This is a genomic window from Vibrio sp. 070316B, assembly GCF_013114115.1.
In the GTDB taxonomy this organism is placed as follows: domain Bacteria; phylum Pseudomonadota; class Gammaproteobacteria; order Enterobacterales; family Vibrionaceae; genus Vibrio; species Vibrio chagasii_B.
In genome coordinates this window covers 1-57671 of record NZ_VTYC01000029.1, presented here as the reverse complement: position 1 = coordinate 57671, position 57671 = coordinate 1, and the positions used below count along the sequence as shown (strand labels likewise).

Below are 57671 nucleotides of genomic sequence, written 5' to 3'. Positions count from 1 at the left end.
TCAGCCTTTTGACCTTCACCATTTTAGTAAGCGCCTAGCTTGCTCGATTGGTAGCGTACGCTTTCCTCAAGACGGCACCGATGCGCGTATCTTGCTGCAAAATGCCGATACCGCGATGTATGAAGCCAAAGATCGTGGTCGTAACCGCTTAATTAAGTTCAACGAGCAGATGAACAAAGAAGCACGCATGCGACTGTGGCTTGAGATAGAGCTTCAGAAGGCGCTGCAACAAAACGGACTCGAGGTTTGGTATCAACCAAAAGTAAACGCCCGTGACTTCACCATCAATGGCGCAGAAGCTCTAGTTCGTTGGAAACACCCTGTTGAAGGCTATATCAGCCCAGCCGCGTTTATCCCAGTAGCAGAGCGGGCTGGTCTTATTGAACAACTTGGCCGTGTAGTCATGCGTGAAGTCTTTGCGACCGTTAAGCGTTGGAAGATGCAAGGGATTCTACCTGGTCGTGTGGCAATCAACCTTTCTCCAGAACAGTTTGGTAACCCTAAACTGATTGATTACATGGAGAAGTTACTACGCTCGACAGAGCTAGACCCAAGTGCGATTACCTTTGAGCTAACTGAAAGCGCCGTGATGAGTGATAGTGAACACACCGTACAGATGCTTAACGCAATTAAAAAGCTCGGCTTCGCTCTATCGATTGATGATTTCGGTACCGGTTACTCTTCTCTGTCTTACCTTGCTCGCTTCCCGATTGATGAGCTTAAAATAGACCGTGCTTTCATCTCAGATATCGATACCCTACCAAAACAGATCACCGTGATTGAAAACATCATCAACCTAGGTAAATCTCTCGATTTAACTGTGGTTGCAGAAGGTGTCGAAACCAGTGAACAAGCAACGCTATTGTCGAATCTAAACTGCAGCTCGATTCAAGGTTTCCACTTCTATCGCCCACAACCAAAACAAGATGTTGAAGAGCTGTTCGCTCAAAACCGCCGCCATAAGAACTAATTAGACGATTCGACCACGCACTTCAAAGCCACAGCAACATACAAAACGACCATTCGTCAGTACCTCAAACGGAGTAAAAGCAGATTTATCCATCTAAACCTGCCTTACATCAATTCCGTCATTCACAATTCTTCATAAAATGCCCGCTTCAACTTAATTTTACTGGTAGTGAGCAAATGGAACTCTTATGCCCAGCGGGTAACTTACCTGCTTTGAAAACCGCCATTGATTGCGGTGCGGATGCTGTCTATATCGGATTCAAAGACGATACCAATGCCCGACACTTTGCAGGCCTAAACTTTGCGGGTAAAAAGCTCGATCGTGCTGTGCAGTATGTGCATGACCACAACAAGAAAATTCATGTTGCTTTAAATACATTTGCTCACCCAAATGGCTTCGAGCGTTGGACTAACGCCGTGGACAACGCAGCAGCTTTAGGTGTTGATGCACTGATCATCGCTGACATCGCTGTGCTTGAGTACGCTGCAAACAAATATCCAGATCTAGAACTGCACCTATCAGTTCAAGCTTCTGCAACCAATGCCGCTGCGATCGACTTCTACCACAAAAACTTCAACGTAAAACGTGTCGTACTGCCGCGAGTGTTATCGATTCATCAGGTCAAACAGCTTTCTCGTAACATCACTTCTGACGTTGACCTTGAAGTATTCGCTTTCGGTAGTTTGTGCATCATGGCAGAAGGCCGTTGCTACCTCTCTTCATACATGACGGGCGAATCACCAAATACAGTGGGTGCTTGCTCTCCGGCGAAATACGTTCGCTGGCAAGAGACAGAAACTGGCCTGGAATCTCGCTTGAACGAGATCCTTATCGATAAGTATGAAGCAGGTGAGAACGCTGGCTACCCAACGCTGTGTAAAGGCCGCTTTGAAGCGGATATCGATGGTGAACGCAAGCGTTATCATGCACTCGAAGAGCCTACCAGCCTTAACACACTATCAATGCTTCCAGAGTTATTCGCCGCTAATGTTGCTTCAGTGAAGATTGAAGGTCGTCAGCGTAGCCCTGCTTATGTAGAACAAGTGACTCGTACTTGGCGTGCAGCCATCGACCGCTACTTAGCGAACCCTGAACAATACCAAGTTGAACAAGCTTGGAATGCGACACTGGCGAATGTATCGGAAGGTACACAAACCACGCTTGGCGCTTACCATCGCAAATGGCAATAGAGCCAAATGGAGAACTCAATGAAATACGCATTAGGCCCTCTACTTTATTTCTGGCCAAAACAAGACGTTGAAAGCTTCTATGAGCAAGCAAAATCAAGCTCTGCAGACATCATCTACCTAGGTGAAGCCGTGTGTTCAAAGCGTCGAGAGATGAAAGCGAAACACTGGATGGACATCGCTAAAGAGCTGTCCGCTTCAGGTAAGCAAGTGGTATTGTCGACCATGGCATTGCTCGAAGCACCTAGCGAAGTCAACATCATGAAGAAGTACATTGATAACGGTGACTTTGCGATTGAAGCGAACGATGTGTCTGCCATTCAGCTTGCAAGCGAAAGTAAAGTGCCTTTCGTGGTTGGCCCTGCGGTAAACACTTACAATGCACGCACGCTGAACCTATTCTTAAAGCAAGGTATGACGCGCTGGTGTATGCCAGTCGAGCTTTCTCGCGAATGGCTGAGCAATGTGATGACGCAGTGTGAAGAGCTCAATATTCGTAACAAGTTTGAAGTCGAAGTGTTCAGCCACGGTTACTTGCCTCTTGCTTATTCAGCACGCTGCTTTACGGCTCGTGCCGAAAATAAAGCCAAAGACGACTGTGAAACCTGCTGTATCAAGTACCCAACAGGTCTTCAAGTTGAGAGCCAAGAAGGTCAGTCTGTCTTCAACCTTAACGGCATCCAGACTCAATCAGGCTACTGCTACAACTTGGTGAATGACTTACCAAGCATGCATGACTTAGTGGATGTGGTTCGTTTAAGCCCACTTGGTGTTGATACCTTCTCTGAAATCAATAACTTCAGAGCCAACGAACAGGGTCAAAATCCAATGAAGATTGAGAGCCGCCAGTGTAATGGCTATTGGCATCAGCTTGCAGGTTTAGACGTTAAAAACATCTAGCCTCAACGATTGAGCCGAATAACAAATAAAAAAGGTCTAGCATTTGCTAGACCTTTTTAGTTCGTCTCAAGAAAAGCGACCTATGCCGTTGCGGTTTCCATCGGCGAGACGTCGAGCTTCTTTACGTCTTTGTAGAGCATCACCATCACCACTACGCTCAGTGCGATATTAGACAATGGATACGCAATCCAGATCCCCGGCACGCCATATAGCTTAGGCATAATGTACAGGAACGGCAGTTGAATCAGCATGTTACCTATCGTCACAAACATCGCTTTGCTGCCCTTGTTCACCGCCTGGTAGTAAGCCCCCGCAACCACCAAGAAACCATCAAGCGCCAATGCAAACATGTGCAGTCTAATGCCCAATACGGTGTACTCAACTAACTGAGGTTCGTCCGAGTTAAACACTGAAACAAACTCACGCGGGAATACGTTCAATAGCAACACAAACGCGACACCAATCAAGACAGAACTCGACATCGCAATCTTAAGCAACTTGCGAATATTCGCTTGGTTACGTGCGCCATGGTTGTAGCTCACCAATGGTTGCATACCGTTAGCGATACCTTCCGCAGTGAGGTAATAAACCGTCACGATATAGCCCAAAATAGCGTAAGCACCAATCATCAACTGGTCGCCATATTGAGAGAACAAAGCGTTGTGCAATGCCACCATCATTGAGCCATAAGCGTACATAAAGAAGCTTGATGTACCAATCGCGAAAATCTGTGGGATTACCGCAAGCTTCAATCTCAATTCACTCCAACGTAAACGCAGGTTTGCACGGCGTGAGAAGAAGTAAGCGAGACCCAAAGCCGTTACCACAAACTGAGCAATCGCTGTAGCCAATGCCGCGCCCATCAACTCCCATCCAAATAGAGCGATAAGCACGTAATCCAGAACGATATTAATCACCGCACCAATAATCATCAGGATTGTTGCTAAGTTCGGGCTATCGTCGTTACGCAGTAGAAACGGCATTGCGATAGAACCCAAGGTAAATACACTGGCTCCAATCAAGATGTGTAAGTACTGCAAGCCAAGCTCATACACTCGCCCTTCAGCGCCCTGCCAAAGCAAAAAGTTATCGGCAAACAGATACAGCAATACAGAAACAATTGGTGTTATGGCTAACAACAAGGTTAAACCCGTGGCTAAGATCTGCTTAGCACCTTGAGTGTCTTTTTCACCTTGACGAATCGATACCAGCGCACCAGTACCGACACCCACCAGCATACCTAGGCCAAGAATCGAACCGATCACTGGCCACGCGACGTTGATACCCGCCAGCCCATCAGCGCCGACATAACGACCGATAAAGATGCCATCCACCACTTGGTAGAGGCCATTAACCAGCATCGCTGCTACCGTTGGGATTGTGTATCGCCAAAATTGACGACTAATTGAGTTACTCATCTCTTACTCTACTTTCATTGTGAGTCACATATCAGTGGGATATGACTCGATAAATTAGTTAATAAGGCTAACTAAATATCTAAATTAATTACTTCAACGCTTTGTCTAATAACTGGTTCAATTGCGTAGACTCTTGCTCAGACAAACGACTTTCCAGTATTTGTGCCATCACATGATAGATCTTGCTCTCTTCTTCTAAACCTAATTCTGCTTTGTGCGTCAGTACTACGAGTTTAGATCTCGCGTCTTCCAATGAAGCCTTACGCTCGACCAGGCCTTTTCTCTCAAGCCTTTGTACCATAGTGGTCGCTGAAGGCTTAGTCACTTGCATTTCAATAGCAAGATCGGTCAATCGAATCGGCTCAGGAGAGGCCTGAATCACCTTCAAGTAGTCATATTCATTGAAGCTCAACTGGCAGATAGGATCTTCATTTACTTGTGTTCGCCATACTTTCGAGGCGAAGCGTTCTATCTTCTCTAAATTCTGGTTTAGCATACTCATCCAATCAAAGAATAGCACTTAGTTAGCAAAGCTAACTATTTTAATCCTGTTTAAATAAAAAGCAATCCAAAACGAGACAAAGATCATAAAAAGTAGGCACAAAAAAGCCGCTGACTGGCAGCGGCTTTGATAGTAAAAATAATCTATTTAGCGAGCATCAGCTTCTTGCTCTGCTTCAGCTAGCTTAGCTTGAGCGAGGTGCTCTGCTTTTAGCGTAGTGAAAATACGGCTCAACTCTAAGAAAGAGTAACGATGCTCTACGTATTCGAATACGTTAAAAGAGACCGACAACTTATACAAAGAGATCGCATTCGCGTAGTCACCGTTCATGTGGTAACGCTTAGCCAGATAGAAATATGTCTCAGTTAAACGCTGTGCCAGCAACGTGTTATCACGAGTACCGGTTAAGATCGCTTTGAATGCCTGCTCTTCAGTGATGTCATCGAGCATGATAGCGACTAATACCCAGCCCCACTGCTCGTCATGATTCTCATAACGTTTTTGCAGGTCAAGCTTAGCTTGCTCTGGCGTTAGCTCATGCTGAATGATGTATAACCAAAGCGCGCGGAATGGATCGCTCGGATCATCGGCGTAGTGCTTCATCATTTCTTCATTGGCTAAGTCGTAACGCTCACCATAATAGAGTGCGATAGCGCGGTTTCTCTCAGCATATGAATTCGCAGGATCAAGCTCGAGCGTAGAGTCGAAAGATTCATAAGCCGCATCAAACTCCCCTACTTGCGTGAAGTAGACGCCCAAAAGGTTGAAGATATCAGGCTGAGCAGGGTTCAATGAAAGAGACTGATTGAAGTCTAAACGCGCTAAATCCCTTAGACCGACACTGTCGTAGTAGTTGCCACGTTCAAACAGCATCTTAGCTCTAACTTCATCATTCAGATCTGGGCGCTGCAGTAGCTGACTCAAACGTGCAATCTGAACTTCTTGCTGAACGCTTGGTTGCAATGGCACAGCCATAGGCGGGTAAACCCAACTTGAGGCGTTATCTGATGTTGTTGCACAACCAGTTAGTACAAGCAGTAAACACATACTCGCGGTTTGAAACCATTTCACAAATAATTACTCCTGTTATGACCGCAATTAAAAAGGGGAGCGATATGCTCCCCTTTATAACATGCTTTGTTGACGATAGGTTAAAAATCACTAAAAAGCGATATCACTATCGACACACTGAGAATTACTCAGCAGCAGGTGCTTCGCCTTCAGCCGGCGTTTCAACTGCTTCTTTCATGCTTAGACGTACACGGCCTTGACGGTCAATCTCAAGAACCTTAACAGGAACTTCTTGACCTTCAGTTAGGTAGTCAGACACTTTCTCAACGCGCTTGTCAGCGATTTGAGAGATGTGTACTAGACCATCTTTACCTGGAAGGATAGTTACGAATGCACCGAAGTCAGCTAGGCGAGCAACTTTACCTTGGTAAATGCGGCCAACTTCAACTTCAGCTGTGATCTCTTCGATACGACGGATAGCTTCTTTAGCAGCAGCGCCTTCAGTAGCAGCAATCTTGATTGTGCCGTCGTCTTCGATTTCGATCGTAGTACCAGTTTCTTCACAAAGAGCACGGATAACTGCGCCGCCTTTACCGATAACATCTTTGATCTTATCAGAGCTGATTTTCATTGTGTGGATACGTGGAGCGAATTCAGAGATATCTTCACGAGCACCAGAGATAGCTTCATCCATTACAGAAAGGATGTGCTTACGTGCACCTTGCGCTTGGTTAAGAGCAATTTGCATGATCTCTTTAGTGATACCTTCGATCTTGATGTCCATTTGAAGTGCAGTGATACCGTCGTTAGTACCTGCTACTTTAAAGTCCATGTCACCTAGGTGGTCTTCGTCACCAAGGATGTCAGAAAGAACTACGAAGTCATCGCCTTCTTTAACAAGACCCATTGCGATACCCGCAACAGAAGACTTGATTGGAACACCTGCGTCCATAAGCGCTAGAGATGTACCACATACAGAAGCCATTGAAGAAGAACCGTTAGATTCAGTGATTTCCGATACAACACGAACTGTGTATGGGAACTCATCAACAGAAGGCATTACTGCAGCGATACCACGCTTAGCTAGCTTACCGTGGCCGATTTCACGACGCTTAGGAGAACCTACAAAACCAGTTTCGCCAACACAGTATGGAGGGAAGTTGTAGTGTAGTAGGAAGTTATCTTTACGCTCGCCTGTTAGCTCATCGATGATTTGAGCGTCACGCTGTGTACCAAGCGTAGCAGTAACGATAGCTTGAGTTTCACCACGAGTGAATAGAGAAGAACCGTGAGTACGTGGAAGAACGCCAGTGCGAACGTCTAGTGCACGAACCATGTCTTTTTCACGGCCATCGATACGTGGGTTACCAGCGATGATGCTGCGACGTACCACTGTTTTCTCTAGGTCGTGGAAGATAGAGTGAACTTCTTTTAGGTTTACTTCTTCGTCTTCAGATACTAGTACTTCGTTAACTTCAGCCGCGATCTCGTGGATACGGTCGTAACGAGTCATTTTCTCTGTGATTTGGTAAGCTTCAACTAGCTTAGCTTCTGCAAGCTCAGCGATGCGAGTGTTAAGCGCAGTGTTCTCTTCTGGAGCAACCCAATCCCATGCAGGAGTAGCAACTTCAGCTGCGAATTCGTTGATCGCGTTGATAACAACTTGTTGTTGATCGTGACCAAATACTACCGCTGATAGCATCTCTTCTTCTGTTAGGTTGTCTGCTTCAGACTCAACCATTAGAACCGCACCAGCAGTACCAGAAACAACAAGGTCAAGCTTAGACGTTTCTAGCTCAGTGTTGCTTGGGTTAAGTACTAGTTGACCGTCGATGTGACCAACACGTGCTGCACCGATAGGACCATTGAACGGGATACCAGAGATAGCAAGTGCTGCAGAAGTACCGATCATTGTTACCATGTCAGGCTGAACGTCTGGGTTAACAGACATTACTGTAGCGATAACTTGAACTTCGTTCTTGAATGCATCTGGGAAAAGAGGACGAATTGGACGGTCGATTAGACGAGCCGTTAGTGTTTCGCCTTCTGATGGACGACCTTCACGCTTGAAGAAGCCACCTGGGATTTTACCAGCAGCGTATGTACGCTCTTGGTAGTTAACCGTTAGAGGGAAAAAGTCTTGACCTTGTACCGCTTCTTTTTTACCAACAACAGATACGAATACTGAAGTATCGTCCATTGTTACCATAACTGCTGCAGTAGCTTGACGAGCAATAACGCCAGTTTCTAGAGTAACTGTGTGGTTACCGTACTGAAACGTTTTTACAACTGGTTTCTCAAACATTGTATTTCCTTTATCTAAAGATTGTTCTTTAGAGTCAGTAAGTTGAAACCCAAAAATCACCAATCGCGACTAGTCGAAGCAGACGGATTTTATGGGCTGTATCGAAAAAATACAGCGTACATCCACTTTGAATAGTCGCGACCTATTGGCCGACATCTGTGACTGTAACTTCTGGGTCGTATAATACCTATACAGTTAGCTGTACAGGCGAGGCATAGTATAAACTATTTTTATATACAGGGATATTTTCGTACTGAAAAAGCTCCGTGAAATAGCTCAAACTCTGTCTTTCAGGCACAAAAAAAGGAGCAATAAATGCTCCTTTTTCTTCAAACAGTCTTTGCAGACATCGCTATTAGCGACGTAGGCCTAGGCGCTTGATTAGGTCTTGGTAACGAGAAAGGTCTTTACCTTTCAGGTAGTCAAGAAGCTTACGACGGCTAGAAACCATACGTAGAAGACCACGACGGCTGTGGTGATCGCCTTTGTGAGCTTTGAAGTGACCTTGTAGGTGGTTGATAGAAGCAGTAAGTAGTGCTACTTGTACTTCTGGTGAACCTGTGTCGCCTTCAGAGCGCGCGTATTCTGCAACGATTGCTGCTTTAGTTTCTGCATTCAGAGACATAATTCTCTCCTGATAAGAGTAGTTTAATATTTGTAGCAGCCAATCTCTGATTCAGCCGCTACGCGAGCCGAGGATTATAGGGAAGTTTGTCATTTGGTGCAATAACAATCGATGGCCTTAGAAACGAAAAAAGCGAAGCGCTTAAATTAAGCGTTCGCTTTCTACTTTATTGATTCGCTTTTCAAGGCTAAACACCAATACCTAACTCGGTTTCAGCGTTACGCTTGTGGCTCTTCATCTCTGAAAACAACCAAACGTTTCGGTGCAACTCGGCCATCGTCCGCAATCTGAGCAACGCCAACAAACAGCTTCTCTTCGCCGCTTGTCATGCGAACCGTACCTTCCGTTGGCGCACCAGCAACCTGAACAGGCATACCGTGCTGAACCAAATCTGTCAGTTCGGCATTGAGGTTTACTTCTGGTAGATCTTCAACGGCAGTATCCATTGGCATTAGTAACGGGTCAAGCAGCTCTTTAGGTGCAATCTCTTGCTCCTGCGCTTGCTCTAGGATCTCGTTAAGCTGCTCCAATGTTACCATGCGCTCGTAAGGGTATTTCGCAACACCAGTACGACGAAGCATGGTCACGTGAGCACCACACCCTAGCATTTCGCCAAGGTCATCCGTGATCGTGCGGATGTAAGTACCTTTTGAACAGTGCACTTCCATCTCAACCTCATCACCTTCAAAGCGAAGCAGATCAATCGAGTAGACAGTGATCTTACGTGATTCACGTGGGACTTCAATACCAGCACGAGCGTACTCGTACAATGGCTTGCCTTGGTACTTCAATGCAGAGAACATCGATGGTACTTGGTCTGTTTCACCTTTGAAGCTTTCAATGCAACGCTCAAGTTGCTCTTGAGTCACATTCACTTCACGAGTTTCAACCACTTCACCATCTGAATCCGAAGTGTTGGTACGCTCACCAAGCTTAGCGATCACAACGTAGCGTTTGTCAGAATCTAGAAGAAACTGAGAGAACTTCGTCGCTTCACCAAGACAGATTGGCAGCATGCCGGTCGCAAGAGGATCCAGAGCACCTGTGTGCCCTGCCTTCTCTGCAAAGTAAATACGCTTTACTTTTTGCAGTGCATCATTAGATGAAATGCCCGTTGGCTTATCTAACAGAATTACCCCATTAATAGGGCGACCTTTACGACGGCGAGCCATTACTCTTCGCCCTTAGACTGAGTGTCGTCAGTGCGGCCTGCAGCTTCTTGCTTACGCTTGTCGTCATTCAGAACTTCACTTACTAGGTTAGACATACGCATGCCTTCTACTAGTGTGTTGTCGTAAGTAAAACGAACTTCTGGTGTTAGGCGGTGACGAATACGCTTGCCTAGCGCCATACGGATTGGCACTTCATGCTCTTTAAGAGCAGCAAGGCATGATTCAGGTGTTTGCTCACCAATACATAGGAAAGTAACGAATACTTTTGCGTACGCAAGGTCACGAGACACTTCTACGTCTGAGATCGTTACCATACCAATACGTGAATCACGAACTTCACGTTGTAGGATAAGAGCAAGCTCTTTTTGAAGCTGCTGAGACACACGTTGTGTGCGGCTAAATTCTTTTGACATTTTCTTTTCTCACTTAGAAAGATGGGGGGCTTGGTAATTACCAGCCCCCCATGGTGTATTCAACAACCGATTACTTCTTACCTTTACTAGTAATGTTAGTAACCTTAGTCAATATGTCGAGTCGTACAGACGATTAGTCTAGAGTACGTTTAACCTCAACGATTTCGAATACTTCGATCTGGTCACCAACGCGTACGTCGTTGTAGTTCTTAACGCCGATACCACACTCGTAACCATTCTTAACTTCTTGAACGTCGTCTTTGAAGCGACGAAGTGACTCTAGTTCACCTTCGTAGATAACAACGTTGTCGCGTAGTACGCGGATTGGGTTGTTACGCTTAATTACGCCTTCAGTAACCATAGAACCAGCGATCGCGCCAAGTTTAGGTGACTTAAATACGTCACGAACTTCAGCAAGACCAATGATCTCTTGTTTGAATTCAGGAGCAAGCATACCGCCCATTGCCTGTTTCACTTCGTCGATCAGTTGGTAAATGATTGAGTAGTAACGTAGATCTAGGTTTTCGTTCTGAACCGTGTTACGCGCAGTTGCGTCAGCACGAACGTTGAAACCAAGGATGATAGCGTTAGAAGCTGCTGCAAGTGTTGCGTCAGTTTCAGTAATACCACCAACACCAGAACCTACGATGTTCACTTTAACTTCGTCAGTTGATAGTTTCAGTAGAGAGTCAGCAATTGCTTCTACAGAACCTTGAACGTCAGCTTTAAGTACTACGTTCAGTTCAGCAACTTCACCAGCTGCCATATTAGAGAACATGTTCTCTAGTTTCGCTTTCTGTTGACGAGCTAGTTTCACTTCACGGAATTTACCTTGACGGTAGTTCGCAACTTCACGAGCTTTACGCTCATCACGTACTACTGTTGCTTCATCACCTGAAGCTGGTACACCAGAAAGACCTAGGATCTCTACTGGGATAGAAGGACCAGCTGTCACTACTTCTTTACCGTTTTCATCGCGCATTGCACGAACACGGCCGTACTCTTGACCACAAAGAACGATGTCGCCTTTGTTTAGAGTACCAGACTGAACTAGGACTGTTGCAACTGGACCACGACCTTTATCAAGACGAGATTCAACAACAACACCAGATGCCATGCCTTCTTTAACTGCAGTCAGTTCAAGAACTTCAGATTGAAGAAGGATTGCTTCTAGAAGACCATCGATGTTTGTACCCTGTTTAGCAGAGATGTGAACGAACATGTTCTCACCGCCCCATTCCTCAGGGATTACGTCGTATTGAGCTAGCTCATTCTTAACGTTGTCTGGGTTTGCACCCTCTTTATCGATCTTGTTCACAGCAACAATCAGAGGAACGCCTGCCGCTTTCGCGTGCTGGATCGCTTCGATTGTTTGTGGCATTACGCCATCGTCTGCTGCCACTACTAGTACAACGATATCTGTCGCTTGAGCACCACGTGCACGCATAGCAGTAAACGCCGCGTGTCCAGGAGTATCAAGGAAAGTGATCATGCCGTTGTCAGTATCTACGTGGTAAGCACCGATGTGCTGCGTGATACCGCCAGCTTCGCCAGAAGCAACGTGTGCTTTACGAATGTAGTCAAGTGTCGATGTTTTACCGTGGTCAACGTGACCCATGATAGTAACAACTGGAGCACGACCTTCAGCGATAGCATCGTTATCACGGTCTGCTAGTACTGCTTCTTCAAGTTCGTTTTCTTTACGTAGGATTACCTTGTGGCCCATTTCTTCAGCAACAAGTTGTGCTGTTTCTTGGTCAATCACTTGGTTGATAGTCGCCATAGCGCCCATCTTCATCATTACTTTGATAACTTCAGTTGCTTTAACTGACATCTTGCTAGCCAGTTCAGATACAACGATAGTTTCGCCGATAGCAACGTCAGACTTAGCAACAGTTGCTGACTTATCGAAGCCTTGCTGCATTGAAGTTGGTTTAGCAAGCTTACCTTTAGCACCACGACCACGTTGGTTACGACCACCACGGTTGTTGCCAGGTTGGTTAGCTGGAGCTGCTTTCTTCTTACGACGACGAGGCGCTTTTTCTTCTTTCTGGTCAGCTGCATCTTCAGCTTCACGAGCGTAAGTAGAAGTTGTCACGTGGTAGTCCGCAGACTTCTCTTGTTCTTTCTTCTTCTGCTCTTCTTCAGACCAGCGCGCTTCGTTCTCTTCAGCTAGCTTACGAGCTTCTTCAACTAGCTTCGCCGCTTCAGCTTCAGCTTTACGCTGTGCTTCTTGCTCTTGACGAGCTTTTAGTTCATCCGCTTCTTTTTTCGCTTGTGCGTTAGCGTCTGCATTTTTTGAATTCATGTCTTTTTTAGCCTTTTCAGCTTGGGCGCGTTGAGCTTTTTCTTCAGCATCACGTTTTGCATCCGCTTCACGTTTTGCTTTCTCATCAGCTTCGCGCTGTGCTTTCTCTGCAGCTTCACGTTTCGCAAGCTCTTCAGCTTCTTGACGTGCTTTCTCTTCCGCTTCACGCTTAGCTGCTTCCTCAGCTTCACGTTTCGCTTCATCTTCAATAGCGCTGCGCTTCACGTAAGTACGCTTTTTACGTACCTCTACTTGAACATCCTTACTCTTACCGCCTCCAGCGGCAACACTTAGCGTGCTGCGGGTCTTGCGTTGAAGAGTTAAACGAGTCGGCTCTGCTTCACCAGAAGTATCGCCATGCTCCTTTTTAAGGTGCGTTAGCAATGTTTGCTTCTCTGAATCAGTTACTTGATCCGACCCTGATTTCTTCATGCCTGCATCAGCAAGTTGTTCAATTAAGCGGTCAACTGGCGTACCAATCTCTTCACTCAGTGCTTTAACTGTTAATTGTGTCATACCGCTTTCTCTCCTTGCTGAATTATTCTTCGTCGCCGAACCAACAGATGTTACGTGCAGCCATAATTAGCTCGCCCGCACGTTCTGCAGTTAGGTCTTCAATGCCTTCTAGTTCATCAACGCCTTGGTCAGCTAGGTCTTCCAATGTTGCCACGCCTTTTGCTGCAAGTTTGTAGGCCATTTCACGCTCTAGGCCTTCAAGTGCTAGCAAGTCTTCAGCAGGTTCAACACCGTCAAACGTCTCTTCTTTCGCAAGTGCTAGAGTCGTTAGTGCATCTTTTGCACGGTTACGTAGTTCTTCAACGATACCTTCGTCTAGGCCATCAACTTCAAGAAGTTCGTTTACTGGTACGTAAGCCACTTCTTCTAGCGTAGAGAAGCCTTCTTCAACAAGTAGCTGAGCAAAGTCTTCTTCGATGTCTAGGTGCTTCATGAAGTTTTCAATCGAAGCAACCGCTTCTTCTTGGTGTTTCTTCTGAAGGTCTTCAACCGTCATTACGTTCAGTTCCCAACCAGTCAGTTGAGATGCTAGACGTACGTTTTGACCGCTACGGCCGATAGCTTGCGCTAGGTTGTCCGCTTCAACAGCGATGTCCATTGAGTGTGCATCTTCATCAACGATGATAGAAGCAACATCAGCAGGAGCCATTGCATTGATTACGAACTGAGCTGGGTTATCGTCCCAAAGAACGATATCGATACGCTCGCCGCCAAGCTCGCCAGATACAGCTTGTACACGTGCACCACGCATACCAACACACGCGCCCACAGGGTCAATACGCTTGTCGTTTGTTTTCACAGCGATTTTAGCACGAGAACCTGCGTCACGTGCAGCACCTTTAAGTTCAATTAGCTCTTCGCCAATCTCAGGTACTTCAACACGGAATAGCTCAGCTAGCATTTCAGGCTTAGAGCGAGTAATGAATAGCTGGAAGCCACGAGCTTCTGGTTTAACTGCGTATAGAAGACCACGTACACGGTCGCCTGGACGGAAGTTTTCACGAGGAAGTTGGTCATCACGTAGGATTACCGCTTCAGCGTTGTTACCTAGGTCTAGGATGATCGTGTCACGGTTAACTTTCTTAACCACACCAGTAACTAGCTCACCTTCGTTGTCGATGAACTGTTCAACGATTTGAGCACGCTCAGCTTCACGTACTTTTTGTACGATAACTTGCTTCGCAGTTTGAGTAGTAATACGGTCAAACGTTACTGACTCGATGTCATCTTCAATGAAACCGCCAAGTTCGATCTCTGGATCGTCGTACTTAGCAGCTTCAAGAGAAATCTCTTTTGTTGGGTTTTCAACAACTTCAACAGCTTCCCAGCGACGGAAAGTTTCGAAATCACCTGTTTTACGGTCGATTTCAACACGAACTTCAATTTCTAGTTCGCTTTTCTTTTTTGTTGCCGTTGCAAGCGCGATTTCAAGCGCTTCAAAAATACGCTCACGAGGAACTGCTTTCTCATTAGAAACAGCTTCTACTACCGCCAAAATTTCTTTGTTCATTAATCTAGCCTCTTAAGCTCTTCTCTCTAGGAGAACTAAAATTTAGGGATCAGGTTCGCTTTCGCAATATTGCTTAGGACGAATTCTTCTTCTTGTCCTTCAACCAATACTTTTACTGTCTCGCCTTCAATAGATTGGATATCACCTTTCCATTTACGACGGTTGCCGACAGCCATTTTCAAAACGATGCTTACCTCGTGACCAATAAATTGTTGGTAATGCTCTGCTTTGAACAGTGGTCTCTCTAAACCTGGTGAAGACACTTCAAGGTTATAAGCCACTGAAATTGGATCTTCAACATCCATTACGGCACTTACTTGGTGACTAACTTCAGCGCAGTCGTCTACATTGATGCCGTTTGGAGAATCGATGTAAATACGTAGCGTTGAGTGCTCACCAGCACGAATAAATTCTAATCCAACTAACTCATAACCTGATGCTGCTACTGGAGCGTCAAGCATTTCAGTAAGTTGTCTTTCTAAACCAGTCATTTAACCACTCCAGAAACAAAAAAAGGGCTCAAAGCCCAATTTAAATTCCAAGCAAACATTATCTAAACGCATTTACAAATGCTTAGATAACAAAAAACCCCGTATAAGCCGGGGTTTTTGTTGCTGGACCCTTATATGCTAAGTGCCATCACATTCGATATCACACTTAACTCACAGTGAGGTTCACACTGTGCAAACTTGCTACCAATCAAGACTAAATATAGCACTTAAAATTGGTTGCGGGAGCCGGATTTGAACCGACGACCTTCGGGTTATGAGCCCGACGAGCTACCAAGCTGCTCCATCCCGCGTCCGACTTGCGAGCATTATACGCCCAACAAGATGTTTTACAAGTTTGTAAACATGGTGCCGAGAGAGGGACTCGAACCCTCACACCCTAAGGCACTAGCACCTCATGCTAGCGTGTCTACCAATTTCACCATCTCGGCATCAAATCTTTACAGATTATTGTGGAATCTCGTCGCCTTGCGCCGGAGCTTCACTCACTGCGTCTTCAGCTTGCTGGATAACCTGACCTTGAGTCGGGTCCATCCACTGTGACTCAGTTTTATGTGTAGACATATTACCGAGCACTAAGCTAAGGACAAAAAATGTAGTTGCAAAAATTGCAGTCATTCGGGTTAGGAAATTTCCTGAGCCACTAGCACCAAACACAGTGTTTGAAGCGCCAGCACCGAAAGAGGCTCCCATATCTGCGCCTTTACCTTGTTGAATCAACACTAGGCCAATTACACCAAGCGCTGCCAACAGGTAAATCACAAGTAGAACTGTAAACATTTTTCCACCTATGTTCCTAATTGTTGAGCCAGCGCCGTTCAAAAAAGTTATTTTCAAGAACAAGGCTAGCGACCTCCTAACTGAAGGCCGAGCAATACTAGCGAATGCAGCGATGGCTGACAAGGAGAATTTGCTAAAAAATAAGCCTTTACCAAGTGAACGGTTAAAAAAAGGCCAAAAGCAACACAAAACTCATTTGTACCCCTTTTGACCACTCTATAATTCAACCGTTTTTACGTACAAGCACTCTTAATGGTACCTGCTGAGCAAACCACTAAATTAGCAGTTTGCTTTTACTGCATCTGCAATCTTAAGTGCTGATGATTGAACCAGTTCAGCATCTTCACCTTCAACCATTACGCGCAATAGTGGCTCTGTACCAGACTTACGAAGTAATACACGGCCCTTCTCGCCAAGCTCAGCTTCTACTTCTACAACAGCTGCTTTCACTGCGTCTGCTTCCAGTGGGTTTGAATCACCACTGAAACGAACGTTTTCTAAGACTTGCGGGTATAGCGTCATGCCTTGAGAAAGCTCATTCAATGTCATTTCACTGCCAACTACTGAAGCAAGAACTTGCAGTGCTGCAACGATAGCATCACCAGTTGTCACTTTATCTAGCAGGATAACGTGACCTGAGTTTTCAGCACCGATCTTCCAGCCTTTTGCTAGCAGTTGTTCCATTACATAACGGTCACCAACTGCAGCGCGCACAAATGGAATACCTAGCTGCTTAAGGCCGTTTTCCATACCTAGGTTGGTCATCAGCGTACCAACAACACCACCTTTCAGCTCACCACGACGCAATGCATCGCGAGCAATGATGTAAGCAATTTGGTCACCATCAACCTTGTTACCTAACTCATCAACCATGATGATACGGTCACCGTCACCATCAAAGCCAAGGCCTAGTGCAGCTTTCTCTTCTAGCACTTTCGCCTGAAGAGCGCGAACATCCGTCGCACCCACTTCGTGGTTAATGTTGGTACCGTTTGGTTCAACACCAATAGCAACAACCTCAGCACCTAGCTCTTTGAATACCGCAGGAGCAATGTGGTAAGTCGCGCCGTGAGCGCAGTCAACAACAATCTTCATGCCAGCAAGGGTCATTTGATTCGGGAACGTGCTCTTACAGAATTCAATGTATCGACCTGCCGCATCGTTTAGACGAACTGCTTTACCAAGCTCAGAAGAGTCAACACACTCAATCTCTTTATCAAGTTCAGCTTCGATCGCCAGCTCGATATCATCTGGAAGTTTAGTGCCTTCAGAAGAGAAGAATTTAATACCGTTATCGTAATAAGGGTTGTGTGAAGCCGAGATTACGATGCCCGCTTCAGCACGGAATGTTTGTGTTAGGTAAGCAACAGCAGGTGTTGGCATAGGACCAGTGAACGTCGCTTGTAAACCAGCAGCAGCAAGACCTGCCTCTAACGCAGACTCCAACATGTAACCAGAGATACGCGTATCTTTACCGATAATAACTTTCTTTGTACCTTGCTTCGCAAGTACACGACCAGCAGCCCAGCCAAGCTTCAGAACAAAATCAGGTGTGATCGGGTACTGGCCTACTTTGCCACGCACACCATCTGTGCCGAAATAACGTCTTTTATCAGACATAGTGATTTTCCTTAATTATATTTAGTGATTGTTGTTCATCACTTCGATTATTTTCATCGCTTCCAGTGTCTCCTCGACATCATGAACGCGAATAATTTGTGCGCCTTTCATCGCGGCAATCGTCGCGCAAGTGACGCTTGCGACCATGCAGTCGGCCGGAACCTTGTCTAGCAATTTAAAGATCATCGATTTTCTCGACATCCCCGCTAAAACAGGTAAGCCTAACGAATGAAACTTTTCAAGATGCGCTAGTAGGTGATAATTGTGTTCGATGGTTTTCCCAAAGCCAAAGCCAGGATCAAGGATCAGCTGATCTTTTGAAATACCCACCGCCTCACACGCTTCTACCCTTTCTTGCAAGAATGCTTCTACATCCTGAAGAACATCATCATAACTTGGGTTAGCTTGCATGGTTCTCGGCTGACCTTTCATGTGCATCAGACAAATCGGAACATTAGCATCAGCGGCGACTTGTAATGCTCCAGGCTCTTGCAAAGCGCGCACATCATTGATCAAATCAGCGCCCGCTTCAACAGCTTGGCGCATCACTTCCGCTTTACTGGTATCTATCGAGATCCACACATCAAACTTGGCACGAATGGCTTTAATAGCAGGAATGACACGGGCAAGCTCCTCTTCTAACGAAACATCAGGAGCGCCAGGTCGAGTTGACTCACCACCAATATCGATAATGCTAACGCCCGCTTGAACCATGCGTTCAGCTTGCTGTAAGGCATTATCAAGTGAGTTAAATTTCCCACCGTCAGAGAAAGAGTCAGGGGTGACATTGAGGATACCCATCACATGTGGGCGATCTAACACGAGAGTTTTATTATTTGCTTTTAATATCATGGAAGGCCGATCTTAAAGGGAAAAACACCATAGGCTATAAACAGAAAAACCCTGAGCGTACTCAGGGTTTTAATTGATAGTTTAGCGATTAAGAATCTTTGTTTTGAGCATCATCTGATTCAGATTTAACTTCTTCAACTTTTGACTCTTCAGCTTTAGGTTCCGCTTTAGCTTCTTCAGCCTTAGCTTCAGGTTTTGCTTCTTCCTTTGTAGGTTCAGCTTTTACCTGATCACCCCAACCAGCTGGATCACGAATCTCTTGCTTACGCTCCATCAAGTCATCAATTTGACCTGCATCGATCGTTTCGAACTTCATTAGAGCGTCTTTCATCGAATGCATGATATCCATGTTATCTTCAAGAATCTTCTTAGCTCTATCGTAGTTACGGTCGATAAGGATACGAATCTCTTCATCGATAAGCTTAGTCGTGTCATCAGAAACGTGCTTAGCTTGACTCATGCCGCGACCTAGGAAAACTTCGCCTTCTTCTTCTGCGTAAAGAAGAGGACCCAATTTCTCAGAGAAGCCCCACTGCGTAACCATCTTGCGAGCAATATCAGTTGCACGTTCAATATCGTTAGACGCACCAGTTGACACTTTGTCTTTACCGTAAATAAGTTCTTCAGCAAGACGACCACCGTACAGGCTAGAAATCATAGACTCTAGATGTTGGCGAGACATGCTCACACGATCTTGCTCTGGCAAGTACATGGTTACACCAAGCGCACGACCACGTGGAATGATTGATACTTTGTACACAGGATCGTGTTCTGGTACCAAACGACCAACAATTGCGTGACCGGCTTCGTGGTAAGCCGTTGACTCTTTCACTTCCTCAGACATCACCATTGAACGGCGCTCAGCACCCATCATGATTTTATCTTTAGCCAGTTCAAACTCAACCATAGAGACATTGCGCTTGTTACCACGAGCTGCAAATAGCGCCGCTTCGTTCACAAGGTTTGCAAGGTCTGCACCAGAGAAACCTGGAGTACCACGAGCAATCAGAGATGGTTCAACATCGCCAGATAGTGGAACTTTACGCATGTGTACTTTAAGAATCTGTTCACGACCACGTACGTCTGGTAGACCAACTACAACCTGACGGTCAAAACGACCTGGACGAAGTAGTGCTGGGTCTAGTACGTCTGGACGGTTAGTCGCAGCGATAACAATAATACCTTCGTTACCCTCGAAACCATCCATCTCAACCAGCATTTGGTTCAATGTTTGTTCACGCTCATCATGACCACCACCAACACCAGCGCCACGTTGACGACCTACCGCATCAATCTCATCGATAAAGATGATACAAGGTGCCGCTTTCTTCGCTTGTTCGAACATGTCACGCACACGAGATGCACCAACACCTACAAACATTTCAACGAAGTCAGAACCAGAAATAGTAAAGAACGGTACTTTCGCTTCACCAGCAATCGCTTTTGCAAGCAATGTCTTACCAGTACCTGGAGGACCAACTAACAGGATACCTGTAGGGATCTTACCACCCAGTTTTTGGAAACGACTTGGGTCACGAAGATAGTCAACCAACTCTTTCACGTCTTCTTTTGCTTCGTCACAACCAGCAACATCCGCAAACAACGTTTTGATTTGTTCTTCGCTCATCATTCGAGCTTTGCTCTTACCGAAAGACATCGCGCCTTTACCGCCGCCACCGCCTTGCATTTGACGCATGAAGAAAATCCATACACCAATCAGTAAGATCATAGGGAACCATGAAATGAAGATAGTGCCAAGTAGGCTCTGCTCTTCAGGTGGTGTGCCCTGAACTTTTACGTTTTGATTAATTAAGTCATCAAGTAGCTTTTGATCATAAACAGGCATGTAAGTTACATACTTAGCACCACCGCCACGACGTGTGAAAGTGATTTCGCTGTTATTGAACTGTGCGTCTTGAATCTGGCCTTGGCCAACTTCCTGTACAAACGTGGTGTAATCTACTGCTCTGCCGTTACTTTCCCCAGGGCCGAAGCTCTGAAATACCGACATCAACACTACTGCGATAACAAGCCACAGAATTAAATTTTTTGCCATGTCACTCAAGGTGTCAGCCTCTCGATAACTAATTGTAATTAAAGGTAGGGTACTACAGTTTGTAACCTGTAGCCATATTGTTAACTCTCACTCTTGGAAGAGAATCGTTAACCTTTGTAACCAGTGGCTACGATAAACACTTCACGAGAACGAGCTCGAGAAGAGTCGGGTTTTCTGACTTTCACCGTTTTAAACATCTCACGGACGTCTTTAACGTATTGATCAAACCCTTCGCCTTGGAATACTTTTACAACAAAACTACCATCGGTAGCTAGAACTTGTCGACACATATCCAAAGCTAATTCAACTAAATACATAGCTCTAGGCTGATCTACAGAGTTGTTGCCCGCTATATTAGGTGCCATATCTGACATCACGACATCAACCATGTTTGGTTGTATACGTTCCAATAAGGCTTCAAGAACAGCGTCTTCACGAAAATCGCCTTGTAAAAAGCTAACGCCAGCAATTGGATCCATTGGTAACAAGTCACACGCAATGATTTGTCCGTTGTCTCCAACAATCTTAGCAGCATATTGAGACCAACCACCAGGCGCTGCACCTAAATCCACAACGGTCATCCCTGGAGACAGCAATTTATCTTTCGTTTGAATCTCTTCCATTTTGAAATAAGCACGTGAGCGATAGCCTTTCTTTCTTGCTTCGTTTGCGTACTTGTCGTCGAAGTGTTCCTTCAACCAACGGCCTGAACTGGCCGAGTGTTTCTGTTTGCTCATTGGATACCTAAAGTGGAGGAAAGTACTAATTGCCGAATAAATTATAGTCTTCAGCATTAGATGGCGTTAAAATAGGTTTTTTCAACCCTAATAGTAAAGAAAATTGGCCGCGTAATGAACCTAAGTACCAAACAAAAGCAGCATCTAAAGGGCCTAGCTCACAGTTTAAAACCTGTAGTGCTAATGGGCGCAAATGGACTTACTGAAGCTGTTCTAGCGGAAATCGAATTAGCTCTAGACCACCACGAACTGATCAAAATTAAAGTTGCATCAGAAGACCGTGAAACTAAGCAGCTGATTATCGATGCAATTGTACGTGAAACTAAAGCTGAGAAAGTACAGACTATCGGTAAAGTTCTAGTACTGTTCCGTCAGTCAGAAGCACGTAAAATCGAGATTCCACGTAAATAAGTTAGCCATATAATAAGCTAGCTTCACAAAGGGATAGCCAGTGCGCTTATCTTTTAGTGTAGCGTGAGAAACGAAAAAGGTCGCATTTAGCGACCTTTTTACTTATCAGAAACAAAGAAAATTCAATTAGATATATTCTACTTTGTCAATTTCGTAATCTTTATCACCGCCAGGAGTCGAAATCATCACTTCGTCGCCTTCCATCTTGCCGATAAGACCACGAGCAATTGGTGACTTCACTGAGATACGGCCAGTTTTGATATCGGCTTCGTCTTCAGAAACGATTTGGTAACGGTACTCTTCGTCTGTATCAACATCAATCAGAGTGACTGTTGTACCAAAGATAATCTTACCCGTGTTTTCCATTTGGGTTACATCGATGATCTGAGCTAGAGATAGCTTGTATTCGATATCACGGATTTGAGCTTCACAGATACCTTGCTCTTCACGAGCGGCGTGGTATTCAGCATTCTCTTTTAAGTCACCTAGTTCACGTGCTTCACCAATAGCTGCTGAGATAACAGGGCGTAGCTTAAGTAGGCGATCTAATTCATCACGTAGCTGCTGAGCGCCACGTACTGTCATTGGAACCTTTTCCATTTTTTACCTCTATGCCAAAACTTTCTTTGGCGAACATAAATACACCCAACGTATTTATTGGGTAGTAGAAACAAAACGATTTGGCTTAGTGTAAACAAACTTTATGGCTAAATCATCTTTATTCCACTTTGCGTTATAAAAGCTGTATCTAGGTCTAAATTACAGACATCACAAAAATGAATAATAACGACCTAATCAATAAGACGACAAATAAATACCTAAAAAAACAAAAAACAAACAAAATAAACGCAGATCACACTTTCATAAAAGACACTTTAAAACAACAACTTAAACAACAACAAATATAATAAAACAGTGTTCATTTTTTAGTTTTATATCATTTTACTAACTGACTATGGAACTTTAGAGGTAAAAAGTAACCCATGGATTGCACTGGCATTTTTCAGACTTCTGTTCTAATCATGGTTATGAAGCCTGATTAATACAGGCAATACACAAAAGGGTTCAAATCCTTGATAAAACTTCTATGGACAGTAATTAGGAAATAATAACATGAACAAGACTATGATCGCGCTTGCTGTATCTGCTGCAGCTCTTGCTACTAACGCAGTAGCAGCGGACGGTAAACAAGCTGGTGGTATCGACGGCACTTCTGTATACAGCTCTAACGGCACTTCTCTAGAGATCGGTGGTCGTGCTGAAGCTCGTCTATCTCTAAAAGACGGCAAAGCTGAAGACAAAACACGTGTACGTCTTAACTTCCTAGGTAAAGTTGAAATCCAAGACGGCCTATACGGTGTTGGTTTCTACGAAGGTGAATTCACAACTGCTGAAAACGGCGGCTCTACTGATAACAACGACGGTGACATTACTAACCGTTACACGTACGCTGGTATCGGCGGTAACTTCGGTGAAGTTACTTACGGTAAAAACGATGGTGCACTAGGTGTTATCACAGACTTTACCGATATCATGTCTTACCACGGTAACTCTGCGGCAATGAAAATTGCTGTAGCAGATCGTTCTGACAACATGGTTTCATACAAAGGTCAATTCCAAGACCTAGGCGTTAAAGCAAGCTACCGTTTTGCTGACCGTTCAGAAACTGGTGGCGAATTCGTTGACAACAACGCAGACGGCTACTCTCTATCTGGTATCTACGCTATCGGCGATTCTGGCTTTAAGCTAGGTGCTGGTTACGCTGACCAAGACGAGCAAAACGAGTACATGCTAGCGGCATCTTTCCGTACTGACGCTCTATACTTTGCTGGTACATTCACAGACGGTGAGCTAGCGAAGAAGAACGGTGACTACACTGGTTACGAATTTGCAACAGCATACACGCTAGAAAAAACTGCATTCACGCTAACGTACAACAACGCAGAAACTGACGGTGAAACTTCAGCTGACAACGTTGCAATCGATGCGACTTACTACTTCAAGCCTAACTTCCGTACGTACATCTCGTACAACTTCAACCTAATTTCTGAAGGTGACAAGCTAGGTTCTGTTGGTCTTGTTAACGGTCCTGCATCTAAAGCAGACGCTGAAGACGAGCTAGCTCTAGGTCTACGTTACGACTTCTAATTCTGATTGACTAATGATTCATTAGTTAATTGAGAATCAAAACGCCCGCTCTCTAGCGGGCGTTTTTTATATCTGTATACTAAAAACACCAGCCATCCAAGACAATCTTCTATGCGCCTTCTATCCACACTACTGCTATGTAGTTTTTCCATTAGCGCTTTATCTGTTAACGCTTCCGCATACGCCCCTCTAGATAGACTGCCCGATGGTAGTAGTACGAGTTTGATCATCAAATCGTTAAGCAATGATTCAAGCGAGCTTAATACCAATAGCGATGACTTTTATCCACCAGCCAGCACGTTAAAACTGGTGACGGCTTTAGCGGCCAAGCTAGAGTTGGGAGATGACTTTCATTACACGACTAGCATTCTTCGTTCTGGCAATGATTCAATCATTTCATTTAGTGGCGATCCAACTCTGCAACGTGAACAGCTAAAAAGCCTGTTAGCTCAGTACGCTAAGTCGCGATCCAGAACCATCAAAGGCAACTTATACCTCGATAACACGGCTTATACCGGCTATCAACGAGCGGTTGGTTGGCCTTGGGACATTCTAGGCGTTTGTTACAGCGCGCCCTCTAGTGCGATGACCTTAGACAGCAACTGTGCACAAGCCTCTATTTATACAAAAGATAACGGTAGCACTCGCGTCTATATTCCAGCCCATTATCCAATAGACGTGACAACCAATGCAGCCACAGTGACGCGTTCAGGACAAAAAGCCACCCAGTGCGACTTAGAGCTCATCACAACGCCAAACAACTCGTACACGCTCTCTGGCTGCTTAGTGGAACGTAAGAAGCCACTACCACTAAAGTTCGCGATTCAAAATCCTGAGCTTTACACCTCTCAAGTGGTGAACTCACTACTCAAAGAGCTGAAAATACAAGTAAAGGGTGATGTACTCATTGCAGCTAAAGAAGGCACAAACAAAGCGACATTAGTGGCTAGTCATCACTCAGCGAAACTTCCAGAACTGCTCGATACCATGCTAAAAAAATCAGATAACCTGATCGCAGACAACCTAACCAAAACCTTGGGAGCAAAGTTTTATGTGCAGCCGGGCAGTTTCAATAACGGCACTGAAGCAATAAAACAGATACTGCTGACCAAAGCGAATATCGACCTCAGCAAAGCGCAGCTCGTTGATGGTTCTGGATTATCTAGAAACAACCGAATGAGATCGCAGACCATGGCTAAAGTGCTTCGTTATATCTGGGAAAACGACTCACAGCTCAAGCTGATCGAGGCCATGCCAACATCAGGCATGAATGGAACGCTTAAGTACCGACAAAGCATGAGGAAAGCGCCGATTCAAAGCAATATCATAGCTAAGAGTGGTTCTTTGTACGGAACCTACAATATGGCGGGATATGGTTTGGATGAGTCTGGGAAGCCAAGCTCTCTGTTTGTGCAATTTGTTCGTGACTACTTCCCTGAAGAGCAAGACCCAGACAAACCAGTAGAAGCACCGATTACGCAGTTTGAACGTGCTTTTTATAAAGATGTGATTGAATACAGTCAAACACAGAGCCAGTCCAAATAGCGAGCCGTTTGTTGTAAGCGGTTTATGACACAATAAAAATGGCGCTGAAGATCTTAGATCTTTAGCGCCATTTTTATTTTCGAAGTGCTGTTACTATTTAATAAGCGCTAGGCGATGCCTAAAAACGCATTTACGACAGTGAAATAGATCCACATCCCCGAGATGTCTACTATTGATGCTAATACCGGGCTCACTAGCACTGCAGGGTCCAACTTGAACAAACGAGCCACGATAGGCAACCCGCCGCCAAGAACCGTCGATATTGTCACCTGAATAAACAGAGCAACAGCGATAGCAAAGGCAATCATGTTAATGTCGTAACCACCAGTAGACTGGTTTTCACTGAACAACAAGATACGTCCAATCATTACCGCGGCAATCGCCAGTGCTAAGCAAATCGCTACTCTAAACTCTTTCCATAGAACATTGGCCCACTGGCGTTTTTTCAATTCACCAGTGGCTAAGGCTCTAATCACCAGAGTAGCGGCTTGTGTTCCCGTGTTACCTCCCGCTGCAGCGATAACTGGCATATAGATAGCCAGCAGTACCAACTGGCTTAGGATATCTTCATACTGAGCAATGATAAGCCCAGAAACGATGCCTAGCAGTGCCAGCGCAATAATCCAACCGATACGCTGTCTAACATGGCTTAATACACCTGTAGAAAGGTAACCCTGTTGAGGCTCAACCTCTGAATAGATTAGCCCTAGTTGGTGAGCTAGATGTCGCGAACGCTTTTCAAAGCCTTGCTCCTCTAGCTCACTAAGTAGAGCTTGAATCGTACTTAGAGAGCATTGCCCTAATACAAGTACTGCATCTTCAAGCGGCATACAGTTCAAAAGCCTGACCTGCTGTTCACGCCCATATTGCTGAAATGCATTCGATACAGCTTGGATGTCTTGCTCTGAGTACAGAGCTTCAATAGATAAAAAAGTGTTGTTCATTACCGTCATGGCGAATCTCCCGATTGGCAAAGGTAACGACCATCAAAACAAGTAGCCTACAGTGAGTACTTCACAAGCATAAAGCGGTGTACACCAAGAGCGTATAACTCGATACATAAAGCATATAACTGAGCGCACCAAGAGCTTAAAGCACTGATGTGTCAACTTGTTAGAATCTAGAGTGTGGAAAAGAATGAAGGGAAAACAAAGATACCCTACCTGAACGGCAGGACAATAGATCAATACCGAGACAGGTTATTCTTCTCCATTCAAACTAGGAGGATGGTCGGTATTGTTCATAAAAATCTCCAAAATTACTGTCAGTTCGACAGCGCGCATAGTGTAGCAATCCTGTAAAAAATTCTTCGTCAACTTTCTGTCAATAAAAAAGGCATCCGTAGATGCCTTTTATTCAATCATTGATGTACGTTATTACTTGATAGTAATACGAGCAAACTTACGCTTACCTACTTGATAAACAGCTGTACCAGCTTCTGGTACCAGTTTGTTGTCTTCAACTTTCTCGCCTTCGATCTTAGCAGCACCCTGCTTGATCATACGCATCGCATCAGAAGTCGAGTTTACTAGGCCCGCTTCTTTTAGAACGTTAGCAATTGGTAGGCCCGCTTCGAATTCGAACTCAGGCATATCATCTGGCACTTGGTTTTTAGCAAAGCGGTTAACGAACTCTTGCTCTGCAGCATCAGCATCCGCTTCACTGTGGAAACGAGCAATGATCTCTTTAGCCAAAAGTACTTTCACGTCACGTGGGTTTTTACCCGCTTCAACACCAGCTTTCAGCTCTGCCACTTCTTCAAGTGGACGGAAAGAAAGTAGCTCGTAGTAGCTCCACATTAGATCGTCAGAGATAGACATGATCTTACCAAACATTTCGCTTGGTGCTTCGCTAATACCGATGTAGTTGTGTGCAGACTTAGACATCTTCTTAACGCCGTCTAGACCAACAAGTAGCGGCATCATCAGTACCGCTTGTGGTTTTTGACCTGCTGCTTTTTGCAGTTCACGCCCCATTAGCAGGTTAAACTTCTGGTCAGTACCGCCAAGCTCAACGTCGCTCTCTAGTGCAACAGAGTCGTGACCTTGTAGAAGTGGGTACATGAATTCGTGGATAGCGATTGGTTGACCACCAGCGTAACGCTTTTTAAAGTCATCACGCTCAAGCATACGAGCAACCGTTTGGTTAGAAGCAAGACGAATCATACCTTCTGCGCCAAGGTCAGATAGCCACTCAGAGTTGAAACGAATTTGTGTTTTCGCAGGATCTAGAATTTTGAATACTTGCTCTTTGTAAGTTTCAGCATTCTTCAATACGTCTTCACGGCTTAGTGGTGGACGCGTTGAGTTTTTACCTGATGGGTCACCAACCATTGCAGTGAAATCACCAATCAGGAATGTCACTTCATGACCCAGCTCTTGGAAAGCACGAAGCTTGTTAAAGATAACCGTATGGCCTAGGTGGATATCTGGAGCCGTTGGATCGGCACCCAGTTTAATGCGTAAAGGACGACCTTCTTTTAATTTAGCAATCAGCTCGTCTTCTGGAATTAGTTCTTCTACGCCACGTTTGATCTCGGCTAGTGCAGCTTCAATACTCGCCATTTTTGTTCACTCCCACAGATTTGGCAAAAATATAATAGTTAGACATCTTACTTGAATAGCGATGTATTTTGAAACCAGTTACACTATTCCGTCGCCGATTTTCATAATATTTACAGAACGAACCGGAACATGTTGTCTATTTTTGCACGCCTTCCTATATTGCACCGGGCTTTTATCGCATTTTTTAGTGCCATAATTTTCATAGCGCTCTTCTTACTTCCCGACGTCAACAGCTTACGTGACGATACGGGCGCGCTTGTTGTAGGAAAACACTACCCTTTGAGCATCGATGCTTCTGCGCTAGTAAGCTCGAATGACGCGCCACCAACGGCTGTACTTAACTGGGAAAAATACACGGTTCGCTCTGGCGAAAGCACTTCTGTTTTATTTGAACGTATTGGTCTCTCATACCGCTTGTTACTCAACCTTCTCAATACCAATCAAGACATCAAAAAGCAGCTCTCGAACCTAAGACCAGGTGATGTGCTGCAGTTCGGATTCGATGAGAACAACGACCTTATTCAGCTCAAACGCCAACTAAGCGCGTTTGAAAGCTTCAAAATCACCAAGTTTGGCGATTCATTCACTTCAAGTTTTGATAAAAAAGAAGTGGCTTACCAATACAACTATGCCGAAGCCAATATTACCTCTAACTTCTGGAATGCAGGCGTCAGCGCAGGACTAACCGCTAACCAAATCATGGAGCTTGCGGGTATCTTTGGTTGGGATATCGACTTTGCATTAGATATTCGTAAAAACGACAGCTTTAAAATCTTATACCAAGAGAAAGTGGTTGAAGGTGAAGTGATTGGCCGAGGCAAGATCATGGCTGCTATTTTTACCAACCAAGGCGATTCATTTACTGCGGTATTAGACGATAAAAGCGGTAACTACTACGACGAAAACGGCCGAGCGATGAAGAAAGCCTTCCTGCGCTCTCCTATTGATTTTCGTCGTGTAACATCAAACTTCAACCCACGCCGAAAACACCCAGTAACCGGTAAGGTTCGTGCTCACCGAGGTACCGACTATGCAGCACCTGTTGGTACACCTATCTGGGCCGCCGGTGATGGTATCGTACAGAAATCTGGCTATAACCAGTTCAACGGTAACTACGTGTTCATTCGACACAGTAATACTTACATCACTAAGTACTTGCACATGAAGAGGCGTATGGTGAAAACAGGTCAACGAGTCAAGCAAGGTCAAACTATTGGTACTCTGGGCGGCACAGGTCGTGTAACTGGCCCACACTTGCACTACGAGTTCTTAGTTAATGGCGTTCACAAGAATGCGCGTACTGTGAAATTACCTCAATCTAAGTCGCTAACGGGTAAGGCAAAAGCAACCTTTATTGCAAACTCAGAGATTCGATTGAAGAACCTTGAGCGATACGGTCAGTTGCTAGCGACGAACTAGTAAGTTCAATACCTGTAGCTTGTAGCTTCACAGCAGAATAGAAAATGAAAAGAGCGCCCATCAAGGCGCTCTTTTTTATGTTCACGTAACACTCCCGTCTAGTGTTTTTCAGGTTTGTTGTTCCGCCCTAGCATCAACAAGCAAGGAGTCAGCACCAAGGTCAGCACCGTGGCAAACGCCAAACCACCAGCAATAGCAGTCGCGAGCTGCGACCACCATTGGGTACTTGGCGCGCCAAACTCTATCTTTTGATTAATCAGGTCGATGTTCATCTCTAACACCATCGGCATTAAACCTAAGATAGTCGTAACCGTCGTGAGCATTACAGGCCTTAAACGCTGAACACCCGTTCTCAGAATCGCATCTCGCTTATCTAAGCCTCTTTTGATGAGCTGGTTATAAGTATCAATCAGCACGATATTGTTGTTCACCACTATGCCGGCGAGTGCTATTACTCCAATACCCGACATCACAATGCCAAACGGGCGTTGGAAAATCAGTAAGCCAACGAACACGCCAACCGTAGAGAACAAGACTGCACTTAGAATTAAGAAGGCTTGATAGAAGCTGTTGAACTGAGTGATAAGAATCAAAGCCATCACCGCTAGTGCTACTAAGAATGCACTTTGCAAAAAGGCTGACGAGTTCTCCTGCTCTTCATTTTGACCACGAATACGAAAATCTACGCTATCTGGAAGCCCTAGCTCACTTAACGCCTGCTCGATCTTTAGCAGTTCTAAAGCAAGGTTATATCCTTCTTCCATATCTGCCATGATGTTGACGACTCGCTTACCATCAAGGCGCTTGATGGTGTCTTGCTTGTGGTCTGGAACGATCTGAGCAAAATTGGTTATCGGAACCAGGCCTGCTGGCGTTTTGACTCTTAGCTGGTCGAAGCGTCCGATATCCCTTTTATCATTCGGATAACGCACCAAGATATCGACTTCTTCTGCTGAGTCATCAGGAAGATAATCACCAATTTTTAAGCCATTCGTTACAAATTGAACGGTATTACCCACCAAGGTGGCATCAGCTGCAAAACGCGCGGCATCGTCACGGCGGATATCCACCTTCCAGTCTATGCCATCTTTACTCGCGGTATCACTGATATTGGTCAGTGCTTGATTACCATCCGCCCAGCTTCTTACAATCTTTGCTGCCTGATTAAGCTGCTCGGGAGTTTTAGCCGACAGCTCGATCACCAAGTCATTTTCAACTGGAGGACCAGCGTCTGGGAACTTATATTCGATCTCAACCCCAGCGTATTGATCGGTTTGCTCCTTAAGTTCTTCGATGATCGCTTTAACGCTGCGGCGGTATTGCCAATCGACCGGTGTAATCGAGATCAAACCAATCTGATCATCGCCCCCCGTTCGCGTGTAAACCGTATCGAACTCGTCATGATTTAACATCACCTGTTCAATATCGCGCATGATCTCATCTTTTTCTTGAATAGAAAGATCACCATGCGAGCGCACTTTAACGTTAAAGAATGGCGGATCAACCTCAGGGAAAAACTCGGCTCCTAGACCTGCTTTGGAGTAAGTAAAGCCTACCGCAACCGCGAGTAGTATCGCGCTAAACAGAATTTTAAGCGGGTGCTTAATCGCTAAAGAAAGTGTGTGGTAATACGCCTTGGTTAAGCCTGTCGCTTGAGAAAAATCGCCGTTGTGCAGGGCGACCATTCGAGCTTGGTTCTGAGGGGATACGTATTGAGGCTTACCAATCAAGCCACCTAATACAGGCACGAACAGCAGTGCCATAATCAATGAAGCTGTTAAAGTCGCGATCAGAGTTAACGGGAGATACTTCATGAATTCGCCCGTCACATCCGGCCAGAACAGCAACGGAGCAAACGCTGCTAAAGTGGTTGCGGTTGATGCCGTTATCGGCCACGCCATCCGCTTAGCGGCATCTCGATAGGCATCTTTGCGTCCTTCTCCCTCTTGCATTCTCCTGTCGGCAAATTCAGTCACCACAATCGCGCCGTCGACCAACATCCCCACCGCCATAATCAAAGAGAACAGCACTACAATGTTAACGGTTAACCCAAATACTGAGAGAACCAATAACCCCGTGAGGAATGAGCCAGGAATTGAGATGCCGACTAACAAAGCAGTACGCACGCCAAGAATCGCGATGATTACGATCACCACCAGAATGATGGCGGATAAGATGTTGTTTTGAAGATCATTGAGCATGATCTTCACATCTTTCGATTCATCCCAAGTGTATTTAACCAACAGATTGTTTGGCCACTCAGCTTGCTGCTGAGCCCCAGCCATTACCGCTTTCACCAGCTCTACGGTTTCAATGATGTTCTCACCCGCTCGCTTCTTGATATCCAAGACTACCGCAGATTTCCCATCTAAACGCGCAAAGCTCTCCGGATCTCGAAACGCTCGACGAACTGTGGCTACATCACCAAAAGTAACGACCTGTTTGCCATCCACTTTGATAGGTAACTCAAGCACATCCTTTAAGGAGTTAAACACCGAAGGGACTTTGACCGAGAATCGACCATAACCAGTATCAACAAACCCAGCCGCTACAACGCGGTTATTTAGCGCAATCAGGTTATAGATATCGGCTTGATCTAGGCTGTAGCTCTCCATCAATAGGGGATCAACAATGATCTCCACAATGTCTTCCCGATCACCCGCTATATCGACCTCTAATATTTGGCGATAGCTCTCTAATTTATCTCCAAGCTCTCGAGCAATTTGCACTATGGTGCGTTCAGGAACAGTACCGAATAACACCACAGACAGAACAGGTTGCTCAGAGGCGAGCGTCACCTCATTAACCGTCGGCTCATCGCTGTCTTCTGGCAGTTTTGGCTTAGCAAGATCAACGGCGTCACGCACATCGGCCATCGCTTTGGTAAGGTCAACCCCAACATTAAACTCCAACACCACAGAAGCATGGCCTTCTGCGGCGGTTGAATTCATCTCTTTTACGCCTTCAATGGATCTAAGCTCTTGTTCTATAGGTCGAACTAACAGACGCTCAGCATCGGTTGGTGAGATCCCTTGATGCCCAACTGAAACATAGATAATCGGGATGGTAATATCGGGGCTCGACTCCTTAGGTATCGTGATATAGGTAATAACACCTGCAACCAAAATAAGCGCCAACAGAGAAAGCATGGTGCGAGCACGAGACAAAGCTGCATCAATAATTGAATACATCAGTTATCTCCTACTCAGCCACTGTATTTGAGAGTTCAGCACCTTGCTCAACCGCAATCACCGAATCACCATCACGTACAAAGCCTTGTCCGACGGTAATAATATCGACCTGTTGACCTAAGCCCGTGAGCCAAACTCCATCTTGCTCCGCCTTCACTAGCTGTATGCCGACAAACTTAACGCTTGGCGCATCATCAACTGACACCAGAGTTTTAACTCCTAGGTTACCCGCTTCGTCTAATGCCAACATCGCAGGAGTCACCTTGATAGCATCTCTTGTTTCTAGATTGAGTTTTACTTCAGCACTGACACCGGCGGGCAGTAAGCCATCAGAGTTATCGATTTCAATTTCGATTGGGAAGGTATTAGTAGAAGCTGAAGAGATTCGAGACACATAACGTAATCGCCCTTCTACTTCCTCTCTGCCAAGTAGACGAACCAATGCATCTTGATTGGCTAACAGATGCTGAATATGACGCTCACTGACATCCGCTTTGATCACCAGAGGGTCAAGGTCAATCACACCAGCAACGGGGTCGCCAACTCCAACGAAATCACCGAGCTCGACCATTAAATCTTGAACCACACCCGAGAAAGGCGAAGTAGTCACAGTATTCTTTAAAGCCAACTCCGCATTGCGCATCATAGCTTTCGCTTCTGTTAACGAAGCCTCTGCAGTGGTGTAAGCAATTTCCCCTTGCAGCCCTCTTTTCTTGAGTGACTGCGCCGCTTTAAACTCTTTCTGCTTTAGGCGATACAGAGCTGATGCTCGTTCTAACTGTATTTCCAAGTCACCTTTATCGATCTGAGCAATGGCTTGACCTGCTTTAACGCTATCACCCTTGGCAACGTTCAGCCTGACGACCTTTCCTGCAACTTCTGCGCCTAGACGTGCGTGTCGATCTGGTGCTGTTCGACCGTATAAATCAATGGTCCTAAAGGTGGGTGATGAGGTAAATGTTTGGTAGGAAACCTTAGCTAATGGAATCTCTGTCGCTTTTCGCTCTGGTGACTCTTCGGCTTGTCCCACACCTAAACCCAGCCAGATAGAAAGCAGTATGACCAAAGTCAGAGAGACCAACCACGGCTGTTTAAGTTTCTGAAAAAGTGGCGAGTTAGAAAATAGAGTGGGCATAGCAAATCCTTTTCTGGCGCATTAGGCGCGTAAATTAGCTCAATCGCATCGTGTGCAACTTCCTGATGCACATGAGTAACCTTAACAGACCAAGGACAAATGAAGTTGGACACTATCGACAGTTTGAAAAATATGCCGTGTACTAAATGGGAAGTGAAAATGAAGGGTGTAAAAAACAAAAACGCCGAACATAAGTCCGGCGTTTACGATGCTTCGAATATGGCTTTCAATTAAGCGACGTTAATCTCGGCCTATACGCTGAATGATGCACCACAACCACATGTAGTTGTTGCATTTGGGTTGTTTACGAAGAAACGTGCACCCTCGAGACCTTCTGTATAATCAACCACACCACCCATTAGGTATTGTAGGCTCATTGGGTCAACAACCAGTGTTACACCGCTGTTTACAATCGTAGTGTCGCCATCATTTACTTTTTCATCGAATGTGAAGCCGTATTGGAAACCACTACAACCACCACCTGTAATGTATACACGCAGTTTTAGTTCTGGGTTTTCTTCTTCAGCAATCAGCGTTTGTACGCGGGTAGCTGCTGCATCAGAAAAAGACAATGGGATATTTGCTTCGCTCACGACAACCTCTCTTACCTGTGTCAAAAACAACATGATACAAATCTAATTCGAGACCATAGTTGTTGAGTGTTTTCTTATATTCTGCTGATTATCCAATACCTGACTGAAACGTTCAAGTATTCACCACCTGATCGCCGTTTTTCCTGCTAAAAACTCATCAAATAAAAACAAAATGAATGTGCAACCACACAAAACAATCAGATTCGGGCGATTATATCAGCGAAACCATTCCTAGTTGGATTATGGATAGGTACAATGCCTGCCAATTGGTCCGACAGTCAAAAGAGGATATATCAATGACCAAATCAGCAGAGCTGTACGAAAAAGCACAGCAAACTATTCCTGGTGGCGTAAACTCTCCAGTTCGTGCATTCAATGGCGTAGGTGGTTCTCCAATCTTCGTTGAACGCGCTGATGGCCCACTTATTTTTGATGCTGATGGTAAAGCATATATCGACTACGTTGGCTCTTGGGGTCCAATGATCCTTGGTCACAACCACGCTGTTATCCGTGATGCAGTAATTGAAGCGGCTCAACGTGGCCTTAGCTTCGGTGCTCCAACGGAAACTGAAATCAAAATGGCTGAGCTTGTGTCTGAGATGGTTCCTTCAATGGAACAGCTACGTATGGTTAGCTCAGGTACTGAAGCAACGATGAGCGCAATTCGCCTTGCTCGTGGCTTTACTGGCCGTGACAAAATTCTTAAGTTTGAAGGCTGCTACCATGGCCACGCAGACAGCCTACTTGTAAAAGCAGGTTCTGGCGCTTTGACTCTAGGTCAGCCAAGCTCTCCAGGCGTACCAGCAGACTTCGCTAAGCACACACTAACGGCGACATTCAACAACCTAGACTCTGTGCGTGAGCTGTTTGAAGCAAACAAAGGTGAGATCGCTTGTATCATCGTTGAACCTGTAGCGGGCAACATGAACTGTATCCCACCAGTAGAAGGCTTCCACGAAGGTCTACGTGAGATCTGTGACCAAGAAGGCGCACTACTGATCTTTGATGAAGTGATGACAGGTTTCCGTGTGGCTGAAGGCTGTGCGCAGGCTTACTACAACATCAAGCCAGACCTAACGTGTCTAGGTAAAGTTATCGGTGGCGGTATGCCTGTAGGTGCTTTTGGTGGTCGTAAAGACGTGATGCAATACATCGCACCAACGGGTCCAGTTTACCAAGCGGGTACTCTTTCTGGTAACCCAGTAGCAATGGCTGCAGGCTATGCATGTCTGAACCTTCTACGTGAAGAAGGCAACGAGAAGCGTCTAGCATCAAAAACTAAGCAGCTAGCGAGTGGCTTCAAGCAACTTGCTGACAAGCACGGCATTCCAATGCTGGTTCACCAAGTTGGTGGCATGTTTGGTTTCTTCTTCACTGAGCAAGAGGCTGTAACTTGCTACGAAGATGTAACTAAGTGTGATGTAGAACGCTTCAAGCGCTTCTTCCACCTAATGTTAGATCACGGTGTGTACCTTGCACCTTCAGCATTCGAAGCAAGCTTCACATCGCTTGCTCACGGTTCAAAAGAGATTGATGCGACACTAGAAGCCGCTGACCGCTCTCTTGCGATTATTGCTGCAGAAAGCAAATAATCATAAGCGCTGATAAGTCGCTAACTGATTGAATTTAGGGCTGCATTAACGCAGCCCTTTTTAATGGATGGCACTCAGCTTTTTTAAGGGAACCTCCCTTTCACATCCGTCATCCAATGTCGGCAAAGCGCTTAACGTTCCCAGAACAAGAAAACCAACAGCATCAGCGTACCAAGGAACATTCTGAACCAAGGGATCTCTTTTTTCGTTTGCTGCTCTTCATCTTGGCATTTCTTATCTTTATTACAGCATCCCATAATCAAAACTCCTCATTGCTAACTCTCTGTTTTGCAGCCATTATAAACTCAGAACGCAAATATAGAGACCATTACCGTGTCAGAAAAAATTAAAATCAATTCCAGTCACTGGGTAATCATCATTGCGCTGCTCGCTGCAGCTTATGCTTGTTACTTACTTATAGAACCATACGTTAACTCAATCGTGATGGCCTTCATCATTTCACTGTTAATGTTTCCGATCCATGAGTGGCTTGAAAAGAAGATCCCGAACAAAGCAAACCTCGTCTCCTTGCTATCTTGTGTGATCTTAACCTTTATTATTGTTATCCCTTTACTGGCAGTATTTGCAGCGATTGTGCAGCAAGGCTCTCTATTTTCTCAAAACACTTATCAATGGGTCACACATGGCGGTATTCAAACCCTGTTTGAGCACCCTATCGTGGTTAAAGCGCTGTCGTTCGTAAATAACTACCTGCCTTTCGATAACATTGAGCCTAAGGCTATCGCACAAAAAGTTGGCGAGTTCGCGACGAGCTTTGGCTCTAAGCTTGTCGGCATCAGTGCAAAGATCCTTGGTGATGCGACCAACTTCTTGATGGACTTCTTCTTGATGCTGTTCGTTCTGTTCTTCCTACTAAGAGATCATGACAAAATCATCAGTGTGGTTCGCCACATTCTTCCTCTGTCTCGCAGCCAAGAAGACAAACTTCTCGCTGAGATTGAGCAAGTATCGAAATCAGCAGTGATGGGATCATTCCTAACTGCAATCGCACAAGGTATAGCTGGTGGTTTCGGTATGTGGATTGCTGGCTTCCCAGGCCTATTCTGGGGCACCATGATGGGCTTTGCCTCTTTCATCCCAGTAGTAGGTACTGCGCTAATTTGGATCCCGGCGGCGGCTTACTTGTTCTTAACCGGTGACACGACTTGGGCTATCTTCCTAACCGTTTACTGCGTGGCGATTGTTGGCTCGATAGATAACCTACTACGACCGCTGTTAATGCAAGGCAGTGCGGGTATGAACACCCTAATGATCTTCTTCTCGCTACTGGGTGGTATCCAACTATTCGGACTGATTGGTCTTATCTACGGCCCGCTGATTTTTGCGATTACCATTGTTCTATTTAACATCTACGATGAAGAGTTTAAGGACTTTTTAAATCAGCAAGACAAGAGTTAAACCGCTCTTCAATCACTTACTTGCCGAACGAGTATTAAACGCTTCAAGCTTTGGGCGGATTATGCGAAAATCCGCCCTCATTTTTTGCTAACGATTCAATAGAGTGTCCTATGTCAGCTTATATTGCCCCAAGCCAGATTGCTGAGCGCCAACTTGCCTACTTTGAAGGTAAACATGTTTTAGTTGCCGGTGAGGCTGAAGACTTATTCCCTGTTGAGTTAGCAAAACACTGTGAATCAGTCTCTGTATTTACTTCAAACTACAGCTACTACCGTCAGCTTGAAGGCTACAGCAAGATCCAACGTTTTTACGGCGCTGAGTTTACCGAAGAGACCAAAGCTGACTTAGTGATGTTGTACTGGCCAAAAGCAAAAGCTGAAGCTGAATTTTTGCTGGCAATGCTGTTTGCCAAACTAGGCAAGGACACTGAGATTGTTGTGGTTGGTGAGAACCGCTCTGGCGTGAAAAGCATTGAGAAGATGTTTGCCGCTTACGGTAAGGTCGTAAAATACGATTCAGCGCGTCGTTGCTCTTTCTACTGGGGTCAATGCTTTGAGCAGCCAGCCGCTTTTAACCTACAAGACTGGTTTAAAACCTACACGGTGAACATTGGTGAGCAGTCACTTACCGTAAAAAGCCTGCCAGGTGTATTTAGCCATGGTGAATTTGATGTCGGTAGCCAGCTTCTGCTAGATACATTACCAACGTTGAAGGGCAAAGTGTTGGACTTCGGTTGCGGTGCCGGTGTACTCGGTGCGGTGATGGCCTCTCGCAACCCTGATATTGAACTTGAGATGTGCGACATCAGTGCGTTTGCAGTAGCGTCTAGCCAAGCAACTTTGGAAGCGAACGGCTTAACGGGCAAAGTTTTCGCTTCTGATGTCTATTCAGATACAGCGCAAGACTATCAATTCATTATCAGCAACCCACCATTCCACTCGGGCTTGGATACGAGCTACAGTGCAACAGAAACCCTTCTGGCGCAGGCTCCACAGTATTTAAACCGTTCTGGTGAGCTGATCATTGTTGCCAACAGCTTCTTAAAATACATCCCAATTATTGAGCAAGCATTTGGAAAATGCGCGACTCTAAATAAGACCACCAAATTCGCGATCTACCACGCAAACAAGTAGCCTCTCTAGCACAGCGCAGGGTCATTACCTGCGCTGTCTGTTCATATTTTTGTCAAAAGTCTATAAAAGTGAGCTTTTGCACACGCTTTAAATACCACTTACTTGTCAAAGTAAAAAAACTCGTTAATTTCGTTAAATTGGAAACCATTAATTCTATTCTCTGTACTTGTTTTCGCCCCTTTTAGCAGTACATCAAAGGAAAGTAGTACCCAATTTATGTTTAGATTTTATCGTAAGCAGAAGTTTAAGCGCCTTCAAAACACCCTAATGCTGGCATTTCTTGTCCTTAGTATTACTCCAGTGACACTTATCGCGATATTTTTCCTTCAATCGCACAGTCAGGATCTTCAGGAACAAAGCACTTCGCACCTTGTTTCTGTTCGTGATACTAAGCAACAACAGATTGTCGACTACCTACAGGCTCAAGAATCCCAAGTCATGGGCTTTGTTCGTTCAGAACTAGCCAATGCCAGTGGCGGACGCTTCTATGGCTTAATCAATGCCTTCCAACGCCTAGGCTTGGATATTGACGAAGCTCGCAGCAATGCTCAGCAACGTTATATCCAAGGTTCTGGTGATCAGATCAAAACATCCATTCTTCCAGAATCGAGCAGCTATATTGGTAGTGAACGTTATCGCCTACTGCATAAGCGCTATCATAACGCCTATCTAGAGTTGCTTAAGCGCTCCGATTTTGACGATATTTTATTGGTTGATATCAACGGAAACGTTGCTTACTCCGTCTTTAAAAATGACGATTACGGCACTAACTTGCTGACTGGTAAGTACAAGGACTCAAACCTAGGTATTACCTTCAAGCGCCTGGCCAAAGACGTCACAGACCGACGCAAGTCAAATGAAGATTACACGCCAGTTATTGTCTCTGACTTTAAGGACGAGAACGGTAAACAGACGGCATGGTTAGGTGCACCTATTGTGCAGCAGGGTTACTTACACAGTTACGCGATGTTTAGGCTGCCAATCAACGGCATCACTAAGCTGATTGCCGATCTAAACAAGAGCTCTAACATTCAAACTTTGCTCGTTGGTAGTGACCACTTACCTCGTAGCCTCGCTCATTCGCAAGAATCTATCAATCTAAGCCTAGATGTAGTGGACAAAGCACTGGCTGGCGAAACCGCTGTTGGCACATTCGATAACACTCAGAATCAAGCCATCATTGCGGCCTATACACCTATTGAGCTTAAGTACGCCACTTGGGCTTTGGTCGTTGAGCTTCCAGAAAAAGAAGCCTTCACACGTATTCACCAGCTAGAAAAGATCTTCGTTATCGTCATGCTCACCGCCATCATTCTGGTGGTGGTTGCATCGCACTATTTATCAAACTTCATCACCTCCCCGCTGCTTAAACTGACATGGGCAGCCGAGAAAGTCTCTGCCGGAGACCTTGATGAAACCATGATCAATACAGAGCGCAAAGACGAAATCGGTCGCTTGGCTGTCAGCTTTGAGCGAATGCAGCGCTCGATTCGTGACAAGATGCAGCTGATCAAGAGTCAAAATGATGAACTTGAGGACAACCTTAAGACCATTCAGAAACAAAATGATGAGTTACAGCTCGCCAACAAACTCAAAGATGAATTCTTAGCAACCACCTCACACGAGTTGAGAACACCTCTGCACGGTATGGTTGGTATTGCTGAAGCACTGATATCAGGTGCAAATGGCCCTATTCCGGCTAACCAGAAATATCAGCTGGATATCATCATCAACAGTGGTCAGCGACTAGCAACCTTGGTTGATGACCTGCTTGATTATCACAAGATGCGTTACGGCAGTTTGGATATTAAGAAATCTGCCGTTGATCTTTCTGCTGCCACTAACTTGGTACTTGAGCTATCTCACCACCTATTGGGCAATAAACCGATTCGTATCATTAACCAAGTACCAAGCGATTTAGGGCTAGTCTCGTCTGATCCTCAACGCCTTGAGCAGGTAATGTATAACTTGGTCGGCAATGCCATCAAATACACATCAGAAGGTAAAATCGTTATCTCTGCGAGTGTCATCGACGACAACATTCGTGTGCAAGTGGTCGATACAGGTCAAGGCATACCAGCAGAGTACCTTGAACATATCTTCGAACCTCTGATTCAAGCAGGCCAAGACGCCAGTAACTATCGCCAAGGTGCAGGCCTTGGTCTGTCGATCAGTCGCCAGTTAATTGAATTAATGGGTGGTTCATTGTACGTAAGTAGCCAACCAATGCTTGGCACTACGTTCAGCTTCACTCTACCTCTAGCAACAGAAGAAGAACTTAAAAACTACAACGAGTCAGGTAGCTACTCACACTTCAAAGCGCCTGATTTGATTGATAATACGCAGCAGGAAAACAGCGTCATCAATGAGAACCCTGATGGCCCACTTCTGGTTATCGCGGATGATGAACCCGTTAACCTACGTGTACTAGACAGTTTCTTGAAACTGGAGGGTTATCGAGTACGTACAGCCTGCGATGGCCCTGAAACCATCGAGTTGATTGAAAAAGAGAAGCCAGAGCTACTGCTGCTCGACATCATGATGCCAGGCATGAGCGGCTATCAAGTGTGTGAAACACTGCGTAAGCAATATGACCATGCGCAATTACCAATCATAATGCTGACCGCCCTCAACCAAGCAGAAGACCGTGTACGCGGCTTCGAAGCTGGCGCGAATGACTATTTGTCTAAGCCATTCAACAAACAAGAACTAGCAGCTCGAATCACAGCGCATCTCTCAGCAAGTAAAGCTGAGCAGAGACGCCTTGAGAACGACCAACTACAACTAGAACTCAAGCACAGAGCGATGGTTGAAGCTAACTTGCTAGAAACTCAAGGACGTTTACTCGAGCAGCTAGAATCTGCACCAGAGGCCATCATCTGCATTCGTGATGACCAACGTATTCGCTTTGCCAATGAAGCGGCAGCTAAACTCTTTAGGCGCGGACAAGAGCAACTTAAGCGCTCAATGGCCGACGAAATCATCGCGCCTAAATACCTGAAAGTGGAACAAGCACACTACTGTGGCGATATCGACATCTATATAGATGACACTCGTCAGCGCATACCGAGTGACATCCTCAAGTTACCTGAGGGCTCTGGACTAGACACCATGTACATATTCAATGCTGGCGGTGGTGTTAACTCAAACCGTATCAATAACCTTGAAACGGCTGTTGAAGCGCTTTCTAGCTATGCCTTTGAAGGTGATAAGGACAAGCTGCAACAACTGAAAGAGCTGGGTGGTGAGTTTACTCGCCTAGCTGATAAGGCAACTGGCGAAGGCAAAAATAAACAAGAGTTGATGCGTGAAGTTCTAGTGGATGCCATGACCAACGCCATTATCTACTGGGAATCGGTTACCGGTGAAACTAAGTTTGCTTTCGCAGAAAAGAGTGGCTTGTGGCGCGTCTACTTAGACCGCAGTACGCTTCAAACGCGAACGTTAGACAAATATCTACGCGTAGAAACACTGCCAAAAACCCCTCGCTGGCGAACAGTATTGAGCTCTATCGAGTTCATTCTCGAACACTGTAAAGAACAGACACCAGAGAGAACGCACATTGAGATGCTCAGAGACAAACTACAGAAGTTACTGACCAGTTAATCCTGAACTAACATCACGATAATTTAAATAATGGAGCCCACATCGCGTGGGCTTTTTCATACGTGGCATTCCGGTAAAAAGCACAATAACGCTCATTCAAATTCACTTTTTTCACCGCATTAAACAAGAGAAATATCACGTTACTTGAGCGCAACAAACACGGTTAAAACTCACGGTCTCTTGCCTTTTTCTCACCATTATCTGACTCTTTTTTGCAGTATGAGAAGCGAGTCACAACAGAACGGCAGATTTAATTTTTCAGATAAATTTAACGTAAAATGAGTAAGTGACCAAGATCTACAATTACACAAAAACAGAATAAAGCCATATAATAAAAGGAAGAAAGAGTAAGTATTTACTAACCTTTAATTATCAACACACATTCAATTGCGAGTCACATCACCTCAACAATTGCGTGCAAAAAACCATCAAACCACCTTGTTTTGACGTTAATAACGTAGGGTTGTGTGTTTTTAACGTTTTTAACGGGAAACGAGTTTGATTAATTCATCGATAAGGTGTTTTCTTACTCCTGCCAAAGGCCTACAGGCCACTCTTACCACTTCCCAGAATCAACGATGAATCTGGAGCAACGAAGAAGAGGTAGGCCTTTAACTAGAGTGTGTATCTACTAAAGCATTTAGCGACAGATAACATTCAATCCATTAGTGAAATGAAAGCAAATAGTAAGGAACAGCTATGCTTGCCAATATAAAAAAAACAGCAATAGCAACAGCAATTATTGCAACTGCTACAGCAGGTTTTGCATCAGTAGCAACAGCTGCAGAACGCAGTGAGTTGACGATTCACCCTAAAGAGTTCACAACCTTCGTACGTAACTTTAACCCGTACCTAGGCGCAACTCATTTACATACAACCTGGGATTTCCTATACGAGCCTTTAGTTGTATTTAACGAAATGCACGGTAACACCCCAGTGTTCCGTCTAGCTGAAAACTTCACTATGTCAGATGATCTGATGAGCGTCGTTTTTGATATTCGTAAGGGTGTGAAATGGTCTGATGGAGAAACTTTCTCTGCTGATGATGTTGTTTTTTCTTTCAATCTTGTAAAAGAGAAAACAGAGCTTGACCAATCTGGTATCAACTCTTGGGTGGCTTCTGTAGAGAAACTGAACGACTACCAAGTTAAATTCAGCCTAACTGAAGCAAACTCAAACGTACCTTATGAGATTGCTAAAGTACCTGTAGTACCTAAGCACATCTGGAAAGACGTTAAAGATCCATCAACGTTTACCAATGAAAACCCGGTAGGTTCTGGTCCATTTACCGAGATCGATACGTTTACAGCGCAACTATACATTCAGTGTGCAAACCCGAACTACTGGGATGCAGACAACCTAGATGTTGACTGTCTACGTGTTCCACAAATTGCGAACAACGACCAGTTCCTAGGCAAAGTTGTAAACAGTGAAATGGACTGGACGTCTTCTTTCGTTCCAGATATTGACCGTACATACGCAGCGGCAAGCCCGAAACACCACTACTGGTACCCGCCTTCAGGTACACAGGCATTCATCGTTAACTTCAAGCACCCTGATGCTGCGAAGCATGAAGCATTGAACAACGTTGATTTCCGTCGTGCTTTCTCTATGGCTCTTGACCGTCAAACTATCATCGACATCGCATTCTACGGCGGCGGTACTGTGAACGATTTCGCATCGGGTCTTGGTTACGCATTCGAAGCTTGGTCTGATGAAAAGACTCACAACAAGTACAAAGGCTTCAACACTTACAACGCTGAAGGTGCGAAAAAGCTTCTTGCTGACGCTGGCTTCAAAGATGTAAACAAAGATGGTTTTGTTGACACTCCATCAGGTAAGTCTTTCGAACTAATGATCCAATCGCCAAACGGTTGGACTGATTTCAACAACACAGTTCAACTAGCGGTAGAACAGCTAAACGAAATCGGTATTAAAGCGAAAGCTCGTACGCCAGATTTCTCTGTGTACAACCAAGCAATGCTTGAAGGTACATACGACGTAGCATACACAAACTACTTCCACGGTGCGGATCCATACACCTACTGGAACAGTGCTTATAACTCATCACTACAGTCTGGTGAGGGTATGCCTCGTTTCGCTATGCACTTCTACAAAAACGAGAAACTAGATGGTCTTCTAAACAGCTTCTACAAAACAGCTGATAAGAACGAACAGCTAGATATTGCACACGGTATTCAGCAAATCATCGCTGCAGACCAAGTGACAATCCCTGTGATGTCTGGTGCTTACATGTACCAATACAACACAACTCGCTTCACTGGTTGGTGGAACGAAGAAAATCCAAAAGGCCGTCCAAACATTTGGGCTGGTATTCCAGAGCGTCTACTTCATGTACTGGACCTAAAACCAGTTAAATAAGTAATCGTTCAATCTTTGCGGCGTAACTTCTTACGCCGCTTATAAAAATCCCCACACTCTCAATTGAAAGTATGGCGCTAGTCGTCAGGGGATTTTTCGTTCCAAATTTCGCTAGGAGCGACCTGAATCCAGAAACAGGGAAACAATCTGGGTGAGTAAGGTGTGAGTTATGGGTTATTTTTTAAGACGTTTGTCATTTTATTTTGTCGCGCTATTAGTTGCTGCGACGTTAAACTTTATTATTCCAAGAGCAATGCCTGGTGACCCCGTTACCATGATGTTTGCGAACGCTTCAGTACAAGTTACTCCAGAGCGTATTGCTGCAATGAAAGAGCTATTAGGCTTCGTTGATGGTGGCTTATTGGTTCAATACGCAGCGTACATGAAGAACATTCTTAGCTGGGAACTTGGTACATCAATTCAATTCTACCCACTTTCTGTAAACACACTGTTGGGTGGAGCATTCGGTTGGTCACTTTTCTTAGCTGGCACCGCAGTGATTCTTTCTTTCTCGATTGGTTCAATCCTAGGTATTTTCGCAGCGTGGAAACGCGGCAGTAAATACGATGCCTTCGTAACACCAGGGATGCTAATTCTGCAAGCCGTTCCTCAAGTTGTTATTGCGATGATTGCACTGTTTACTTTCGCAATCGGCTTAAAGTGGTTCCCAACAGGTTATGCCTACACCGCAGGTACAGTACCAGATTGGACAAGCTGGGCATTCATTAAAGATGTCGCTTACCACGCCTTCTTACCGCTGTTTTGTGCTTCTGTTGTTCAAATTGGTGGCTTCCTAGTAAACATGCGTAACAACATGATCAACCTACTAGCAGAAGACTACATCACCATGGCGAAAGGCAAAGGCCTGAGCGAAAACCGAGTGGTATTCAACTACGCAGCTCGTAACGCGATGCTACCAAGTGTGACAGCCCTTTCAATGTCGCTGGGTATGGCAATCGGTGGTCAGTTAATTATCGAAATCATCTTTAACTACCCAGGTCTTGGCAGTGTACTTTTCAACGCAATTAACGCTCGTGACTACCAAGTTCTGCAAGGTCAGCTGCTTATCATGACGCTATTCATGCTGTTCTTTAACCTAGTTGCAGACATGCTTTACGTCGTTCTTGACCCTCGTCTTCGTAAGGGTGGTAAATAATCATGAAAGACTTTCTAAAACTCATTTGGCGTAACCCGATGGCTCTAACAGGTGTCATCATCCTAAGTATTTTTATTCTTGGCGCGATTGCTGCTCCATTGATCACCAAGCATGTACCAGACAAGCGCACAGGTAACCCACACGAGTACCCTGGCTTCGTCGTTAAATCAGCACAAACTAACCCTGATGGTTGGGTTGCTCAAAATCTAGCAGATGACCGTCGCACATTGATCATGTCTAAAAAGGCAGATCACGTACTAGGTACAACGCGTATGGGTCGTGACGTTTGGTCTCAAGTGGTATACGGCGCACGCGTATCTCTTGCTGTAGGTTTTGGTGCAGGTCTAACCGTATGTTTACTCGCAACTGTTATTGGTGTTTCTGCGGGCTACTTCGGAGGCCGTGTCGATGACGTTCTAACCGCCGCAATGAACATCATGCTGGTAATCCCTCAATACCCATTACTGTTCGTAGTAGCAGCCTTTATCGGTGAGGCAGGGCCACTCACCATAACCTTGGTTATCGGCTTTATGTCCTGGGCTTGGGGCGCCCGTGTTGTTCGCTCCCAGACCTTAGCACTGCGTGAAAAAGAGTTTGTAAAAGCGGCGGAAGTTTTGGGTGAATCATCATTCCGCATCATCTTCGTAGAGATTCTGCCAAACCTTATCTCTATCGTTGGCGCAAGCTTCATCGGTTCGGTGATGTACGCAATCATGATGGAAGCTACGATCTCGTTCCTAGGTCTTGGTGACCCGAACACAATCAGCTGGGGCATTATGCTTTACAACGTTCAAACCTCTTCATCAATGCTGATTGGCGCTTGGTGGGAACTGTTGGCTCCGTGTTTCGCACTGACACTACTGGTAACAGGCCTTGCTCTACTTAACTTCGCTGTCGATGAAATTGCTAACCCGCAACTGCGTTCTCACAAAGGCATGAAGCGTTGGAAGAAACTAGCAGCTCAAGACAAACAAGAACGTGAACCAGAACTACCACCACAAAATGCACTTTGGAGCGGAGATAAATAATCATGTCTGAACCACTAATTTCTATCCGCAACTTATGCGTGGATTACATCACAGAGTCTGGCGATGTACGTGCGTGTAACAACGTAAGTTTCGATATCGCGCCAGGTGAAGTATTCGGCCTAGCTGGTGAATCTGGCTGTGGTAAATCAACGGTCGCTTTCTCTCTGATGCGTCTTCATAAGCCGCCCGCTTACATCAGTGGTGGTGAGGTTATCTTCAACGGTGAGAACATCCTTGAATACAGTGATGACCGTATGCAAGCGTTCCGTTGGAGCGAGATGTCGATGGTATTCCAGAGCGCGATGAACGCACTCAACCCAGTACTACCGATGGAAGAGCAGTTCTGTGACGTAATCATGCGTCACACCAACATGACTCGTGAGCAAGCTAAACAACGTGCTGAAGGTCTACTTGAAATTGTAGATATTCACCCGAGCCGATTGAGTGACTACCCTCACCAATTCTCTGGTGGCATGCGTCAGCGCTTGGTTATTGCTATCGCGCTAGCACTGAATCCAAAGTTGATCATTATGGATGAGCCGACAACCGCACTTGATGTGGTCGTGCAACGCGAAATTCTACAAAAGATCTATGCACTGAAAGAGGAGTTTGGCTTCTCGATTCTGTTCATTACCCATGACTTGTCACTCATGGTCGAGTTCTCCGACCGCATTGGCATCATGTACTCAGGTGAACTGATCGAAGTTGCTAACTCTCAAGATATTCTAGAAAACCCTTACCACCCTTACACCAAAGGGCTGGGAAGTTCTTTCCCTCCACTGACAGGGCCAAAGACAAAGTTAGCGGGTATTCCGGGCAACCCTCTGAACCTGTTAGAGATCCCTGAAGGGTGTCGTTTCCAGGCTCGTTGTGAGCGTGTACATGAAACGTGTACCAAGGTGCCAACCAAGCTGCGCTCTATCGACCCGGGACATTTGTCTAACTGCCACCTGTACGGTGACCCAATAGTACAAAGGAAGCTATAGCTTGCACGCTGACTTGGCGTGAATAACGAACAAGGCGGCTCGACCGCCTAAAAACAAGCAAAGCGAATAAGGATTCTGGAGACAATTATGAGCAAAGATTTCGGTCAATTATTGGTAGAAGGCAAGAATGTCGTAAAAGACTTCCCAATAAGCAGTACCACCATTCAAACCCCTATGATGCGTGCAATTAACGACGTGTCATTCAAGATGTACAAAAGCCGCGGCCTAGCAGTGGTTGGTGAGTCTGGTTCAGGCAAATCAACCACCGCAAAAATGATCGCAAAGATGTACGCGCCTTCAGGCGGTACGATTGAATACAAAGGCCGAGACATCCAAGAGATCTCAAGCAAAAAAGATCTGATGCACTACCGTGAAGGTGTACAGATGGTATGGCAAGACCCGTTTGGTTCTCTGAATCCAACCCATAACATCTTCCACCATATTGCTCGACCACTGTTGATCCACAAGAAGGTGACTTCTGGCAACAAGAGAGAGCTAGAAGAGCGTGTATACGATCTTTTAGAGCAAGTAGGCCTAATCCCACCAAAAGAGACAGCGAAAAAGTATCCACACCAGCTGTCTGGTGGCCAACGTCAGCGTGTCAACCTTGCACGTAACATCGCGGTAGGTGCAGAAGTCGTTCTTGCCGATGAGCCAACATCAATGCTCGACGTTTCGATTCGTGCCGGCGTTCTGAACTTGATGGAAGAGATGAAGTTTGAGAAGCAAATGTCTCTACTTTACATCACACACGATATCGCAACCGCGCGTTACATCGCTGAAGACCTATCAGTAATGTACGTGGGTCACATGGTTGAATGGGGCGATACCGATGACGTTATCGCTAACCCTCAGCACCCTTACACCCAACTATTGGTTTCAGCGGTTCCAGATCCAAAGAAATCAATCCATGACCAACTGGCCGGCAACAAAGGTGAAATTCCGCTTTGGACGCCAGCATCTGTCGGCTGTCCATTTGCTGGTCGTTGTACTCACGCCATGGACAAGTGTAAAGAGCAACTTCCGGGCGTGACTCAATTAGCAGAGAACCACTTCGTTCGCTGTTACCTACACGAAAGCTAAACATTAAGACTGAGTTAGGGTCTGCGGGCCCTAGCTACTTATATCCAAAATAATTCAGGTACCTAGCCACAAGAAACTAGGACCTTTGGAGAATATTGATGCTGTTATTGACCAACCATATTGGCTACGAATCTTCGGCTCCTAAGCAAGCTATTCTGCAGACAAAGAAAGCGCGTTTATCCAGTACCACTGCATTGCTCGTGTGTGCCGACAACCACATTACCGTGGGTAACTTCGACGTTGTAAAACAGGGTCGCGTAGCAAACTGGCATCAAGGGCAATTCTTCACGATCGATTTCAGCGCATTCACTGAGAGCGGACGTTACTACCTGCGCTTTGACAACCTTCGCTCTGAAGTGTTCGAGATTGGTAACAACCTACTAATGAGCCACACTTTTTCTGATGTGCTTCACTACTTTAAGTCACAACGTTGTGGCGGCATTTTTGATAAGAAAGATCGTCTAGCCCAAATTCTTGGCACCGACCGATACGTTGATGTTCATGGTGGTTGGTACGACGCATCAGGCGATGTAAGCAAGTATTTTAGCCACTTGTCGTATGGCAATTACCTAAACCCACAACAGATCCCAATGGTAGTTTGGAACATGCTTAAAAGCGTGCGCTTAACCAGCAACAACCCAGATTTCCCTAAATTCTCTATGACACGACTAATGGAAGAAGCGCTATTCGGTGCCGATTTCTTAGTACGTATGCAAGACGCGGCTGGATACTTCTACATGACAGTATTCGATAAGTGGAGCAAAGATATCAACCAACGCGACATCTGCGCGTACTCCACTCAAGAAGGCCATAAATCAACAGATTTGCAAGCCGGCTACCGACAAGGTGCTGGTGTGGCTATTGCAGCACTTGCCGCAGCGTCTGAACTAGACATATCGGGTAGCTACTCGAGCCAAACCTATCTTGATACCGCGACCAAAGGTTACTGGCACCTAAAAGAATACAACTTACAGTACCTAAACGATGGTGAAGAGAACATCATCGATGAGTATTGCGCCCTACTCGCGGCCAATGAGCTTTACCGAGTAACACAAGACGAACAATACCTTTCAGAAGCAAGAACTTGGGCGACTCGTTTAATCTCTCGCCAACAGTCAGATGAATCATTTGAGCACTTCTGGTCAGCTAATGCTGATGGCTCTCGCCCATACTTCCACGCCGCGGAAGCAGGGTTGCCAGTGATAGCCCTGTGCGAATACATCAATAATGAAACTGACGCAGAGCTCAAAGAACAAGCTCGCATTGTTGTTGAACAAGCATGTCAGTTCGAAATCAACATCACCGATAAAGTCACCAACCCCTTTGGCTACCCAAGACAGTACGTAAAAAATGTTGATGGTGATAAGCGCGATGCTTTCTTCGTAGCTCAGAAGAACGAAACCGGCTACTGGTGGCAAGGTGAAAACGCACGTCTTGGTTCCATTGCAACCATGGCTTACCTCGTTCAACCACATATTAAAGATCACGGCTTGCAAGAACGTTTGATCCAGCTTTCACAGAACAGCCTCGACTGGATCTTGGGCCTTAACCCTTACCACATGTGCATGCTTGATGGTCACGGTCATAACAACCCTGACTACTTACCTCAGCTTGGTTTTTTCAATGCCAAAGGCGGTATCTGTAACGGTGTCACCGCTGGCTTTGAAGATGATCAAGACATTGCGTTCAATCCACCAGCACAAAAAGATGACATGCTTCAAAACTGGCGCTGGGGCGAACAATGGATCCCTCACGGTGCTTGGTTCCTATTGGCAACCGCTGCGCAATTCAATTTCCTAGCACAGCGTAAGGAGCAATAATCATGACGCTTTACTACGTAGGTATTGATGGTGGCGGCACGTCTTGTCGTGCTCGTATTCGCGATGACCAAGGCACACTCATTGGTGAAGCGAAAAGCGGCAGCGCTAACATCCTTTTAGGTGTTGATGTTGCGATGAGCTCAATTATTGATGCGATTACTCAAGCAGCACAACAAGGGCAACTCGAATCAAGTCATTTTTCAAATATGCATGTCGGCCTTGCACTGGCTGGTGCTGAGCAAAAGTCAGCATGGTTCAACTTCATGGCTCAGCCACACCCTTTCGCCAGTATGACGCTCAACACTGACGCTTACGGTGCTTGTATTGGCGCTCACAATAGCCAAAACGGCGCCATCATGATTGGTGGCACTGGCTCATGCGGCATCTACCTACAAGATGGTGAGCAGCATGTCGTTGGTGGTCGTGAATTCCCAATTTCTGACCAAGGTGGCGGCGCGGTGATGGGGCTTCGCTTGATTCAACAAGTTCTGCTGGCAGAAGATGGCATTCGCAACAAGACAGCACTGACTCAACACGTGATGAACCACTTTGGCAATGATGTTGATGCCATCGTCGAATGGTCAAAAGGCGCTATTCCAAAAGACTACGGTCAATTCTCGCCAGCAATTTTTCAACTGGCTAACGAAGGCGATGAGCTCGCTATCGAGATGCTCAAGCAAACCGCCGCTGATATCGAAATGTTTGTACTAGCACTGCATCGCAAAGGTGCGGACAAGGTATGCCTGATGGGCAGTATCGCAGAGCGCATTCTCAACTGGTTATCACCACCAGTACAACAATGGATCGTTGAACCTCAATTTGACGCTATCGAAGGCGCATTGATGTTTGCCGGAAAACCACAACACAACTTGTATCAACAGGCTTAGCAGGGAAGTTATATGAATTATCGCATCGACTTAGCTGTTCTTTCTGAACAAAAACACAACTGCCGATTTGGCCTTACGGTACATAACTTAAGTGATCTTGACGTAACTGATTGGTCACTCCATTTTGCATTTGACCGATTCATCCTTCCAGAGAGTCTGTCGCAAGGTGAATTAACTCAAGTAGGAAGCTTTTGTTCTTACCAGCCAAGTACCACCGTATTAAAGGCGAACAACCATTACTACCTTGAATTCAGTATTCAAAGCGCTCCATTCCGTTTCTATTCTGATGGTCTCAATGACGCCTTTATCCAAACACATAACCAAGGCGAAACCTCGGTACTGCCAGTTGCGATATCACCAATAGTGCTGGCTTCACCATATCGTGAACGCAGCCAAATCCCAGAAGTAGATGCGGCAGCGGTAGCACTGATCCCCCAACCGAATCAATTCGAGCTGAAACAAGGCGGCTTCGCACTGAACAAAGCGTGCACAGTTGAAGTTCAGTCACACCTTGCAGAGAAAGCTAGCACTTGGCTACAACAAGAATTACTGACTACGTTTGAGCTAGCGGTTTCAGCAGAACTCTCACCAGAAGAAAACTGTGACATTCTACTGCGTAGTAATCCGACTTTAGATGAAGCCGAGTACAAGCTAACGATCACCGCTCAGCAAGTGGTCGTAGAATCCGGCAGCCAATCAGGCTTTACGCATGCCGTCGCTAGCTTAATCCAATTGGTTCAACAACAAGATGCTGAACACTTCTCTGTGCCATGTTGCAAAATCGCCGATCAACCTCGTTTCAAATACCGCGGCATGATGTTGGACTGTGCACGTCACTTCCACTCGGTGGAGCAAGTGAAGCGTTTAATCAACCAACTGGCGCACTACAAATTCAACGTTTTTCATTGGCACCTAACCGATGATGAAGGTTGGAGAATAGAGATTAAGCGACTACCTCAACTCACTGAAATCGGTGCTTGGCGCGGCCCTGACTATGCATTGGAACCGCAATATACCCATATTGCGGAAAACTACGGCGGCTTCTACACAGAGCAACAGATTCGCGAAGTTATTGAATACGCAGAGCAACGTAGCATCACTGTGATCCCAGAGATCGATATCCCGGGACACTGCCGCGCCGCGATCAAATCACTGCCTGATATGTTGGTAGAGCAAGCGGACACCACTCAATATAAGAGCATTCAGCACTACAACGACAATGTACTAAATCCAGGTTTATCGGGTACTTATCAGTTCTTAGATATCGTTATTGAAGAAGTCGCTGAACTCTTCCCGAGTGAATTGATTCACATGGGCGCAGACGAAGTGCCACCGGGTGTGTGGACCAACAGTCCTGCTGCTCAAGCACTGATGAAAGAGCATCAATACCAAGACAGCAAAGATTTACAAGGTCACCTATTTCGCTATGCCGAGAACAAACTTAAGCAGCTAGGCAAGCGCATGGTGGGCTGGGAAGAGGCACAACACGGCGACAAGGTGAGCAAAGAGACCATCATCTACTCGTGGCTCAGCGAAGAAGCCGCAGTGAACTGTGCTCGCCAAGGCTTTGATGTAGTTCTACAACCCGCACAATTTACTTATCTCGACATGACCCAAGATTACGCACCGGAAGAGCCGGGCGTAGATTGGGCTGCCGTTATCCCATTAGAACAAGCTTATACCTACGAAGCGCTTGCTGAGATATCCGACACCGACCCAATTCGTAAGCGGATCCGCGGAATTCAGTGTGCTCTATGGTGTGAGATCGTCACCAACCAAAAGCGTATGGATTACATGGTCTTCCCAAGAATTAGCGCTTTAGCTGAAGGATGTTGGACACACAAAAACAACCGAAACTGGCTTGATTACCTGTCTCGCCTAAAGGGTCACTTGCCGCTACTCGACAGACTCAATGTTGATTACCGCAACCCTTGGAAAGCTGAATAAAACAAAACCACAGCATGCTCATACCGAGTGATAGCTGACTCAAATTAAGGTGCTCAGTCCAACGAAACTCAGCATCACTATTTAAAAATTAGCTGCATAGATGCAGTTTGTTAAAAAGGAAATGACAATGAAATACGGCTATTTCGATAACGACAATCGCGAATACGTCATCACTCGCCCTGATGTACCAGCACCTTGGACCAACTACCTAGGTACTGAAAAGTTTTGTACTGTAATTTCGCACAATGCGGGCGGTTACTCGTTCTACAATTCTCCGGAATACAACCGTGTTACTAAATTCCGTCCAAACGGCACCTTTGACCGTCCAGGACACTATGTTTACCTGCGTGATGATGAGACTGGTGATTACTGGTCTATCTCTTGGCAGCCAGTAGCAAAGAGCCTAGATGAAGCAAACTACGAAGTCCGTCACGGCCTTTCATACTCAAAGTTCAAATGTGAATACAGCGGCATTACCGCAACCAAAACGCTATTCGTACCTAAAGGTGAAGATGCAGAAGTTTGGGACGTTGTGCTAAAGAACAACACTGATAAGCCACGTACTATCAGCACATTCTCATTTGTAGAGTTCTCGTTCAGCCACATCCAATCAGACAACCAAAACCACCAGATGTCTCTGTACTCTGCGGGCACGTCTTATCAAGAAGGTGTGTTGGAATACGACCTGTACTACAACACCAACGACTTTGAAGGCTTCTACTACTTAGCGTCAACCTTCTCACCAGACAGCTACGACGGTCAGCGTGACAACTTCCTTGGTATGTACCGCGATGAAGCTAACCCGATTGCGGTTGAAAACGGTAAGTGTTCGAACAGCGCTCAAACCTGTTACAACCACTGTGGTTCTCTGCATAAGCAATTTACCATTCAACCAGGTGAAGAAGTTCGCTTTGCTTACGTACTAGGTATCGGCAAAAGCAACGGTGAGCGCCTACGTGAAAAGTACCAAGACACTGCAAACGTAGATGCAGCGTTCCAAGGTATCAAGGATCACTGGGACGAGCGTTGCAACAAGTTCCAAGTTAAGTCTCCAAACGAAGGCTTAGACACCATGATCAACACCTGGACACTATACCAAGCAGAAACCTGTGTGGTGTGGTCGCGCTTTGCATCATTCATTGAAGTGGGCGGCCGTACAGGTCTTGGCTACCGTGATACCGCGCAGGACGCTATCTCAGTGCCTCACGCGAACCCTGCGATGACTCGTAAACGTATCGTCGACCTACTACGCGGCCAAGTTAAAGCGGGCTACGGTCTACACCTATTCGATCCAGACTGGTTTGATCCAGAGAAAGCAGACGTCGAGCCATCAAAATCACCAACGGTAGTCCCAACTCCATCAGATGACGACAAGATCCACGGCATCGAAGATACTTGTTCTGATGATCACTTATGGATCGTTCCGACCATCATTAAATACGTGATGGAAACCGGTGAGCATGAGTTCTTTGATGAAGTGATTCCTTACGCAGACGGCGGTGAAGCGACAGTCTACGAACACATGAAAGCGGCACTGAACTTCTCTGCAGAATACGTTGGTCAAACAGGTATCTGTAAAGGCCTACGTGCTGACTGGAATGACTGTTTGAACCTTGGTGGCGGTGAATCATCAATGGTGTCATTCCTACACTTCTGGGCGCTACAAGAATTCTTAGACTTAGCTAAGTTCCGCAATAACGACGCTGATGTTGCGAAATACACAGAAATGGCAGCGAACGTTCGCGAAGCGTGTGAAACACACCTTTGGGATGATGAAGGCGGTTGGTACATTCGTGGTCTAACCAAAAATGGCGACAAGATCGGTACAGCTCAACAAGCTGAAGGTCGTGTACACCTTGAGTCAAACACGCTAGCAGTTCTATCTGGTGCGGTTTCTCAGGAGCGCGGTGAGAAAGCGATGGATGCAGTCGATGAGAACCTATTCTCTGAATACGGCTTGCACCTAAACTCTCCATCGTTCGCAACACCAAACGATGATATCGGCTTCGTCACTCGCGTTTACCAAGGCGTAAAAGAGAATGGCGCTATCTTCTCTCACCCGAACCCATGGGCTTGGGTAGCAGAAGCGAAACTTGGCCGTGGTGACCGTGCGATGAAATTCTACGATGCACTTAACCCATACAACCAAAACGACATGATTGAAACACGTTACGCAGAACCATACTCGTACGTGCAATTCATCATGGGTAAAGACCACCAAGACCACGGTCGTGCAAACCACCCATGGTTAACCGGTACCTCTGGTTGGGCGTACTTTGCGGTAACCAACTTCATTCTTGGTGTTCGTACTGGCTTTGAAGGCTTAACCGTAGATCCTTGTATCCCAACAGATTGGCCAGAGTTTGAAGTGACTCGTCAATGGCGTGGGGCGACATACAACATCACAGTACAGAACCCGAATGCAGTAAGCAAAGGGGTTGCCTCTATCACTATCAACGGTGAGTCTGTAGAAGGCGCAATCCCAGTTCAAGCAGAAGGCAGCGTGAACGATGTTGTCGTTGTTCTAGGCTAGTCACGCAACTTAACCAACCACTCTTGCCTCAAGCCTATTGGGTTTGAGGCAAAGAGACTAAAAGGATTTTCTAATGATTAAATTTGGTACAGGTGGCTGGCGCGCTTTCATTGGTGAAGAGTTCACCAGAGAGAACGTTCGCCTTGTGGCACAAGCGCTGGCAAACATCATCAACAATGAAGATGCAGCCAAAAACGGATTTGTGATCGGTTACGACCGTCGCTTCCTTTCCGATAAAGCTGCATGTTGGTTTGCTGAAGTGTTAGCCGCTAACAACATCAAAGTCAGCTTCATCGATAAGTTTGTTCCAACCCCTATCGTCATGTTCCAAGCTAAAGAGATGGGCTGCACCTACTCGGCATGTATTACCGCTTCTCACAACCCTGCGGATTACAACGGAATCAAGGTGTTCATTGAAGGTGGTCGTGATGCTGACGAGATCATCACAGAGAAGATCGAGCAGCAAATCGCAACTCTAACCAACGAAGACGTTATCCGCGTCGACTTCGAACAAGCGTTGAACGACAAAGAGATCGAGATCATCAATCCAATGAACGACTTTGTTGATTCGATCATTAACTTCATCGATATCGAGTCGATCAAGAAAGCGAATCTACGCGTACTGATTGACCCTATGTTTGGTGTAGCGAAGAACGCTCTACAAACGGTTCTTATCAATGGCCGTTGTGATGTCGACGTTATCAACGATGGTAAAAACCCAGATTTTGGTGGATTAATGCCATCACCAAGCGCAGCTACGCTCTATCGCTTGAAGCACTTAGTTGCAGCTGAAGGGTATGACATCGGTATTGGTACCGATGGCGATGCAGACCGCTTAGGTATTATCGATGAGAAAGGTAGCTTCATTCACCCTAACGAAGTACTACTACTGCTTTACTACTACTTGTTGGAATACAAGGGCTGGAAAGGATCGGTCGTTCGTAATATCGCAACCACCCATCTGCTCGATAAAGTGGCAGCCGATCATGGTGAAAAGAGCTTTGAGGTTCCAGTAGGCTTTAAGCATATCAGCTCGCAGATGGAAGCCGACGACTCTCTGATTGGTGGTGAAAGTTCCGGTGGTTTAACCATTCGCGGCCACATCAAAGGTAAAGATGGTGTCTTTGCATCAAGCCTACTGGTTGAGATGATCAGTGTAACGGGTAAGAAATTGTCTGAGCTCCTTGATGAGATCTACTCTAAATATGGCTATGCCTACACCGCGGAAGGCGATTGCAAGTTCAAACCTTCAGAAAAAGAAGCGCTCTACACCAAGATCTATGTAGAGAAACAGCTGCCTGAGTTTGAGTACGAGATTGAAAAAGTCAGCTATGAAGATGGTGCCAAGGTGTACTTTAAGAATGGCGGTTGGGTGATTGCTCGTTTCTCTGGAACAGAGCCTTTACTACGAATCTTCGCAGAAATGGAAGATAAAGAGACAGCAGAACGTGTTCTTCAAAAAGTGAAAGACTTCCTCTCTCTATAGGCTTATAGAGTGCAGCAGTTTTGGATGGGACTTAACAAATCACTGCCTTGTTAAAGCCTATGGGTGAAGAACTCTTGCCCAGTACTTTGGTGAAAGTACTGGGCTTTTTTATGGTTCATCGCGGCTTTCCGGGGAAAGCCGCTTTTATCTTCAAGAAGAAGTAGTCTGTATCTCGATACCCATATCCCATTCGCTTGATTAGCTTTATCTTGTTGT

Annotated in this window: 43 protein-coding genes and 2 tRNA genes (1 of these 45 running past the window's edge); 21 read left to right on the top strand and 24 right to left on the bottom strand. The window is 45.6% G+C overall.

Translation table 11 applies throughout. The features are described 5' to 3' along the window. From F0251_RS18895 to F0251_RS18885, 3 genes are all read left to right on the top strand, one after another. Nucleotides 1-970, top strand: the 3' portion of a protein-coding gene (locus F0251_RS18895; protein ID WP_116871705.1) for a bifunctional diguanylate cyclase/phosphodiesterase. It extends 1070 nt beyond the left edge of the window; only the last 970 of its 2040 coding nucleotides appear in the window; its start codon lies beyond the left edge, outside the window; the stop codon is at nt 968-970. A 176-nt stretch (nt 971-1146) separates the two neighbouring features. Next, complete coding sequence (locus tag F0251_RS18890; protein WP_061032513.1) at nt 1147-2160, top strand: peptidase U32 family protein; 1014 nt, start codon at nt 1147-1149, stop codon at nt 2158-2160. Nucleotides 2161-2178: 18 nt separating this feature from the next. After that, nucleotides 2179-3057, top strand: coding sequence for a U32 family peptidase (locus F0251_RS18885; protein ID WP_171731590.1), 879 nt, complete (start codon nt 2179-2181; stop codon nt 3055-3057). Between the two features lie 80 nt (nt 3058-3137). On the opposite strand, the gene F0251_RS18880 is transcribed toward F0251_RS18885, so the two are convergent. The 17 genes from F0251_RS18880 to rlmE form a co-directional block, all read right to left on the bottom strand. Then, nucleotides 3138-4475: an MATE family efflux transporter gene (locus F0251_RS18880; RefSeq protein ID WP_171731589.1), complete on the bottom strand. Its 1338-nt coding sequence runs from the start codon at nt 4473-4475 to the stop codon at nt 3138-3140. An 88-nt stretch (nt 4476-4563) separates the two neighbouring features. Beyond that, nucleotides 4564-4971: a MarR family winged helix-turn-helix transcriptional regulator gene (locus F0251_RS18875; RefSeq protein ID WP_029235552.1), complete on the bottom strand. Its 408-nt coding sequence runs from the start codon at nt 4969-4971 to the stop codon at nt 4564-4566. 153 nt (nt 4972-5124) lie between these two features. Beyond that, nucleotides 5125-6048, bottom strand: coding sequence for a lipoprotein NlpI (gene nlpI / locus F0251_RS18870; RefSeq protein WP_004740631.1), 924 nt, complete (start codon nt 6046-6048; stop codon nt 5125-5127). 124 nt (nt 6049-6172) lie between these two features. Next, nucleotides 6173-8293, bottom strand: coding sequence for a polyribonucleotide nucleotidyltransferase (gene pnp / locus F0251_RS18865; protein ID WP_008218809.1), 2121 nt, complete (start codon nt 8291-8293; stop codon nt 6173-6175). A gap of 355 nt (nt 8294-8648) precedes the next feature. Then, nucleotides 8649-8918: a 30S ribosomal protein S15 gene (gene rpsO / locus F0251_RS18860; RefSeq protein ID WP_004740633.1), complete on the bottom strand. Its 270-nt coding sequence runs from the start codon at nt 8916-8918 to the stop codon at nt 8649-8651. A gap of 218 nt (nt 8919-9136) precedes the next feature. After that, complete coding sequence (truB, locus tag F0251_RS18855; protein ID WP_171731588.1) at nt 9137-10090, bottom strand: tRNA pseudouridine(55) synthase TruB; 954 nt, start codon at nt 10088-10090, stop codon at nt 9137-9139. Then, nucleotides 10090-10503: a 30S ribosome-binding factor RbfA gene (gene rbfA / locus F0251_RS18850; RefSeq protein WP_061032510.1), complete on the bottom strand. Its 414-nt coding sequence runs from the start codon at nt 10501-10503 to the stop codon at nt 10090-10092. The genes truB and rbfA overlap by 1 nt, the downstream gene beginning before the upstream one ends. A 133-nt stretch (nt 10504-10636) precedes the next feature. Beyond that, nucleotides 10637-13327, bottom strand: a complete 2691-nt coding sequence (gene infB / locus F0251_RS18845) for a translation initiation factor IF-2 (protein WP_008218816.1) — start codon at nt 13325-13327, stop codon at nt 10637-10639. A gap of 22 nt (nt 13328-13349) precedes the next feature. Beyond that, entirely contained in the window at nt 13350-14837 is a 1488-nt protein-coding gene (nusA, locus tag F0251_RS18840) for a transcription termination factor NusA (protein WP_008218818.1), read from the bottom strand. Between the two features lie 35 nt (nt 14838-14872). After that, the gene (gene rimP / locus F0251_RS18835) at nt 14873-15328 is read right to left on the bottom strand and encodes a ribosome maturation factor RimP (RefSeq protein ID WP_004738265.1); all 456 of its coding nucleotides are present in this window, start codon (nt 15326-15328) and stop codon (nt 14873-14875) included. 234 nt (nt 15329-15562) lie between these two features. Continuing rightward, nucleotides 15563-15639: transfer RNA gene (locus F0251_RS18830), tRNA-Met, on the bottom strand. A gap of 53 nt (nt 15640-15692) precedes the next feature. After that, nucleotides 15693-15777 (bottom strand) — tRNA-Leu (locus F0251_RS18825). Between the two features lie 16 nt (nt 15778-15793). After that, the gene (gene secG / locus F0251_RS18820; protein WP_171731587.1) at nt 15794-16126 is read right to left on the bottom strand and encodes a preprotein translocase subunit SecG; all 333 of its coding nucleotides are present in this window, start codon (nt 16124-16126) and stop codon (nt 15794-15796) included. Between the two features lie 279 nt (nt 16127-16405). Beyond that, complete coding sequence (gene glmM, locus F0251_RS18815; protein WP_105057555.1) at nt 16406-17746, bottom strand: phosphoglucosamine mutase; 1341 nt, start codon at nt 17744-17746, stop codon at nt 16406-16408. A gap of 21 nt (nt 17747-17767) precedes the next feature. After that, a complete protein-coding gene (folP, locus tag F0251_RS18810; RefSeq protein WP_105057556.1) occupies nt 17768-18598 on the bottom strand; it encodes a dihydropteroate synthase in 831 nt (276 codons plus the stop codon). A gap of 88 nt (nt 18599-18686) precedes the next feature. Beyond that, complete coding sequence (gene ftsH / locus F0251_RS18805) at nt 18687-20654, bottom strand: ATP-dependent zinc metalloprotease FtsH (protein WP_105057557.1); 1968 nt, start codon at nt 20652-20654, stop codon at nt 18687-18689. A 107-nt stretch (nt 20655-20761) separates the two neighbouring features. After that, nucleotides 20762-21391 carry a 23S rRNA (uridine(2552)-2'-O)-methyltransferase RlmE gene (gene rlmE, locus F0251_RS18800; RefSeq protein WP_004738253.1) on the bottom strand — a complete coding sequence of 210 codons (630 nt, stop codon included), beginning with the start codon at nt 21389-21391 and terminating at the stop codon, nt 20762-20764. A 114-nt stretch (nt 21392-21505) separates the two neighbouring features. On the opposite strand from rlmE, the gene yhbY reads away from it, so the two are divergent. Then, the gene (gene yhbY, locus F0251_RS18795) at nt 21506-21802 is read left to right on the top strand and encodes a ribosome assembly RNA-binding protein YhbY (RefSeq protein WP_004738252.1); all 297 of its coding nucleotides are present in this window, start codon (nt 21506-21508) and stop codon (nt 21800-21802) included. Nucleotides 21803-21928: 126 nt separating this feature from the next. On the opposite strand, the gene greA is transcribed toward yhbY, so the two are convergent. Further along, nucleotides 21929-22402, bottom strand: coding sequence for a transcription elongation factor GreA (gene greA, locus F0251_RS18790; protein WP_008222155.1), 474 nt, complete (start codon nt 22400-22402; stop codon nt 21929-21931). A 513-nt stretch (nt 22403-22915) separates the two neighbouring features. Here greA and F0251_RS18785 point away from each other — a divergent pair. Together F0251_RS18785 and dacB are read left to right on the top strand one after the other, a co-directional pair. Further along, the gene (locus tag F0251_RS18785; RefSeq protein WP_019824353.1) at nt 22916-23950 is read left to right on the top strand and encodes a porin; all 1035 of its coding nucleotides are present in this window, start codon (nt 22916-22918) and stop codon (nt 23948-23950) included. 111 nt (nt 23951-24061) lie between these two features. Beyond that, nucleotides 24062-25495 (top strand): serine-type D-Ala-D-Ala carboxypeptidase, encoded by a 1434-nt coding sequence (gene dacB / locus F0251_RS18780; protein ID WP_171731586.1) that lies wholly within the window; start codon nt 24062-24064, stop codon nt 25493-25495. Nucleotides 25496-25602: 107 nt separating this feature from the next. Here dacB and F0251_RS18775 read toward each other — a convergent pair whose 3' ends face one another. After that, on the bottom strand, nt 25603-26448 hold the full coding sequence (locus tag F0251_RS18775) for a magnesium transporter (protein ID WP_061032502.1): 846 nt from the start codon (nt 26446-26448) through the stop codon (nt 25603-25605). A 423-nt stretch (nt 26449-26871) separates the two neighbouring features. Continuing rightward, nucleotides 26872-28059, bottom strand: coding sequence for a tyrosine--tRNA ligase (tyrS, locus tag F0251_RS18770; protein WP_004738241.1), 1188 nt, complete (start codon nt 28057-28059; stop codon nt 26872-26874). A 129-nt stretch (nt 28060-28188) separates the two neighbouring features. Here tyrS and F0251_RS18765 point away from each other — a divergent pair, with 129 nt between their 5' ends. Further along, entirely contained in the window at nt 28189-29478 is a 1290-nt protein-coding gene (locus tag F0251_RS18765) for a peptidoglycan DD-metalloendopeptidase family protein (protein ID WP_171731585.1), read from the top strand. A 98-nt stretch (nt 29479-29576) separates the two neighbouring features. Here F0251_RS18765 and F0251_RS18760 read toward each other — a convergent pair whose 3' ends face one another. The 3 genes from F0251_RS18760 to erpA all read right to left on the bottom strand — a co-directional run bounded on the left by F0251_RS18760 (nt 29577) and on the right by erpA (nt 34397). Continuing rightward, nucleotides 29577-32669, bottom strand: coding sequence for an efflux RND transporter permease subunit (locus F0251_RS18760; RefSeq protein ID WP_171731584.1), 3093 nt, complete (start codon nt 32667-32669; stop codon nt 29577-29579). Nucleotides 32670-32679: 10 nt separating this feature from the next. After that, nucleotides 32680-33804, bottom strand: a complete 1125-nt coding sequence (locus tag F0251_RS18755; RefSeq protein WP_171731583.1) for an efflux RND transporter periplasmic adaptor subunit — start codon at nt 33802-33804, stop codon at nt 32680-32682. Between the two features lie 251 nt (nt 33805-34055). After that, a complete protein-coding gene (erpA, locus tag F0251_RS18750) occupies nt 34056-34397 on the bottom strand; it encodes an iron-sulfur cluster insertion protein ErpA (RefSeq protein ID WP_004738231.1) in 342 nt (113 codons plus the stop codon). Between the two features lie 296 nt (nt 34398-34693). On the opposite strand from erpA, the gene hemL reads away from it, so the two are divergent. Beyond that, a complete protein-coding gene (hemL, locus tag F0251_RS18745; RefSeq protein WP_061032498.1) occupies nt 34694-35989 on the top strand; it encodes a glutamate-1-semialdehyde 2,1-aminomutase in 1296 nt (431 codons plus the stop codon). A 131-nt stretch (nt 35990-36120) separates the two neighbouring features. Here hemL and F0251_RS24580 read toward each other — a convergent pair whose 3' ends face one another. Continuing rightward, nucleotides 36121-36246 (bottom strand): hypothetical protein, encoded by a 126-nt coding sequence (locus F0251_RS24580; RefSeq protein WP_004734537.1) that lies wholly within the window; start codon nt 36244-36246, stop codon nt 36121-36123. A 76-nt stretch (nt 36247-36322) separates the two neighbouring features. Between F0251_RS24580 and F0251_RS18740 the strand changes: the two genes are divergently transcribed. The 13 genes from F0251_RS18740 (at nt 36323) to F0251_RS18680 (ending at nt 57455) form a co-directional block, all read left to right on the top strand. Further along, entirely contained in the window at nt 36323-37408 is a 1086-nt protein-coding gene (locus F0251_RS18740; RefSeq protein ID WP_008222174.1) for an AI-2E family transporter, read from the top strand. A gap of 110 nt (nt 37409-37518) precedes the next feature. After that, nucleotides 37519-38541, top strand: coding sequence for a 16S rRNA (guanine(1207)-N(2))-methyltransferase RsmC (gene rsmC / locus F0251_RS18735; RefSeq protein WP_171731582.1), 1023 nt, complete (start codon nt 37519-37521; stop codon nt 38539-38541). 216 nt (nt 38542-38757) lie between these two features. Then, the gene (locus tag F0251_RS18730) at nt 38758-42147 is read left to right on the top strand and encodes a response regulator (protein ID WP_171731581.1); all 3390 of its coding nucleotides are present in this window, start codon (nt 38758-38760) and stop codon (nt 42145-42147) included. Nucleotides 42148-42846: 699 nt separating this feature from the next. After that, nucleotides 42847-44529, top strand: a complete 1683-nt coding sequence (locus tag F0251_RS18725; protein WP_171731580.1) for an ABC transporter substrate-binding protein — start codon at nt 42847-42849, stop codon at nt 44527-44529. A gap of 169 nt (nt 44530-44698) precedes the next feature. Next, complete coding sequence (locus F0251_RS18720) at nt 44699-45685, top strand: ABC transporter permease (RefSeq protein WP_171731579.1); 987 nt, start codon at nt 44699-44701, stop codon at nt 45683-45685. Between the two features lie 2 nt (nt 45686-45687). Further along, nucleotides 45688-46713 (top strand): ABC transporter permease, encoded by a 1026-nt coding sequence (locus F0251_RS18715; RefSeq protein ID WP_171731578.1) that lies wholly within the window; start codon nt 45688-45690, stop codon nt 46711-46713. A 2-nt stretch (nt 46714-46715) separates the two neighbouring features. Further along, nucleotides 46716-47699: an ABC transporter ATP-binding protein gene (locus F0251_RS18710; protein ID WP_171731577.1), complete on the top strand. Its 984-nt coding sequence runs from the start codon at nt 46716-46718 to the stop codon at nt 47697-47699. A gap of 87 nt (nt 47700-47786) precedes the next feature. Continuing rightward, nucleotides 47787-48782, top strand: coding sequence for an ABC transporter ATP-binding protein (locus F0251_RS18705; RefSeq protein ID WP_171731576.1), 996 nt, complete (start codon nt 47787-47789; stop codon nt 48780-48782). 98 nt (nt 48783-48880) lie between these two features. Further along, on the top strand, nt 48881-50602 hold the full coding sequence (locus F0251_RS18700; RefSeq protein WP_171731575.1) for a glycoside hydrolase family 9 protein: 1722 nt from the start codon (nt 48881-48883) through the stop codon (nt 50600-50602). A 2-nt stretch (nt 50603-50604) separates the two neighbouring features. Further along, nucleotides 50605-51489, top strand: coding sequence for an N-acetylglucosamine kinase (locus F0251_RS18695; protein ID WP_171731574.1), 885 nt, complete (start codon nt 50605-50607; stop codon nt 51487-51489). A gap of 12 nt (nt 51490-51501) precedes the next feature. After that, nucleotides 51502-53436 carry a beta-N-acetylhexosaminidase gene (locus F0251_RS18690; protein WP_171731573.1) on the top strand — a complete coding sequence of 645 codons (1935 nt, stop codon included), beginning with the start codon at nt 51502-51504 and terminating at the stop codon, nt 53434-53436. A gap of 127 nt (nt 53437-53563) precedes the next feature. Then, the gene (locus tag F0251_RS18685; protein WP_171731572.1) at nt 53564-55969 is read left to right on the top strand and encodes a N,N'-diacetylchitobiose phosphorylase; all 2406 of its coding nucleotides are present in this window, start codon (nt 53564-53566) and stop codon (nt 55967-55969) included. 73 nt (nt 55970-56042) lie between these two features. After that, nucleotides 56043-57455 (top strand): phosphoglucomutase/phosphomannomutase family protein, encoded by a 1413-nt coding sequence (locus F0251_RS18680; protein ID WP_061032491.1) that lies wholly within the window; start codon nt 56043-56045, stop codon nt 57453-57455. Nucleotides 57456-57671: the final 216 nt, after the last annotated feature.

Excerpts from the sequence above, each read along its gene's own strand:
- F0251_RS18890 (WP_061032513.1), top strand. The coding sequence starts at position 1,147 with ATGGAACTCTTATGCCCAGCGGGTAACTTACCTGCTTTGAAAACCGCC.
- F0251_RS18885 (WP_171731590.1), top strand. The coding sequence starts at position 2,179 with ATGAAATACGCATTAGGCCCTCTACTTTATTTCTGGCCAAAACAAGAC.
- F0251_RS18880 (WP_171731589.1), bottom strand. The coding sequence starts at position 4,475 with ATGAGTAACTCAATTAGTCGTCAATTTTGGCGATACACAATCCCAACG.
- F0251_RS18875 (WP_029235552.1), bottom strand. The coding sequence starts at position 4,971 with ATGCTAAACCAGAATTTAGAGAAGATAGAACGCTTCGCCTCGAAAGTA.
- pnp (WP_008218809.1), bottom strand. The coding sequence starts at position 8,293 with ATGTTTGAGAAACCAGTTGTAAAAACGTTTCAGTACGGTAACCACACA.
- rpsO (WP_004740633.1), bottom strand. The coding sequence starts at position 8,918 with ATGTCTCTGAATGCAGAAACTAAAGCAGCAATCGTTGCAGAATACGCG.
- truB (WP_171731588.1), bottom strand. The coding sequence starts at position 10,090 with ATGGCTCGCCGTCGTAAAGGTCGCCCTATTAATGGGGTAATTCTGTTA.
- rbfA (WP_061032510.1), bottom strand. The coding sequence starts at position 10,503 with ATGTCAAAAGAATTTAGCCGCACACAACGTGTGTCTCAGCAGCTTCAA.
- infB (WP_008218816.1), bottom strand. The coding sequence starts at position 13,327 with ATGACACAATTAACAGTTAAAGCACTGAGTGAAGAGATTGGTACGCCA.
- nusA (WP_008218818.1), bottom strand. The coding sequence starts at position 14,837 with ATGAACAAAGAAATTTTGGCGGTAGTAGAAGCTGTTTCTAATGAGAAA.
- rimP (WP_004738265.1), bottom strand. The coding sequence starts at position 15,328 with ATGACTGGTTTAGAAAGACAACTTACTGAAATGCTTGACGCTCCAGTA.
- secG (WP_171731587.1), bottom strand. The coding sequence starts at position 16,126 with ATGTTTACAGTTCTACTTGTGATTTACCTGTTGGCAGCGCTTGGTGTA.
- glmM (WP_105057555.1), bottom strand. The coding sequence starts at position 17,746 with ATGTCTGATAAAAGACGTTATTTCGGCACAGATGGTGTGCGTGGCAAA.
- folP (WP_105057556.1), bottom strand. The coding sequence starts at position 18,598 with ATGATATTAAAAGCAAATAATAAAACTCTCGTGTTAGATCGCCCACAT.
- ftsH (WP_105057557.1), bottom strand. The coding sequence starts at position 20,654 with ATGGCAAAAAATTTAATTCTGTGGCTTGTTATCGCAGTAGTGTTGATG.
- rlmE (WP_004738253.1), bottom strand. The coding sequence starts at position 21,391 with ATGAGCAAACAGAAACACTCGGCCAGTTCAGGCCGTTGGTTGAAGGAA.
- yhbY (WP_004738252.1), top strand. The coding sequence starts at position 21,506 with ATGAACCTAAGTACCAAACAAAAGCAGCATCTAAAGGGCCTAGCTCAC.
- greA (WP_008222155.1), bottom strand. The coding sequence starts at position 22,402 with ATGGAAAAGGTTCCAATGACAGTACGTGGCGCTCAGCAGCTACGTGAT.
- F0251_RS18785 (WP_019824353.1), top strand. The coding sequence starts at position 22,916 with ATGAACAAGACTATGATCGCGCTTGCTGTATCTGCTGCAGCTCTTGCT.
- dacB (WP_171731586.1), top strand. The coding sequence starts at position 24,062 with ATGCGCCTTCTATCCACACTACTGCTATGTAGTTTTTCCATTAGCGCT.
- F0251_RS18775 (WP_061032502.1), bottom strand. The coding sequence starts at position 26,448 with ATGACGGTAATGAACAACACTTTTTTATCTATTGAAGCTCTGTACTCA.
- tyrS (WP_004738241.1), bottom strand. The coding sequence starts at position 28,059 with ATGGCGAGTATTGAAGCTGCACTAGCCGAGATCAAACGTGGCGTAGAA.
- F0251_RS18765 (WP_171731585.1), top strand. The coding sequence starts at position 28,189 with ATGTTGTCTATTTTTGCACGCCTTCCTATATTGCACCGGGCTTTTATC.
- F0251_RS18760 (WP_171731584.1), bottom strand. The coding sequence starts at position 32,669 with ATGTATTCAATTATTGATGCAGCTTTGTCTCGTGCTCGCACCATGCTT.
- F0251_RS18755 (WP_171731583.1), bottom strand. The coding sequence starts at position 33,804 with ATGCCCACTCTATTTTCTAACTCGCCACTTTTTCAGAAACTTAAACAG.
- hemL (WP_061032498.1), top strand. The coding sequence starts at position 34,694 with ATGACCAAATCAGCAGAGCTGTACGAAAAAGCACAGCAAACTATTCCT.
- F0251_RS24580 (WP_004734537.1), bottom strand. The coding sequence starts at position 36,246 with ATGGGATGCTGTAATAAAGATAAGAAATGCCAAGATGAAGAGCAGCAA.
- rsmC (WP_171731582.1), top strand. The coding sequence starts at position 37,519 with ATGTCAGCTTATATTGCCCCAAGCCAGATTGCTGAGCGCCAACTTGCC.
- F0251_RS18730 (WP_171731581.1), top strand. The coding sequence starts at position 38,758 with ATGTTTAGATTTTATCGTAAGCAGAAGTTTAAGCGCCTTCAAAACACC.
- F0251_RS18725 (WP_171731580.1), top strand. The coding sequence starts at position 42,847 with ATGCTTGCCAATATAAAAAAAACAGCAATAGCAACAGCAATTATTGCA.
- F0251_RS18720 (WP_171731579.1), top strand. The coding sequence starts at position 44,699 with ATGGGTTATTTTTTAAGACGTTTGTCATTTTATTTTGTCGCGCTATTA.
- F0251_RS18715 (WP_171731578.1), top strand. The coding sequence starts at position 45,688 with ATGAAAGACTTTCTAAAACTCATTTGGCGTAACCCGATGGCTCTAACA.
- F0251_RS18710 (WP_171731577.1), top strand. The coding sequence starts at position 46,716 with ATGTCTGAACCACTAATTTCTATCCGCAACTTATGCGTGGATTACATC.
- F0251_RS18705 (WP_171731576.1), top strand. The coding sequence starts at position 47,787 with ATGAGCAAAGATTTCGGTCAATTATTGGTAGAAGGCAAGAATGTCGTA.
- F0251_RS18700 (WP_171731575.1), top strand. The coding sequence starts at position 48,881 with ATGCTGTTATTGACCAACCATATTGGCTACGAATCTTCGGCTCCTAAG.
- F0251_RS18695 (WP_171731574.1), top strand. The coding sequence starts at position 50,605 with ATGACGCTTTACTACGTAGGTATTGATGGTGGCGGCACGTCTTGTCGT.
- F0251_RS18690 (WP_171731573.1), top strand. The coding sequence starts at position 51,502 with ATGAATTATCGCATCGACTTAGCTGTTCTTTCTGAACAAAAACACAAC.
- F0251_RS18685 (WP_171731572.1), top strand. The coding sequence starts at position 53,564 with ATGAAATACGGCTATTTCGATAACGACAATCGCGAATACGTCATCACT.
- F0251_RS18680 (WP_061032491.1), top strand. The coding sequence starts at position 56,043 with ATGATTAAATTTGGTACAGGTGGCTGGCGCGCTTTCATTGGTGAAGAG.